This window comes from Nocardioides sp. J54 (assembly GCF_000519005.1).
Classification (GTDB): domain Bacteria; phylum Actinomycetota; class Actinomycetes; order Propionibacteriales; family Nocardioidaceae; genus Nocardioides.
Map to the genome: position 1 here is coordinate 1 of NZ_JAER01000013.1, position 57671 is coordinate 57671.

A 57671-nucleotide genomic window follows, 5' to 3' on the forward strand; every position below is an offset into this window, starting at 1 on the left:
AACGACGTACCTCCACGGCCACGGTCCCAAGAGCAGGCGAGCGATCTGACGACGGCTCCCACTCATGCGCTGAAACCGGACCCGACCTCGCTGGGCCGGTCCACTTCCCTCATCCGGGGCATCCGTGGCCAGACCAGCGATGGCAATCAGCCGAACGGGGCCACCGACCCGCAGGCCGACACCCCAGAGCCCGTCACGACGCCACTCACCGGACCAGCCGGGACACTCACCATCCCGGGACCCGCGACGGTGATCAACCGCCGGAGCTCCTTACATGAGCCGACCGGCAGGCCGGCCGTGCGGGTCAGGCGAGCTTGTCGGCCAGCACGACCCAGGTGAAGAAGCAGATCCCCAGCAGCATGCCGACGTGGGCGAGGATCGACAGCCCGGGGCCCTGGCCCCAGCTGTCACCCGTGGTCGCGGTGGCGTGCTTGCCGGAGCCCGACAACCAGCGGGCGAGGATGAGCAACCCGATCACCACCTCGATCCACCACACGACCAGCGACGCGGCGCCGAGCGCCCCGCCCGGTGAGGAGAGGTAGGCGATCCAGGCCGCCAGGGCGACCACGCCGATGACGGTGTGCGCGTTGACGACGGCGAGGGGGACGAGCGCGTGCCCCGCCTGCGACTGCTCGGTGGCGAGCCGCAGCCTCGTCAGCAGCACCACGACCGCGGCCAGACCGGTCAGCAGCCACACGGCGTTGTCCAGATTCACGGCAGGCATCGTCGCACACGATGTGAGGGCGGCCACAGGTCAGCGCCTGAGTAGGGTGCTGGGCATGACCAAGTGGGAGTACCAGGTGGCGCCCGTCCTCAACCACGTCGCGGCGCAGATCCTCAACAACTTCGGCCAGGACGGCTGGGAGCTCGTCACCCTCGTCCCGGGCCAGGGCGGCAACGACATCGCCTACTTCAAGCGTCCGGTCGAGGGCTGAGCCGTGGCCACGCCCGAGGAGCGTCTCGCCGAGCTCGGCCTCACGGTCCCGGACGTCGTACCGCCCGTCGCGGCGTACGTGCCCGCGGTCCGCAGCGGTGCGCACGTCTTCACCGCCGGCCAGATCCCGATGCGCGACGGCGAGCTCGTCGCCACCGGCAAGGTCGGTGACACCGCCACGCCCGAGCAGGCGACCGAGGCCGCGCGCCAGTGCGCCCTCAACGCGCTCGCGGCGATCCGGTCGCAGACCGGCACCCTCGAGGGCGTGCGGATCGTGAAGGTCGTCGTCTTCGTCGCCTCCACGCCCGACTTCACCGGACAGCCGGCCGTCGCCAACGGTGCGTCCGAGCTGTTCGCGCAGGTCTTCGGCGACGCCGGCGTGCACGCCCGGTCCGCCGTCGGCGTGGCCGCGCTGCCCCTCGACGCCACCGTGGAGGTCGAGGTCGTCGCCGAGGTCGCCGAGGTCTCCGCGTGAGGATCCCGCTGCCGCCGGTGGGGCTGCCCGAGCACCTCGTCGCGCTGGCGCGGGAGTTCACCGAGGGCGGCCGTGAGCCGGCCGAGCCGCGCGACGCGGCGACGGTGATCCTCCAGCGCCCGGGCGCGGGCGGGGAGCCGGAGGTCTACCTGCTGCGGCGCCACGTGACGATGGACTTCGCCGGCGGGATGGCCGTCTTCCCCGGCGGGGGCGTCGATCCCCGCGACTACGACCACGAGGTGGCCTGGGCCGGTCCCGCCCCCGAGGAGTGGGCGGCCCGCCTGGGCACGACCGAGGACGTCGCCCGGGCCCTGGTCTGCGCCGCGGTGCGGGAGACCTTCGAGGAGTCCGGCGTGCTGCTCGCCGGCCCGTCCGCCGACGAGGTCGTCGCCGACACCACCGGCGAGGACTGGGAGGCCGACCGGCACGCGCTGGAGTCGCGCGCGCTGTCGCTGACCGACTTCCTCGACCGCCGCGGCCTCGTGCTGCGCACCGACCTGCTCGGCATCTGGAGTGCCTGGCTGACCCCGGTGATGGAGCCGAAGCGCTACCGCACCTGGTTCTTCGTCGCGCAGCTGCCCGAGGGCCAGGTCACCCGCGACGTCTCGACCGAGTCCTCGGAGGTCGTCTGGCTCTCCGCCGACGAGGCCGTCGCCCAGGCCGACCGCGAGGAGCTCGCGATGCTGCCCCCGACGTACCTCACCTGCCTGGAGGTCGCCAGCCTCGGCACGGTCGACGCCGTGCTCGCCGCCAGCCGGGGGCGCCGCGCGGAGATGTTCATGCCCGAGGTCGAGGAGCACGAGGACGGCTGGACGCTGTCGATGCCCGAGCACCTGCGGCCGATGGTGCTGGCCCGACGGGAGAGCTGACCGTGGAGCCCTGGCACGGCGGCGAGCACGGCGACCGGGGGCGGTGCGTCCTCGCGCCGAACCCCGGCCTGATGACCCTCGACGGCACCAACACCTGGATCCTGCGCGAGCCGGGCGCGCGCCGCTCGATCGTGGTCGACCCCGGGCCGCTGCACGACGACCACCTCGACGCCGTCGCCGCCGTCGCGGGGGAGGTCGACGCGGTGGTGGTCACCCACCACCACATCGACCACACCGAGGCGGCGCGCTCCTTCGCCGAGCGGATGGGGTGCGGCGTCCGCGGCCTCGACGCGGACCAGTGCTGGCGCGCCGACCCCGTGGTCGACGGCGAGCAGATCGAGCTCGACGGCCTGCGGCTGGAGGTGCACCACACGCCGGGCCACACCCGTGACTCGATCTCGCTGCTGGTCGAGGAGGACCGGGCGCTGCTCACCGGCGACGCGGTCCTCGGCCGCGGCACCACGGTCATCGCGCACCCCGACGGCGACCTCGCCGGCTACCTGGACTCGCTCGAGCGGATGCGCGGCCTCGTGCAGGACGGCCGGGTCGCGACCCTGTGGCCGGCCCACGGGCCGGTGCTCGCCGACGCGGCCGGCGTCCTCGATCACTACCGGACGCACCGGCGCGAGCGCCTCGACCAGGTCGAGCAGGCCCTCGCGGTGCTGGGCAGGACCCCGCCGCTCGACCCCGACGCCGCCGACGACCCGATCCTCGCGCGCCGCGTCGTGGAGGTCGTCTACGCCGACGTCGACGAGTCCCTGTGGGGCGCCGCCGAGTGGTCGGTGCGCGCGCAGCTGGAGTACCTCGCCCGTCGTACCCGCTGATCCGAGGGTTGCGCGGCGAGGCCGGATCTGCTCGTTCCCCGGATTTCTGGTGAGGCCTCTGCTGGAGTGGTCCCATGCTCCCTCCACGCACGACCAGACCGCTGACCCTTGCCCTCGCGTCGTCGCTCGCCCTGGTGGGTGTGCTCGCGGCGGGCCCGGCGATGGCCGCCGACACCGTCCCGGGCACGCCCGCGGCCACGGCCTCGGCCGACCCGGCGCCTGCTCCCGAACCCGAGCCGGCCCCTGACCCGGCGCCTGACCCGGCGCCCGACCCGGCGCCCGACCCGGCGCCTGACCCGGCCCCCGAGCCGACCCCCGCAGGCCCCGAGCCGGCACCGGCACCAGCCCCCGAGCCGGACGCCTCGCCTGCGCCGTCCGGTCCCGCCGCCAGTGCGGACCCGGCGCCCGCCACGCCCGGGGCGACGGGTGGGCCTGCCGTCGGGCTGGCTGCCGAGCCGTCGCCAGACGTCTCCGCAGCCGCCGGCCCGGGCGCGGTCGTCGTGTCCGGCGGCACGTCGATCGTCGTCGAGGCCACCGGCCCCGAGGGCGCCGAGGTCCCGCTCGACTTCTCGATCAGCGGCGGGTGGTCCGAGCTGCCCATCGTCGTGGGGACCTGTGCGATCAGCGACGTCTACGTCAGCTCGGTCCTGCAGTTCCACCGCCTCGACTTCCTCGGGCTCGTGCTCGGCACCAGCTTCTCGACGACCCGCACCCTCGAGGTCGGCACCTACCACGGCGCCTGCCTCTGGGCGCCGGTCTCGATCCTCAACCTGCTGCAGTACAAGCTGCACCGCTTCACCATCGAGGTGACCGACCCGGTGCCGACCGTCACCGTGCCGGCCGACGGCACTGCCGAGGCCACCTCCGCGGACGGCGCCCCCGTGAGCTTCGCGGCCTCCGGCCACGACGCCATCGACGGCCCCCTGCCGGTGACCTGCCTGCGCCCCGGCGACGTACCGGCCGCGTCCGGCGACGTCTTCCCGATCGGCGCCACGACGGTGACCTGCTCCGCGACGAACTCGCGCTCCAGTACCACCAGCGAGTCCTTCGTCGTCACCGTCACCGCGCCGGAACCCACCGTCACCGTGCCGGCCGACCTCGTCGAGGAGGCCACCGGGCCCGACGGCGCAGCGGTCGACTTCGCGGCCGGCGGCGAGGACTTCACCGGCACCCCGCTGCCCGCCACCTGCCGGGTGTGGGACGGCAGCCCCGGCCCCGCCACCGGCCCGGAGGTCGCCGCGGGCGACACCTTCCCGCTCGGTGACACCTACGTGCGCTGCGACGTCGTCGACGCCTGGGGCGGGGAGGCGAGCGCGACCTTCCGGGTCGGCGTCGTCGACACCACCGGACCGGTCATCACCGTGCCGGCCGACATCACCGTCCGGTCGAACGCCGACGAGGGTGCCGTCGTGACCTTCACGGCCACCGCGCACGACGCCGTCGCGGGCGACGTCCCGGTGACCTGCGACCCCGCGTCGGGCTCGACCTTCCCCTACGGCACCACGGTGGTCACCTGCACCGCCAGCGACGCCGCGGCGCCGGTGCTGACCCGCGCGGCCCGGACCACGACCGGTGCGACGTTCACCGTCACCGTGCTCGAGGCGGAGCTCCCGGACGAGGACGGCCTCGGCGGCGACGACGTCCCGGTCACGGGCGACGTCGGTGGACAGGTCGACAGCCAGGGCGCGCCGGCTGACGCCGCAGGACTCCCGGCCACGGGCGCCCCGGCGCTCACCGCGCCGCTGCTCCTCGCGCTGCTGCTGCTCGGGGCCGGGGCGGGCCTCGTGCTGCGCCGCCGCGCCTGACCGACCCGCGCACCCGCGCCCCAGACGTCGGCGGGGACATGACCTCCGAGGTCATGTCCCCGCCGACGTGGCGTGGCTAGGTTGGCCGACGTGAACGCCAGTGCCGGAGTCCTGATCCGTGAGTGGCGCCAGCGCCGCCACCTCTCGCAGCTCGAGCTCGCCAGCCGGGCCGACGTCTCGACCCGCCACCTGAGCTACATCGAGACCGGCAAGGCGCGCCCCACCAGCGCGATGGTCATGCGCCTGTGCGACTTCCTGGAGGTCCCCTTGCGCGAGCAGAACCAGGTGCTGGTGGCAGCCGGCCACGCACCCGCCCACCCCGAGCTGAGGCTCACCGACCCGCCGATGGCCGAGGCGAACGCCGCGCTCGAGGCCATCCTGCGCGGTCACCTCCCGTTCCCCGCGCTGGTCGTCGACCGGCACTGGGACCTGGTCACCGCGAACGACGCGGCCTTCGCCCTCCTCGACGGCGTCCCGCCCGAGCTCCTCGAGCCGCCCGTCAACGTCATCCGCGTGTCCGTGCACCCCGACGGCCTCGCCCCGCGCATCGAGAACCTCGAGGAGTGGCGCGCCCACCTCGCCGTCCGCCTGCGCCGGGAGTACGACGCCAGCGGGGACGAGCTGCTCCGGGAGCTCCACGACGAGGTGGTCGGCGACGGCGTCCCCGACGTTGACTCATCCGCGCTCGTCGTACCCCTGCGGCTGCGGGTCTCCGACGACCTCGTGCTGTCCCTGATGTCGACGACCACCGTCTTCGGAACCCCCCGCGAGGTCACCCTCAGCGAGCTCGCCATCGAGGCCTTCTACCCCGCCGACGACCCCACCCGCGACTACCTCACCGCCCGCTCCTGACGCCGGAGGAGGGCCGCGGGGACTACCGCAGAGGCCTTGACACACGACACCACCCGTGCCAGGCCGCCCCGGAGGGCAGGCCGGCGGACGGGTGGTGTCGTGAAGAGGGGGCCGGCGGGGGAGGGGTCAGCGCGCGCGGCGCGACATCCGCTCCATGTCGAGGATGACCACCGAGCGGGGCTCGAGGCGCAGCCAGCCGCGCGAGGCGAAGTCGGCGAGCGCCTTGTTGACCGTCTCGCGGGAGGCGCCGACCAGCTGGGCGAGCTCCTCCTGGGTGAGGTCGTGGTGCACGTGGACGCCGTCGTCGGCGGTGCGGCCGAAGCGGTCGGCGAGGTCGAGCAGCGCCTTGGCGACCCGGCCGGGCACGTCGGAGAAGACGAGGTCCGCGACGACGTCGTTGGCCTTGCGCAGCCGGCCGGCGAGCTGGGCGAGCAGGCCGCGGGCGACGACCGGGCGGCCCTCGAGCCAGCGCAGGAGGTCCTCGTGCGACAGCGAGGCGAACTCGGCGTCGGTCACCGCGGTCACCGTCGCCGAGCGCGGGCCGGGGTCGAAGAGCGACAGCTCGCCGAACATCTGGCCGGGGCCCATGATCGCGAGCAGGTTCTCGCGCCCGTCCGAGGACGTGCGACCGAGCTTCACCTTGCCCTCGAGCACGACGTACAGCTTGTCGCCGCTGTCGCCCTCGTGGAACAGCACCTCGCCGCGGCGCAGCCGCGTGGTGGCCAGCGACGAGCGCAATGCCGCCATGGCCTCGTCGTCGAGGGCACTGAACAGTGGCGCCTGACGGAGTACGTCGTTGTCCACGCTTCCTCCAAAGTGTAGAACCCGGTCGGCGGCATCCTAGCCTGCAGCCCGTCGCACCCAGCGGACGCACGGCTCCTGTTGTCGGCGCGCCCCCGTAGGCTGGCTCCGTGCGGGAGATCAGGCGGGCCATCACGGTCGACGACGAGACCCCGACCCAGCGGGTCCGCCGCGCCCGCAAGATCAACCGCGTGCTGGCCGAGACCTACCCCGACGCGAAGGCCGAGCTCGACTTCGACGACGCCTTCCAGTGCCTGGTCGTCACCGTGCTCTCGGCCCAGACGACCGACAAGCGGGTCAACGCAGTGCGCCCGATCCTGTTCGCGGCCTACCCCGACCCGCCGGCGATGGCCGCCGCCGACCGCGCCCACCTCGAGCAGATCGTCGGACCGCTGGGCTTCTTCCGAGCCAAGACCGAGTCGCTGCTCAAGCTCAGCGCCGCCCTCGTCGAGAGGTACGACGGCCAGGTGCCCGGGCGCCTCGAGGACCTCGTGACGCTCCCCGGCGTCGGCCGCAAGACCGCCAACGTGGTGCTCGGCAACGCCTTCGACGTCCCCGGCATCACCGTCGACACGCACTTCGGCCGGCTCGCGCGGCGGCTGGGGTTCACCGAGGAGACCGACCCGGTGAAGGTCGAGCACGCCGTCGGTGCGCTCTTCCCCAAGCGGGACTGGACGATGCTCTCCCACCACCTCATCTGGCACGGCCGGCGACGCTGCCACGCCAAGAAGCCCGCGTGCGGCGCCTGCCCGGTCGCACGGTGGTGCCCGTCGTACGGCACCGGCCCGACGGACCCGGTGGAGGCGGAGAAGCTGGTCCGCACGGAGGGCCCGAACTGATGCGTGGGGTGCGCGCCGCCGGCCTGGCGGCGGTGGCGATGCTGCTGACGGCGTGCGACGGCGGCGGCCCGGCCGCGCTGGCGTGCAAGGTCGAGGTCGACACCCCCGAGCTCGTCGCCGACCGCGAGGCCGCCGGCATCGCCGACTGCACGGAGGTGCGCACCTCCGCCGGCGCGGCCGACCTGCCCGACGTCGCGCTGCACTGCCTGGGAGGCGAGGACTCGCTCTCGCTGGCCGACGTCGAGGGCCCGGCGGTCATCAACTTCTGGTCGACGACCTGCGGGCCGTGCCGCGAGGAGATGCCGGTCCTGCAGCAGTTCCACGAGCGGTACGGCGACCGGGTGACCATGCTGGGCGTCAACTTCCTCGACACCTACCCCGGCGCGGCGATCGACTTCGCCCGGCTCAAGTCCGTCACCTACCCCTCGGCGGCCGACGCGTGCGGCGACCTGCAGGAGAGCGACCTGGTGCTGCAGGTGCTGCCGCAGTTCCTCTTCGTCCGCGAGGACGGGTCGGTCGAGCAGAAGGCCGGCGGCATCGACTCGCTCGCGGAGATCGTGGCGATGAGCGAGGACGCGCTGGGTATCGACCTCTCCGACCCCGGTGCCGACCTCGACGACCGGCCGGAGAAGCCATGACCGACCAGCCCGCCGACCTGCCTGCCGACCTGCCTGCCGGCCTGCCTGCGGACCTGCCCGACTGGCTGCTGCCCGTCGCGGAGGGCGCCCGGGCGATCGAGGGCAGCGACCTGACGGCGTTCCTGCCCCCGCCGGGCCGCGAGGTCCGCCGCGGCGCGGTGCTGATGCTCCTCGGCGAGCGCGACGTGCTGCTCACCGAGCGCGCCCACGACATGCGCTCCCACCCCGGCCAGGTCTCCTTCCCCGGCGGCAGCATCGACCCCGGCGAGACGGCGGTGCAGGCTGCGCTGCGCGAGGCGGAGGAGGAGATCGGCGTCGACCCCGCCGGCGTCGAGGTGTTCGGCAAGCTCCCCGAGCTGTGGCTGCCGCCGTCGAACTTCGCGGTCACCCCGATCCTGGGCTGGTGGCGCGAGCCCGGCCCGGTCCGGGTCGCCTCGCCGGAGGAGGTGCACGCGATCCACCGGGTCACCCTCGAGGAGCTGTTCGCGCCCGAGCACCGCATCCAGGTCCGCCACCCCGGCGGGTGGACCGGTCCCGGCTTCCTGATCGGCCCCGACAAGGACGTCATCCTGTGGGGCTTCACCGGCGGCATCCTCACCCGGTTCTTCGACTTCCTCGGGTGGCTCCCGCCGGTGGCGGACCCGCCGGTGCATGATCTCCCCGACTACATGCTCGCCGAGTACGCCCGCCGGACCAGCCGGACGGCCGCCGCTCCGGGCGCCGAGGAACCGGGGGACGACGGCATGGACATCCTGGAGCCGAACGACGCCGACCAGCCGGGTGACGCGTGAACCTCCTCGACTGGCTGCTGCTCCTGCTCGTCCTCGCCTACGCCCTGTCCGGCTACTGGCAGGGCTTCGTCACCGGCGCCTTCGCCACGATCGGCCTGCTCGCCGGAGGCCTGCTCGGCATCCTCGGCGCGCCGCTCGTGCTGAGCCGCTTCGAGCCCTCGCTCGCCGTCTCGCTCGGTGCGCTGTTCATCGTCATCCTCTGCGCCTCGCTGGGCCAGGCCCTCCTGCAGTACGCCGGCGCGCGGGTCCGCGAGCGCATCACCTGGCAACCCGCGCGCGCCCTCGACGCCGTCGGGGGCGCGCTGCTGAGCGCCCTGGCCGTGCTGCTCGTCGCGTGGGCGCTGGGTGTCGCGATCACCGGCACCCGGATCGGCTCGGTCACCACCCTGGTCCGCAGCTCGACGGTGCTCGCGAAGGTCAACGACGCGCTGCCCGACGCCGCCCCCAACGCGCTCAAGGCGTTCAACAACGTCGTCGGCACCGGCTTCTTCCCGCGCTACCTCGAGCCGTTCGCGCCCGAGCAGATCGTCGAGGTCCAGCCCGGGCCGACCGACCTGCCCCGCTCGGCGGCCATCCGCGAGGTCCGCCCGAGCGTGGTGAAGATCCGCGGCGCCAACAAGTGCGGCCGCGGCGTGGAGGGCACCGGCTTCGTCTACGCCCCCGGCCGGGTGATGACCAACGCCCACGTCGTCGCCGGCGTCGAGGACCCCGAGGTCAGCATCGGCGGCGGCACCGAGCTGGCCCGCGTCGTGCACTACGACCGCGAGCTCGACGTCGCCGTCCTGGCCCTCGACACCGGCGACGTGCCGGTGCTCCGCTTCGACAAGGGCACCGAGGCCAAGGACCCGGTCGCGATCGTCGGCTACCCGCAGGACGGTCCCTTCGACGTGCAGACCGGGCGCGTGCGGGCGATGCAGAACCTCCGCTCGCCCGACATCTACGGCTCCGGCACCGTCATCCGCGAGGTGTTCTCGCTGCGCGGGCTGGTGCGTCCCGGCAACTCCGGCGGCCCGATCATCACCCCGCAGGGCCGCGTCGCCGGCGTCGTCTTCGCGGCATCGGTGACCGACCCCGAGACCGGCTACGCGCTCACCGCCAGCCAGGTCGAGGAGAGTGCGGCGAAGGGGCGCGCGCCGGAGACCGAGGGGCGTGAGGCGGACACCGGCGCCTGCGCTGCGTGACCCACGGCATCATTGCCCGCATGACCGGCTCCGCGATGTACCCCGCCTACCCTGCGCCGAGCGAGCAGGCGGTCCGGCTCTTCGACGAGATGAAGGCGTTCCTCGCCGAGGACGTCTTCCCCGCCGAGGAGGCCTATGCGCGCTACCGCGAGGAGCGGGGCCCGGACGACCACACCGTCCCACCCGTCGTCGAGGACCTGAAGGTGCGCGCCCGCGAGCGCGGGCTGTGGAACCTCTTCCTGCCCAGCGAGTCCGGGCTGACCCAGCTCGAGTACGCCACCATCGCCGAGCTGTCCGGCTGGAGCCTGGAGATCGCCCCGGAGGCGATCAACTGCCAGGCGCCCGACACCGGCAACATGGAGCTGCTGCACCTCGTGGGCACGCCCGAGCAGCAGGAGACGTGGCTGAAGCCCCTGCTGGACGGTGAGATCCGCTCCGCGTTCGCGATGACCGAGCCGGCGGTGGCGTCCTCGGACGCCACCAACATCGAGACCCGGATCGAGCGCGACGGCGACGAGTACGTCATCAACGGCCGCAAGTGGTGGATCACCGGCGCCGCCGACCCGCGCTGCAAGGTGCTCATCGTGATGGGCAAGACCGACCCGACCGCCGCGACCCACCGCCAGCAGTCGATGGTGATCGTCCCCGTCGACACCCCCGGCGTGGAGGTCAGACGGTCCTACCCGGTCTTCGGCCACCAGGACCAGCACGGCCACTGCGTCATCGAGTTCACCGACGCCCGCGTCCCCCTGTCGAACCTGCTCGGCGAGGAGGGCGGCGGCTTCGCGGCCGCGCAGATGCGCCTGGGCCCCGGCCGCATCCACCACGTGATGCGGGCCCTCGGCGCGGGTGAGCGGGCGCTGGCGATGATGGTGCAGCGCGCGAAGACCCGCACGGCGTTCGGCGGCCTGCTCGCCGAGCAGTCCGCGGTGCGGGAGAAGATCGCCGAGTCCCGCATCGAGCTCGACCAGGCTCGCGCGCTGTGCCACCTGGCGGCGTACACGGTCGACGGGGAGGGCAACAAGGCCGCGCGCCACCTCATCGCCGCCGCCAAGGTCGCCGTCCCGCGCGCCGTGCTGTCCGTCATCGACCGGGCCATCCAGCTGCACGGGGCCGCCGGCATCAGCGACGCCACGCCGCTGGCCGCGCTCTGGGGCTGGCACCGCGCGATGCGGATCTTCGACGGTCCCGACGAGGCCCACCTGACCACCCTCGGCCGGGCCGAGATCACGCGCGACCCGCTCTTCGACCTCCCGGCCTCGCTCCACGACCAGTTCCGCTGAACCGAAGGAAGAACCACTCCCCATGAGCCTCGTCCGCTACGCGTACGCCGACGGCATCGCCCGCATCACCCTCGCCAACCCCGACGGTGGCAACGTGATCAACCCCGGGTCCGTCGAGCAGCTGCTCGACGCCGTCCGCAGCGCCCACCGCGACGCCGCCCGCGTGATCGTCATCGACGCGGAGGGACGCTTCTTCTCCGTCGGCGGTGACCTCGCCGGCATGGCCGGCGCGGACGACGCGGGCCTGTTCATCGACGACCTCGCCGACGCCCTGCACCGCATCGTCAGCGAGCTGGTCCGCTCCGACGCGATCGTCGTGACCGTGGTCCAGGGCGCGGCCGCCGGCGCCGGCTTCCCGCTGGCCGCGGTCGGCGACGTCGTCATCGCGGCCGACACGGCGAAGTTCAGCCTCGCCTACGGCAAGGTCGGGCTCTCGCCCGACGGCGGGAGCTCGCTGCTGGTCAACACCCTGGGCCTGCACCGCACGCTGCGCCTGGCGATCCTCGGCGACATGCTCACCGCGCAGGAGGCGTACGACGCCGGCCTGGTCGCGCGCGTCGTCCCGGCCGACGAGCTCGCCGCCACCGCCGAGAAGGTCGTCGCACAGCTCGCTGCCGCCTCCGGCACCGCGAGCGCGGCCGCGAAGCGCCTGCTCCGCACCGCCGCTGCCCCGACGCCGGAGACCGCGCTGCGCGAGGAGACGCTGTCGATCCGTGAGCTCGTGGTCTCGCCGGACGGCAGGGAGGGCGTGTCCGCGTTCCTGGAGAAGCGGGCGCCGAAGTTCAACTGAGCCCGACCGGCCGGTCGCCGTACCCGGCGGGTGCTCAGGCGGGCGCGGACTCGTGCCGCACCGGGCACCCGCCGAGGCCGGGCACCGGCTGGGTGCCGAGCTCGGCGAGGCGGAACCCGTCGGGGTAGCTCTTGATCCGCGGCAGGTCGGCGGTGAACGTCGGCTTCCGCTTCGACGGCGTCCAGCGCAGCAGTCGCGCGCGGGCGCGCATCGCGGCGCGGCTCACCTTCCGGGCGACCGGTCCGGGGTCGGTGTAGGCGAACGCCTCCAGCAGCGGCTCGTCCATCAGCGCCCGGCTGAACACCTCGACCGGCTTGCGCAGCGGGCGCGGGTAGAACGTCGTCAGCAGCGCCAGCGTCGAGTCCGCGACCCGGCGACCGCCGGCGTCGAAGTCGAAGTGCTCGCGCTCGTAGTCGTCCATGAGGTGCATGAACCCGTCGTAGGTCTCCGGGATGTCCTTGATGCCCATGTGCCGGCCCAGCGCGCGGTAGTAGTTGACGCTGGCGCGCAGCTCGGTGTCGGTGAACGAGCGCCAGCCGTAGTCGTCGAGCCACCGCTTCGGCACCACCACGAACGTCGACAGCACGTAGAGGAAGTCGTCGTTGCTGATGTCGTAGGAGCGGTGCATCTGGTTGATGCGCCGGATGGCCGTCTTGCCCTCGGGGCTGTCGAAGCCGTGCACGAAGGGCGCCTCGAGCAGGAGCGCGGTGTCGTCGTACCGCTTCTGCACCTGGGTGGTGAACGCGCCGGTCTCGTGGAGCAGCCGACCGACGCTCGGCACCGCGTAGGTGCGGAAGAGCGCGAAGCTGAGCGCCTGGGTGATGTCCCAGGTGAACTCGTAGAGCGCGAGGTTCTGGTAGATCTCGACGTAGTCGGTCTCGGGGTCCAGCTGCTCGTTCCGGTCGCGCCACAACGTCTTCGCCATGCGCCGACGATAGGGGACGTAAGTCGAGTTATGCTAGTGGAACACGTTACAGTTTTCTCGTGACCGACATCCCCGACGTCTTCAGCCCCGCCGACCTCGGCCCGGTGCGCCTGCGCAACCGCACCGTCAAGGCGGCCACCTTCGAGGGCCGGACCCCGCACGGCGAGGTGACCGACGAGCTCATCGCCTACCACCGCGCCCCCGCGGCGGGCGGCGTCGGCCTGACCACGGTCGCCTACCTCGCCGTCGCGCCCGAGGGCCGCACGCACGCCGAGCAGATCGTCGTCTCCGAGCGCACGCTGCCCGGCCTGGCGCGCCTCGCCGACGAGGTGCACGCCACTGGTGCCGCGATCGCTGCGCAGGTCGGCCACGCCGGTCCGGTCGCCAACGGCCGCTCGAACGGAGCCCAGGCCATCGCGGCCAGCGCGATGCCGAGCCCGCTGTCGATGCAGATGATCCGCTCGGCGACGGAGAAGGACCTGGCCCGGGTGACGCAGGCGTACGTCGACGCGGCCCGCCTGCTGGTGCGCGCGGGCTTCGACGTCCTCGAGCTGCACATGGCGCACTCGTACTTCATCTCCTCCTTCCTCGCGCCCGCCCTCAACCGCCGCCGCGACCGCTGGGGCGGCGACCTCGAGCGCCGCGCCCGCCTCGCCCGGCAGGTCGCGCGCGTCGTGCGCGAGGAGGTCGGCGACGCCGTCGCCGTCACCGCCAAGGTCTCCGTCTCCGACGGCTACCCCGGCGGCGTCACCACCGAGACCGGCCTCGAGGTCGCCCGCCTGCTCGAGGCCGACGGCCACCTCGACGCCCTGCAGCTCTCCGGCGGCTCGTCGCTGATGAACCCGATGTACCTCTTCCGCGGCGGCGCCCCCGTCGACGAGTTCGCGGCGTCGATGCCGACGGTCGTGAAGTGGGGCATGAAGACCCCCGTCGGGCGGCGGTTCATGAAGGAGTACCCCTTCGAGGAGGGCTACTTCCGCGAGAAGGCGCAGGTCTTCCGCCGCGAGCTGGCGATGCCGCTCATGCTGCTCGGCGGCATCAACCGGCTCGACACCATGCAGCAGGCGATGGCCGACGGCTTCGACTTCGTCGCCATGGGCCGCGCCCTGCTCCGCGAGCCCGACCTGGTCAACCGCCTGCAGGCCGGCGAGGCGCAGCGGGGCATCTGCATCCACTGCAACCGCTGCATGCCGACGATCTACTCCGGCACGCGGTGCCCCGAGTGGGGGCCGGGGGAGGTCATCCCGGTGCCGTCGGTGGGCGAGCGCTGAGGGGTTTCACCACCTAGGTGGTGAAACTGCGCCACTGGGCACACGAAACTTGCAGATTCGGGCCTGATTTCCTGCGCCAGGCCGGGGTTTCACCACCTAGGTGGTGAAACTGCGCCGAAGAACCCTTCCCGAAAACTAGAACTCGTTCTACTGTGACCACCATGTCACAGGTCATCCCCGACAAGCCGCTGCGCGTGGTCGTCTGGTCCACCGGCACCATCGGACGGCACGCGATCGCGGGCGTCGACGCCCACCCGGACCTCGAGCTGGTCGGGGTGTGGACCTCCACGCCCGACAAGCACGGCAAGGACGCCGGGGAGCTGGCCGGGCTCGGCCGCGAGCTCGGCATCGCCGCCACGACCGACCGCGACGAGCTCGTCGCGCTGCGGCCGGACTGCGTCGTGCACGGTGCGATGACCGACGACCGGGTGTTCGAGTCGATCGAGGACCTGACCGGCCTCCTGCGCGACGGCGTCAACGTGGTGTCGTCGGGGCCGGTGATCCTGCTGCACCGCGACGGCACGCTGCCGGCCGAGATGATCGAGGCGATCGACGAGGCCGGGCGCCAGGGCGGCGCCAGCCTGCACGTCAACGGCATCGACCCCGGCTTCGCCAACGACGTGCTGCCGCTGGTGATGAGCAGCCTCAGCCAGCGCATCGACCACGTGAAGGTCAGCGAGATCGCGGACTACTCCACCTACTACCAGCCCGTCGTCATGCGCGACCTGTTCGGCTTCGGGCAGCCGCTCGACGCCACGCCGCTGCTGTGGGAGCCGGGCATCCTCACCACCGCCTGGGGGCCCGTCGTGCGCGTGATCGCCGCCGGCCTCGGCGTGACCCTTGACGAGCCGCTCGTCGAGGAGGTCGAGCGCCGCCCCGCCCCGCGCACCGTCAGCACCGTCTCCCTCGACGTCGAGGAGGGGACGATGGGCTCGGTGCGCTTCCGTGTCATCGGCACCGTCGACGGCGTCCCGCGGATCACCCTCGAGCACGTCACCCGCACCGACGCCGACGCCGAGCCGGACTGGCCCCGGCCCCACGAGGGCGACGGCTGCTACCGCATCGAGATCACGGGGGAGCCCTGCATGAAGGTCGAGTTCACCCACCACGGCGAGGACGGCGACCACAACGTCTCCGGGATGATCGTCACCGCGCAGCGACTGATCAACGCGATCCCCGCCGTCGTCGCAGCCGAGCCCGGCCTGCGCACCGCCCTGGACCTGCCGCTGGTCACCGGCCGCGGCCTGGTCGCCGGTACGACGGGAGGCCGGCGCTGATGGGCATCCTCGATCGCTTCACCCTCACCGACCACGTCGCCGTCGTCACCGGCGCCGGCCGCGGCATCGGCGCCGCCACCGCCGTCGCGCTCGCCGAGGCCGGCGCGGACGTGCTGATCTCCGCACGCACCGAGTCGCAGCTGGCCGAGGTCGCGCAACGGATCGAGGCCACCGGGCGACGCGCGGTCGTCGTACCGGCCAACCTCGCGCGCACCGACGAGGTCGCCGGGCTGGCGCAGGCGGCGTACGACGCCTTCGGGCGCCTCGACGTCGTCGTCAACAACGTCGGCGGCACCATCCCCAACGCCTTCCTCGACACCGAGGTCGACTACCTCGAGGAGTCCTTCCACTTCAACGTCTCCACCGCCCACGCGCTCAGCCGTGCAGCGGTGCCGCTGATGCTGGAGTCGGCCGGTGAGGGGCGGCAGAAGTCGATCACCTCGATCAGCTCGATGATGGGCCGCTCGGCGGCGCGGGGCTACCTGGCCTACGGCGTCGCCAAGGCCGCGCTCGCGCACTGGACCCGGCTCGCCGCCACCGACCTCGCGCCCAGCATCCGCGTCAACGGCGTGTACGTCGGCTCGGTGATGACCAGCTCGCTGGAGTTCGTCGCGGGGGTGCCCGAGATGAAGCAGCAGATGGAGGACGCGACCCCGCTCGGCAGGATCGGCGAGGCCGAGGACGTCGCCGCCGCGGTGGTCTACCTGTCCTCGCGGGCGGGGCAGTACCTCACCGGCAAGCTGATCGAGGTCGACGGCGGGCTGCAGCAGCCGAACCTCGACCTGAACCTCCCCGACCTCCAGCCGGGAGCGAGGGCTCACTAAGGTCGCCGCATGAGCACAGGGGGCGTCTCCACCGGTCATGCGGTCTCACCGGACTCCGGCGAGCACTGGGCGAAGGAGGGCGCCTGGCAGGTCGCCGAGGGCATCCACCGCATCCCGCTGCCGCTGCCGATGGACGCGCTCAAGGCGGTCAACGTCTACGCGGTGGAGGGCGACGACGGGCTCACCCTGATCGACGGTGGCTGGTCGATCCCGGTCGCGCGTGAGCTGCTGGACCGGAGCCTGCGCTCGATCGGCTCCGGCTTCGGCGACATCAAGCGGTTCCTGGTGACCCACGTGCACCGCGACCACTACACGCTCGCCACCGTGCTCGGCCACGAGTACGGCGCCGACGTGGCCCTCGGCATCGAGGAGAAGCCTGCGCTCGAGCTGCTCCACCGTGCCTCCCAGGCCGAGATCGGCGAGAGCCCGTTCCTCGACGTGCTGCGCACCGCGGGCGCCGCGGAGATCGCCGACCTGTGGGCCGCGGGGCACGACGGCGAGCTGCCCGACGCCCGGGACTGGGCCTTCCCCGACACCTGGCTGGAGGGCGACCGCACCTTCGACGTGGGCCACCGGCTCCTCGACGCCGTGCACACGCCGGGGCACACGCCGGGGCACTACGTCTACGCCGACCGCGCCGAGGGCGTGCTGTTCTCCGGCGACCACGTGCTGCCGACCATCACCCCGTCCATCGGGTTCACCGTGCCCGCCAGCGACCAGCCGCTGGGGCACTTCATGGCCTCGCTCGCCCGCGTGCGCCAGCTGCCCGACCTGCGGATCCTGCCGGCGCACGGGCCGGTCGCCCCGTCGTCGTACCAGCGCGTCGACGAGCTGCTCGCCCACCACGAGGAGCGGCTCGCGCTGTGCCTGCGGTCCTTGCGCGAGCGCGGCACCACCACGGCGCTCGTGGTGGCGCGCGACCTCGGCTGGACCCGCCACGAGCGCGCGTTCGGCGAGCTCGACGTGTTCAGCCAGGGCATGGCCGCGATGGAGACCAAGGCGCACCTCGACCTGCTCGTCGCCCGCGGCGACGCGACCGCGCAGGACCACCCGGAGGGTGTGGCCTACACCGCCGTGGCCGCGTCCTAGACTGGAGCGGTCAGACAGGGGAGCCCCGAGCGGGGCTGAGAGTGCGGGACCGCCCGCAGACCCTCCGAACCTGATCCGGTTAGCACCGGCGAAGGGAGTCACACGTGCGCGTACGCATGCTCACCACGATCACCGGCCTCACCGCCGCCACCCTCCTCGCGGGCGGCTGCTCGCTGCTCGGCCAGGAGGGCGACGGCGGCAGCGGGGTCGAGGACGACAAGGTCACCCTCGTCACCCACGAGTCCTTCGCGCTGCCCGAGGAGCTGGTGGAGCAGTTCGAGGACGAGACCGGCTACCAGCTCACCATCAGCAAGCTCACCGACGCCGGCGCGCTGACCAACCAGCTGGTGCTGACCAAGGACAACCCGGTCGGGGACGTGGTCTTCGGCATCGACAACACCTTCGCGACCCGTGCGGTCGAGGAGGGCGTCTTCGACGCCTACGCCCCCGAGCTGCCGGCCGGTGCCGAGCAGCACGAGCTGCCCGGCGACGACGGCGACGCGCTCACCCCGGTCGACACCGGCGCGGTGTGCGTCAACGTCGACCGTGCGTGGTTCCGCAAGAACGGAGTCGCCGAGCCGCGCACCCTCGACGACCTGGCGAAGCCGGCGTACGAGGACCTGTTCGTCGTGCCCGCCGCGAGCACCAGCTCGCCCGGCCTGGCCTTCCTGCTGGCCACCATCGCGCGGTACGGCGACGACTGGACCGGCTACTGGCAGGACCTCGTCGCCAACGGGGCCAAGGTCGTCAAGGGCTGGACCGAGGCCTACTACGAGGACTTCACCTTCTCCGGCGGCGACCGGCCGATCGTCGTCTCCTACGACTCCTCCCCGGCCTTCACCGTCGACGAGGCCGGCCAGCGCACCTCCACCCGCGCGCTCCTCGACGGCTGCTTCCGCCAGGTCGAGTACGCCGGCGTGCTGAAGGGCGAGGACACCAACACCGAGGCCGCGCGCGCCGTCGTCGACTGGCTGCTCTCGCCCGAGGTGCAGGCCGCGCTGCCGACCTCGATGTACGTCTTCCCGGTCGCCGAGGACGTGGACCTCCCGGCCGACTGGGCCCGCTTCACCCGGCAGCCGGAGTCGGCCGAGCAGGTCGACCCGGCGGAGGTCGCCGCGCAGCGGCAGGCGTGGCTGGAGGCCTGGACGGAGATCGTCTCGAGGTGAGCGCCGCCCGCTCCCGGGGCCGGGTGCGAGGGCACGTCGGGTACGCCGTCCTCGCACTGGTCCCGGTCGCGGTCGTCAGCGTCTTCTTCGTGCTGCCGGTCGGCGCGATGCTGCACCGCGGGCTGTGGCCCGAGGGCTCCTTCGACCCCGGCGCCGTGCTCGACGTGCTGCGCCGCCCCCGCACCGGTCGCGTCGTCTGGTTCACGCTGTGGACCAGCACCGTCGCGACGACCGTCGCCGTGCTGCTCGGCCTGCCGGCGGCGTACGTGCTGCACCGGCTGAGGTTCCCCGGGCGGTCCGTCGTGCGCGCCGCCCTGCTCGTTCCGTTCGTGCTGCCCACCGTCGTGGTCGGCCTCGCGGTGCGCGAGCTCATCGCACCCTCCGGCGTGCTCGGCTTCCTCGACCTCGACGGCACCGCGGTCGCGATCATCATCGGGCTCGTCTTCTTCAACGTCTCCGTGGTGATCCGCACCGTCGGGGTCGCGTGGGAGTCGCTGGACCGGCGCCCCGCGGAGGCGGCTGCCGCGCTCGGCGCGACCCCGTGGCAGGTGTTCCGCACCGTCACCCTCCCGGCGCTGCGGCCCGCGGTCGTGTCGGCCGCCAGCGTCGTCTTCCTCTTCTGCGCGACCGCCTTCGGCGTGGTGCTCGTGCTCGGCGGCGTGCGCTACGCGTCGGTCGAGACCGAGATCTACCTGCTCACCGCCGACCTGCTCGACCTGCCCGCCGCCGCGGCGCTGTCGCTCGTCCAGATGCTCGCGGTCGTGTGCCTGCTGGTGGTGGTCGGCCGGCTCCGCGCCGTCCCCGACCCGACCGTACGGCGCGTGGTCGCCCCCGCCGCCCGCCCCCGGTGGCGCGACACCCCGGCCGTGGTCGTGACCCTGATGACCCTGGCGGCCGTCGCGCTGCCGATCCTCGCCCTGGTGGTGGGTTCCCTGCGCCGCGACGGCGGCTGGTCGCTCGACCACTACCGTGCGCTCGGCGGCTCCGCGGACGGCCTCTTCGAGGTGCCGGTCTCCGACGCGCTGGCCGCGTCCCTGCGGATCGCCGTCGACGCGACCTGGCTGTCGCTGTCGCTCGGGCTCGTCGTCGCGTTCGTGGTGACCCGGCGGGTGCGCTCGCTGGTCGGGCGCCGGGTGCGGGCCGTGCTCGACGGCTTCTTCATGCTGCCACTCGGTGTCTCCGCGGTGACCCTCGGCTTCGGCTTCCTCATCGCGCTGGACCAGCCGCCGCTCGACCTGCGCGCCAGCCCGATGCTCGTGCCGATCGCGCAGGCCCTGGTGGCGTTGCCGATCGTGGTGCGCCTGCTGGTCCCGGTGCTCGCCGGCATCGACGACCGGCAGCGCCAGGCCGCCGCCTCGCTCGGCGCTGGGCCGGTGCGCACCCTGCTGACCGTCGACCTCGCCGTCGTGTGGCGACCGCTGCTGGCCGCCGCGGGCTTCGCGTTCGCCGTGTCGCTGGGCGAGTTCGGCGCGACCTCCTTCATCGTCCGGCCGTCGGAGCCCACCCTCCCGGTCGTCATCTACCGGCTGCTCGGCCACCCCGGCGCGCTCAACCACGGCACGGCCCTGGCCGCGTCCGTCGTGCTCGCGTCGGTGACCGCGGCCGTCATCCTCGTCGTGGAGCGCCTGCGGGTGCCCGGAACAGGAGCGTGGTGATGCTCGAGCTCACCGACGTCACGGTCGCCTTCGACGGAGCCGTCGCGGTCGACGGCGTCGACCTCGCCGTCGCCGACGGTGACGTCCTCGCCGTCCTTGGCCCGTCCGGCTGCGGGAAGTCCACGCTGCTGCGGGCGGTCGCCGGCCTCGAGCCCGCCGTCGGCACGATCGCGTGGGACGGCGTCGACCTCGCCGGGACGCCGACCCACCGCCGCGGGTTCGCGCTGATGTTCCAGGACGGGCAGCTCTTCGACCACCTCACGGTCGCCCGCAACGTCGGCTACGCGCTGCGGCTGCGGGGCGCCGACCGTCGTACCGTCCGGCGCGAGGTGGACGACCTGCTCGAGCTGGTCGGCCTCGGCGGGTACGCCGAGCGCCTGCCGCGCACCCTGTCCGGAGGCGAGCGGCAGCGCGTCGCACTCGCCCGCTCCCTGGCCGCGCGGCCGCGGCTGCTGCTGCTCGACGAGCCGCTCAGCGCGCTCGACGCGAGCCTGCGGGTCCGCCTCGCCGCCGACCTGCGCCGCATCCTCACCGAGGCCGGCACCACCGCGCTCTTCGTCACCCACGACCAGTCCGAGGCGTTCGCGGTCGCCGACCGGATCGCCGTCATGCGCGGCGGACGGGTCGTCCAGGAGGGCCCCGCCGCCGAGCTGTGGCGGGCTCCCGTCGACGCTCCCGCCGCCCGCTCGCTCGGCTACTCCGTGGTCCTCGACGGCGACGCCGCCACGCTGGTCGCCCGCGCCGCATCAGTGCCGCTCGAGCCGGGTGGACAGCTGGCGGTGCGCTCCTCGGGCATCCGGGCCCTGCCGGCCGACGGTGCCGACGGGGGCGGCGCGGCCAACGGTGCCGGCGGTGTCGTCGGTGTCGGCGGGGGCAGCCTGCCCGGCACGGTGCGCTCGGTGCGGCTCGGTCCCGACGGACTGCGGCTCGACGTCGACGTCGACGGGGCAGGTCGCCTCGCGGCCCTCGCCGACGCCGCGACGGAGCCCGCGCCGGGGGACCGGGTGCGTCTCCACGTCGACGCCGGAGCCTGCGCGGCGCTGCCCCCGCGGGGCGCCGGGAGGTGGACGTGACGCGGGTCACGCGCGCGCGTCGTACGGCGCCGGACGCGCGGCCCGCGCGCAGCCGGTCGGCCCGACGACCTACACTCCCTGAGGTGTATCGGCGTGCGACAGCGCTGCTCGTCTCGACGGCAGTCTTGATGTGGGTCACGACGTACGTCGTCGGCCTGAGGTACGACCAGGCGCCCGTCGAGCCCGAGGGCAAGATGCTCGGGCCGTCCCTGACGATGGCCCTCGACCTGCTCGACGTGGATGTCTCGAGCATCACCCTGCTCAGCCTGATCCTCGTCGTCGACGTCGTGATCCGCTCGTTCACGATCCTGCTCGCCGGCCTCGCCATCGACCTCGGCGTGCGCGGGCTCTGGCAGTCCTGGCGTCGTCGCCGACGGTTCAAGGAGGTCGTCGCAGAGCGCTTCCGCGACCACTGGACGCGCGGGCGCATGCGCCTGGTCGTCGTCGGCACGCTCTGCTTCTACGTCACCTACGTCTGCTACCGGAACCTCAAGTCGTTCCTGCCGTTCGTGCGCTCCGACCCGGACGCGCCGCCGGGCGAGGTGCGGGCGCTGTCGTACGACCGCGAGCTGCACCTGGTCGACCGCGTGCTCTTCTTCGGCCACGACCCCAGCGACGTCCTGCACGGCCTGCTCGGCACCAACGTCGCGGCCCACTTCCTCTCGCAGGTCTACCTGGCGTACCTGCCGATGGTCGTCACCCTCGTCCTCGTCTGGCTGGTCTGGTCGCGCACGCTGTCGTTCGGCTACTGGTTCGTGTGCGCGCAGGTGCTCGGCTGGTCGCTGGGCACGCTGTCCTACTACCTGCTGCCCACGCTCGGCCCCGGCATCGCCTACTGGCCGCGCTACACCAAGCTCGCGCACACGCCGACGACCGACCTGATGGACGGCATCACCAACGCGCGCGGTCGCTACCTCTACGACGACTCCGTCGAGGGGATCCTCAACTCCGTGGCCGGGTTCGCCAGCCTGCACGTCGCCATCTCGCTGCTGTGGGTGCTCGCGATCCAGTACACGCTGCGCTCGCGCAAGCTCACGATCTTCGGCTGGATCTTCTTCGCCTGCACCGTCGTCGCGACCCTCTACTTCGGCTGGCACTACGTCGCCGACGACGTCGCCGGCGTCTCCATCGCGGTGGTCTCCTTCTACGTCGGCGGCCTGGCCGCCGGACAACGCTTCACCCGCCGCCCTCGTGGGGGAGCAACGGCGTCCGAGGACGGCGCCGACGGCGGGAACGGCGGGGACGGCGACGCGGAGGCGGAGCCGGCCGCGACCGCCCCGGCGAGCTGACTGGCCTGTCGCCGGGCGGGCGAGGAGGGGTTTCACCACCCAGGTGGTGAAACCACGGCGACACGCCGCCAGATTCGTGTGCCCAGCCGGGGTTTCGTGTGCCCAGTCGCGGAGTTTCACCACCTAGGCGGTGAAACCCCGAGCTCGCTCCGACCGAATTACAACGATGTAGTTAGTCAAGCCGACACGCCGTGACTCCTGAGAAAATCCGAGATTTCTGTTCCCAATGTGACGAATGGGAACTACGGTGCTGCGGGTGCGCCAACCAGCTCTCGGGACCGGACTGCTCGCGCTCGTCCTCGCGGCGGGAGTGATCGCCCCCGCGGTCGCCGACCCCGACGGGCCCGGGACGCCGAGCGCCTCCGACGTCCGCGAGGCGCAGGACCGGGCCGACGCGGCCCGCACCGACGTCGATCGGGTGCGCGAGCTGCTCGCCGAGGCCGACGCAACGCTCGACGCCGCCACGATCCGGGCCGCCAGGGCGGCCGAGGCGTGGAATGGTGCCCGCCTGGCCGCGCGGCAGGCGCGGGCGGAGGAGAAGCGCGCGGTCGCTGCGTCCGTACGGGCCGACCGGGCGCTGCGCGTCCAGGCCGCCGCCTTCCGCGACGTGCTGATCACCACCGACGGCAGCGGCGACGCCGAGGCTGCGAACGCGATCCTCGCCGCCGAGGACATGCGTTCCCTGCTCGAGGACAGCGCCGCCACCGAGCGCGTCAACGAGCTGCTCGACCAGCAGCGCGCCGAGTACGACGCCGCGGCCGGTGCCGCCGAGGAGGCGGAGGCCGACGCGACGGCCGCAGCGAAGGAGGCCGTCCGCGCGCTCGGAGCCGCCCGCGCCGCCCGTGACACCGCTCGTGCCGAGGCGGACGCCGCCGCGGCGACCGCCACCCGGATCGCCCGGCACAAGACCCGCCTCGTCGCCCGGCTCGCCCGGCTGCAGGGCGTCAGCATCGCCGTCGCCCAGCGTCGCCAGGACGCCCTGGAGGACGGGCGCCGCGCCGCCCGGGCCGCCACCCCCGTCCGCGACGACCGCTCCTCCGACGGCAACGGCGGCAACGGCGGCAGCGGCGGCAGCGGTGGCAGCGGCGACGGCTCCGGGGAGGGCGCGGACCCGCAGCCCGACCCGACGACCGACCCGGCGCCCGCCGACCCCGCCCCTGAGGACCCGCCCGCCCCGGCCGGTGGCGCGCAGGCGGCCATCGCCTTCGCCCGCGCGCAGCTCGGCGAGCCCTACCGCTGGGGCGCCGCGGGGCCCGACGCCTGGGACTGCTCCGGGCTGACCTCGCGGGCCTGGGCGGCCGGCGGCAAGAGCCTGCCGCACTACTCCGTCGCGCAGTACGACGCCGCGACCCCGATCTCGGCCGGGCAGCTGCGCCCCGGCGACCTGGTCTTCTGGAGCGACGGCGGCAGCCCGTCGTCGATCTTCCACGTCGCGCTCTACAGCGGCAACGGCCAGATCATCCACGCCCCGCGCACCGGCCGGCCGGTGACCGAGGAGTCCATGTACTACTGGCGCACCCCGGACTTCTTCGCCCGCCCCTGAGCGTCCCCCGGCCTGCCCGCAGGTCGCGCCCGGCGCGACCGTCGTTCGGCTAGGTTCGGCGCATGGCCGACGAGTCCACGACCGCCCTCCCGCCCGCCCTGGAGGTCGACGTCCCCGCCCTGACCGAGCTGCTCGACGGCCGCTACGCCGACATCCGGCGCACGGTGCGCGAGCTCCTGCCGAGGTACGCCCCGGTCCTCGAGGACGCCGAAACCATGCCGCGCGACGAGTTCCGCGAGCGGGTGCGCGACGTCGTCCTGGAGATCGCCGCGGCCGGGGCAGCCGGGATGGGCTTCCCCAAGGAGTACGGCGGCGGGGGAGACATCGGCGCCTCCATCGCCGCGTTCGAGACCCTGGCGTACGGCGACCTGTCGGTGCTGGTGAAGGTCGGCGTCCAGTTCGGCCTGTTCGGCGGCGCGATCCTGCAGCTCGGCACGCAGCGCCACCACGACGCCTACCTCGCCGACATGCTCGCCGGGCGGCTGCTCGGCTGCTTCGCGATGACCGAGACCGGGCACGGCAGCAACGTGCAGGCCCTCGGCACCGTCGCGACCTACGACCCGGACACCTCCGGGTTCGTCGTCACCACCCCCACGCCGGAGGCCGGCAAGGACTACATCGGCAACGCCGCGAGGCACGCCCGGCTGGCCGTGGTCTTCGCCCAGCTCGAGGTCGCAGGCGAGCGGCACGGGGTGCACGCGCTCGTCGTACCGCTGCGCGACGAGGACGGCGCCACGCTGCCCGGGGTGCGGATCGAGGACGACGGCCACAAGATGGGCCTCAGCGGCGTCGACAACGGCCGGATCTGGTTCGACGGCGTGCGGGTGCCGCGCGAGGCGCTGCTCAACCGGTTCGCCGACGTCACCGAGGACGGCACCTACATCAGCGAGATCGAGAGCGCCGGGCGCCGCTTCTTCACCATGCTCGGCACCCTCGTCCAGGGCCGGGTCTCGGTCGGCGCCGCCGGGCTGAGCGCCGCGAAGGTCGCGCTGACCATCGCCGTGCGCTACGCGCTGCGTCGCCGGCAGTTCGAGGCGACGAGCGAGGACAGCGAGGACCTGCTCCTCGACTACGGCCTGCACCAGCGCCGCCTGCTGCCGCTGCTCGCGCGCTCCTACGCGCTGCACTTCGCCCAGGAGGTGCTGACCGGCGAGCTGCACGACGTCTTCTCCGGCATCGTCACCGACGACGAGTCACGGCAGCGGCTGGAGTCGCGGGCGGCCGGCACCAAGGCGATCGCGACCTGGCACGCCACCCGCACCATCCAGGAGTGCCGCGAGGCCTGTGGTGGCGCGGGCTACCTGTCCGTCAACCGGTTCGCGGCACTCAAGGCGGACACCGACGTGTTCACGACCTTCGAGGGCGACAACCACGTCCTGCTCCAGCTCGTCGCCAAGGGCCTGCTGACCGACTACGCCAGCGAGTTCGAGGACCTCGACCAGCTCGGCATGGTCCGCTTCGTCGCCGGCCTCGCCGTCGAGACCGTCCTGGAGCGGACCCGCGCCTTCCAGCTGCTCGAGCAGATCCGCGACCTGCTGCCCGGCGGCAAGGAGGACAGCTGGGACACCGACGCCGGGCTGCTCGACCCGGCGTACCACCTCGCCATGTTCCGCTTCCGCGAGGAGCACCTCATCGGCGGCGTGGCCCGCCGGCTCAAGAGCGGCGTCGACGGTGGCGCCAACCCGGGCGAGGTGTTCTCGCAGGTGCAGGACCACGTCATCGCGGCCGCCCGCGCCCATGTCGACCGGATCGTGCTGGAGGCGTTCGTCGACAAGGTCGCGGCCACCGAGGGGCCGCTGCACGGCGTCCTCAACGCACTGTGCGACCTCTACGCGCTCACCACCATCGAGGCCGACCGCGGCTGGTTCATGGAGCACGGCCGCCTGACCAGCCAGCGGTCGAAGGCGATCACCAGCGAGATCGGTGAGCTGTGCCGCCGCATCCGCCCGGTCGCCGGCGACCTCGTCGACGCCTTCGCGGTCCCCGAGGAGCTGCTGCGCGCCCCCGACCTGATCGGGAAGGACGCCTGACGTGCCCCACCGGTTGCTGCGAGCCGCCGTCGCCAGGGTCCCCGGCCTCGGCGGCTGGTCCGACGACCCGCTGTGGGCGTCGTTCTACGACTGGACGGTGGAGCACCCCCGCGCCGGCGGCGCGATCTGGCGGGCCGGCATCCAGAGCGACCTGGGCCTGCTCTACCGCGCGGCCGCCGAGATCGGCCGCCAGCCACCCGGCGCGAAGGTCCTCGACATCCCCTGCGGCGGCGGTGTCGCGCTGCGCGGCCTGCGGCCCGGACAGGGTGTCGAGTACGTCGCCGCCGACATCTCGCAGGCGATGCTCGACCGCACCATGGACGCCGCCCGCCAGCGCGGTGTCGACGACCAGGTCCACCCGCAGCTCGCCGACGTCGGTGACCTGCCGTTCGCGGACGGCTCGTTCGACCTCGTCGTGACCTTCACCGGGCTGCACTGCTTCCCCGACCCGGCCCGTGCGGTCATCGAGCTCGCGCGGGTGCTGCGACCCGGCGGCGTGCTCACCGGCAGCGCGCTGCTCAACGACCGCCGCCGCTACGCCCCGCTGCGCATCGGCGGCCGGGCCGCGGGCCTGCTCGGCCCCGGCTGCACCAGCGCGGACCTCGAGGGCTGGCTCGCCGGCCAGGGCGTCGCCGACGTCGTGCTCGAGGTGAGCGGCGCGATCGGCTACTTCCGCGGGGTCAAGCGCTGATGCGTGTCCCCCTGCCACCGCGCCCCTCCCGGCCCCAGCGGGCCCGCCGCCGCTCGGCGCAGGAGCGCAGCGCCGCCGTCTTCGCGGCCCTGCGCAACCTGCTGATCGAGCAGCCGTGGGGCGACGTCACCCTCGAGGCCGTCGCGCGTGACGCCGGGGTCAGCCGCCAGACCCTCTACAACACCTTCGGCTCCCGCTACGGCCTCGCCCGGGCCTACACCCTCGCGCTCGCCGACGCGCTGTGCGACGTGATCGCCGAGGCCGTCGCCGAGCACCCCGGCGACCCGCGCGCCGGGCTGGAGCACGGGCTGCTCGTCTACCTCCAGTCCGCCGCCGACGACCCCCTCATCGGCCGGGTCCGCGAGGGTGACGCCCACCCCGACCTGGTCCGCATCGTCACCGCCGACGCTGCGCCCCTGCTCGTCCTGGTCACCGGCCGGCTCGAGGAGATGGCCCGCGCGGCCTGGCCGGACGTCGACGACGCCCGCGCCTTCGCCCGCACCACCGCCCGGCTCGCCGCCAGCTACGTCACCATGCCGCCCGAGGACGACGCCGACCCGGCCGACCTCGCGGCCGAGCTCGCCGACGTCCTGGCGCCGCGCTGAGCGTCGTACCGACCACGGCGGAGCCGTCCTCGTCGCGGACGTGACGTCCGCACTTCCTGACCGTTCCTCGCACTTCCTGACCGTTGCAACGGTCAGGAAGCGACGGAATCGCCGCTGAAGAGGTGATTCCCACCCCCGGGTACGACGAGAGCCCGGCCGCGTGCGCAGCCGGGCTCCCAGAGCTCGTGGTCCGGGCAGGGCCCGGGGAGGATCAGTGGCCCTCGGCCTTGAACCGCTCGAAGGAGGCGACGATCTCGGCCTCGGCGTCGGCGCGGCCGACCCAGTCGGCGCCCTCGACGGACTTGCCGGGCTCGAGGTCCTTGTAGACCTCGAAGAAGTGCTGGATCTCGAGCCGGTCGAAGTTCGGCACGTGGTTGATGTCGCGCAGGTGCTCCATGCGCGGGTCGCCGGCCGGGACGCACAGGACCTTGTCGTCGCCGCCGGCCTCGTCGGTCATCCGGAACATGCCGATGGCGCGGCACTTGATGAGGCAGCCGGGGAAGGTCGGCTCCTGCAGCAGGACGAGGGCGTCCAGCGGGTCGCCGTCCTGGCCGAGCGTGTCCTCGATGTAGCCGTAGTCGGCGGGGTACATGGTCGAGGTGAACAGGAAGCGGTCGAGCCGCATCCGGCCGGTCTCGTGGTCGACCTCGTACTTGTTGCGGCTCCCCTTGGGGATCTCCACGAGGACGTCGAACTCCAGCACAGGCTTCCTCCACACACTCATTCGTCGCCCGCGGCGCGGGCCGGCCGGGGCGCCGGTGAACCGTTCCCGGACCTGCCCCGCGCCGCTGTCCGCAGCATTGTCCCGCACAATGTCCCGGAACGCGCAGTCGGGAGCCGATCGTGGGACGGCCCGGGCGCGCACGCAGGAGGAGACACGTGGGCAGGCGCAGGTCCGGGAACGACGGCGAGGCGCGTCCCGGGCGCGCCCGGAAGGCCGTCGCAGGGGTCCTCGGCGTGGCGCTGCTCGCCGGTGGCGGGGTCGCCTGGCAGACCGGTGCCGCCGAGGACTGGTGGGACGAGCTGCGCGGCGCGCCGGAGCAGCCCGCCGACCCGGCCGCGGTCGCGCCGCCTCCCGGGGTCGACGTGCCGGCCGTCGTACGGCCGAAGGTGCTGGCCCAGCCCGCCCGCGCTGCCGGTGCCCTCGACGAGGCGGCCCTGCGCCGCGCGCTGCGCCGGCTGAACGCCCGGGACCTCGGCAAGCACGTGATCGCCGCCGTCGGCCCCGTGGACGGCACCGGGCTCGCCTACCGCGCCCGCGAGGGCAGCCCGGTGGCGATCCCCGCCTCCACGACCAAGGTCGTCACCTCGGCGGCCGCGCTGTTCGTGCTCGGCCCGGACCGCACCTTCGAGACCACCACCGTCCTCGACTCCTCGGGCCGCACGCCGCGGCTGGTGCTCGTCGGCGGCGGCGACCCCTACCTCACCCGCACCCCGTCCCGCGCTGGCGACGCGGCGAGCCCCACCTTCGACCCCGAGCGCGCCGACATCCGCACCCTGGCCCGCAGCACCGCCGCCGCCCTGCGCGCCGACGGCGTGCGCACCGTGCGGCTCGGGTACGACGACTCCCTGTTCACCGGTCCCGCCCTGCACCCACGCTGGCGGCCCGACTACTTCCCCTCCGAGGTCGCGCCGATCAGTGCCCTGTGGGTCGACCAGGCCCGCACGCCCGACCTGACCACCAAGGTCCCCGACCCGGCGCCGAGCGCCGCCGCGGAGTTCCGCCGCGAGCTGGTCCGCGCCGGGATCAAGGTGGCCGGCCGCACGACCCGCACCGTCGCGGGCCCGACGACGACCCCGGTCGCGTCGGTCAGCAGCCCCACCGTCGCGCAGGTCGTTCAGCGGGTCCTCGAGGTCAGCGACAACAACGCCGCCGAGGTCCTGCTGCGCCACATCGGCATCGCCGACCAGGGCGAGGGCTCTTTCGCCGCGGGCCAGCGCGGGGTCGAGCGGGTGCTGGGCGCCAACGGCATCGACCTCGGCGACTCCGTCCTGTACGACGGCAGCGGGCTCTCCCGCGACAACCGGCTCGCACCCGAGGTGCTCGTCGAGGTGCTGCGCTGGGCCGCCTCGCCCGACCACCCGCAGCTGCGCCCGGTGCTGTCCGGCCTGCCGGTCGCGGGCTACACCGGCTCGCTCACCGACCGGATGGACCACGGACCGGCCGAGGGTCGCGGCCGGGTGCGCGCCAAGACCGGCACGCTGACCGGGGTCAGCTCGCTGGCCGGCATCGCCGTCGACCGCGACGGCAACCTGATGGCGTTCGCGTTGATGGCCGACAAGGTGCGCCCCGACCGCAGCGGCCTGGCCCGGGTGGCGATGGACGATGCCGCGGCCGGCCTCGGCGCCTGCTCCTGCGGCGGCTGACGCCCGGGACGCCGCCCGGACGCCGCCTGGGGCCCCCTGGGCCTGCCGCGCCCACCCTCCGGACCGGTCCGATCGCGGGGGGCCGCGCCCGGCCCCCGTCTACGCTCTCCCCATGCCCGACCACACGCCCGACCCGAGCGCGGACCTGCCGCCGATGATCGACTGGGGCCTGGCGGTGGCGCTGGGCAGCCGCATCGCGGGGGAGGGCCCCGTGGTCACCCGCGCCGAGGCCGACGACGCGGTCGCCGAGCTGCGCGCCGGGGCCAACCGCTCCACCGGCCTGGTCCGCGACTTCACCGGCCTCGACGCCCCCGACGGCACCGCGCCGATCCTCGTGGTCGACCGCCCGGGCTGGGTGCAGGCCAACGCCGAGGGCTTCCAGGTCGCCACGCAGCCGATGGTCGCCAAGCTGGCCGCCAGCAAGCGCGCCTCCGGGCTCGGGGTGAAGATCGGCTCAAAGGTCACCGGCGCCGAGGTCGGCGGCCTGCTCGGCTTCCTCGCCGGCAAGGTGCTCGGCCAGTTCGACCCGTTCCACGCCCCGCACGGGCGGCTGCTGCTCGTCGCGCCGAACATCGTCCACGTCGAGCGCGAGCTCGACGTCGACCCGCACGACTTCCGGCTCTGGGTCTGCCTGCACGAGGAGACCCACCGTGTGCAGTTCACGGCCGTGCCGTGGATGCGCGAGCACCTCTTCTCCGAGATCGAGGCGATCAGCGAGACCGTCGACCCCGCCGGCCTGCTCGACGGCGGCGGCGAGCGGCTGCTGGAGGCGGTCAGGTCGGCCCGCTCCGGCGGCAGCATCGTCGACATGTTCAGCACCCCCGAGCAGCGCGAGGTGCTCGACCGGGTCACCGGGATGATGTCGCTGCTCGAGGGCCACGCGGACGTGGTCATGGACGACGTCGGCCCCACGGTCATCCCCAGCGTCGCCGACATCCGCCGCAAGTTCACCAAGCGCCGCCAGGGCGTCGGCACCCTCGACCGGCTGCTGCGCCGCCTGCTCGGCCTCGAGGCCAAGATGGCCCAGTACCGCGACGGCGCCCGCTTCGTGCGCGCCGTCGTCGACAAGGTCGGCATGGAGGAGTTCAACGCCGTCTGGGCCGGTCCGGAGAACCTTCCCGGCAAGTCCGAGCTCGCGGACCCGGAGGGCTGGATCCGCCGCGTCCTCGGCTGAGGAGGCGCCGATGGGCCTGCACCCCGCCGTCGCCGCCGTGCGCCGGGGCGTACGACGCGTCCTCGGTCCGCTCGAGCAGGGCAGCACCGTGCTCGTCGCCTGCTCCGGTGGTGCGGACTCCCTCGCGCTGCTGAGCGCGACCGTCTTCGAGGCCCGCCGTCCCGGCCACCGGGTGGTCGGGGTGACCGTCGACCACGGCCTGCAGGACGGGTCGGCGGAGCACGCCGCCCGCGTCGTCGCCCAGATGGCCGGGCTCGGCGCCGACGAGACCGCCACCGCGCGGGTGCAGGTCGACCCCGGCGGGCTCGGGGTCGAGGCCGCGGCCCGCCGCGCCCGCTACGAGGTGCTGGAGCAGGTCCGTGAGCACTTCGGCGCCGCCGTCGTCCTGCTCGGCCACACCCGCGACGACCAGGCCGAGACCGTGCTGCTCGGGCTGGCCCGCGGCTCCGGCGGCCGCAGCATCGCCGGGATGCGCCGCCGGTTCGACCACTACGCCCGCCCGCTGCTCGACGTGGCCCGCGACGACACCGTCGCCGCCTGCCTCGCCGAGGGCATCGAGGCGTGGGACGACCCGCACAACCACGACCCCGGGTTCGCCCGGGTCCGGGTGCGCCACCGGGTCCTGCCGGTGCTGGAGGCCGAGCTCGGGCCCGGTGTCGCGGCGACGCTGGCCCGCACGGCTGACCAGGTCCGCGCCGACGTCGAGGCGCTGGACGCGATCGCGCAGGCGTCGTACGACGCGCTGGCGGGTGCCGACGGGCTGCCGGTCGCCGGCCTCCGCGAGCTGCTTCCGGCGGTCGCGACCCGGGTGCTGCGCCTGGCCGCGCTGGCTGCCGGCGCCCGTGACAGCGAGCTGTTCCACGTCCACGTCACCGCCCTGCACCAGCTCGCGCTGGGCGGGATCAACGGCGAGGTGCAGCTGCCAGGTCACACCACGGCCTACCGCGAGGACGCCCACCTCCGGTTCCGCGCGACACCTGTGGCAGGCTGACGTCCATGCACGCCAGCGACGTCGCGGACGACCTTGTCGAGGTGCTCTTCACCGAGGAGCAGATCCAGGCCCGGGTGGCCGAGCTGGCCGCCGAGATCGACCGGGACTACGAGGGCAAGGACCTCGTCATCGTCGGCGTCCTGCGCGGCGCGGTGATGATCATGGCCGACCTCGCCCGGTCGCTGAAGTCGCACGTCGAGATGGACTGGATGGCCGTGTCGTCGTACGGCTCCGGCACGAAGTCCTCCGGCGTGGTCCGCATCCTCAAGGACCTCGACGCCGACATCACCAACCGGCACGTGCTGATCGTCGACGAGATCATCGACACCGGCCTCACCCTGTCGTGGCTGACCTCCAGCCTGCGCTCGCGCGGCCCGGCCAGCGTCGAGATCGCCACCCTGCTGCGCAAGCCCGAGGCGCTGCAGATGCCGGTCACGGCCCGGTACGTCGGCTGGGACATCCCCAACGAGTTCGTCGTCGGCTACGGCCTCGACTACCGCGAGCGCTACCGCAACCTGCGCGACATCGGCACCCTCTCGCCGGCCGTCTACTCCTGACGCCTGCTCCTGACCCGGCGGGGCCAGCCACGGCCCCGGAACCCCGACCCGACCCCCGCGCACACCTGCTGCGACCCCGCGGAACTCCACGCCGGCGCCACCCGTTGTCGTCCGCGGGAGCCCCCGAACGGGGGCTCCGCTGGCTCCGGTCACCATGGACCGGACAGAATGGGTGCGTGGGCGGCGTGTACCGTCGACTGATCCTGTCGTGGAGTGTGGGGAGCGGGTAAGTACGTGAAGCGCGTGTTCAGGGGCCCTTGGCTCTGGATCGTGGTGGCGGTCGTGACCGTCGTCCTCGCCCTCGAGTTCCTCGCGCCCGGAGGCGGGTTCGACGAGATCCCGACGTCCCGCATGGAGAAGTACATCGCCCAGGGCGACGTCAAGGAGATCACCTTCATCGACGGTGACCAGGCGATCGAGGCGACCCTCGACGACGGCACCCGCGACGGCGGCGACAAGGTCCTCTCGCACTACGTCCAGGGCGAGCAGGAGGCGATCCTGGCCGCGGTCAAGGAGCAGGTCGACAAGGGCACGATCGAGGAGTCGAACTCCAAGAACCCGCAGCCCAGCCTGCTCGGGTCGCTGCTGGCCACCCTGCTGCCGTTCGCGCTGATCATCTTGCTGTTCATCTTCTTGATGAACAACGTCCAGGGCGGCGGCCGGGGCGTCATGCAGTTCGGCAAGTCCAAGGCCAAGATGATCAGCAAGGACATGCCCAAGACCACGTTCGCCGACGTCGCCGGTTGCGACGAGGCGATCGAGGAGCTCGGCGAGATCAAGGAGTTCCTCTCCGAGCCCGGAAAGTTCCAGGCCGTCGGCGCCAAGATCCCGAAGGGCGTGCTGCTCTACGGCCCGCCGGGCACCGGCAAGACCCTGCTCGCGCGCGCCGTCGCCGGCGAGGCGGGCGTCCCGTTCTACTCCATCTCCGGCTCCGACTTCGTCGAGATGTTCGTGGGCGTCGGCGCCTCCCGCGTCCGCGACCTGTTCGAGCAGGCCAAGGAGAACGCCCCCGCGATCGTCTTCATCGACGAGATCGACGCCGTCGGCCGCCACCGGGGCGCCGGCATGGGCGGCGGCCACGACGAGCGCGAGCAGACCCTCAACCAGCTCCTCGTCGAGATGGACGGCTTCGACGTGCGCGGCGGCGTCATCCTGATCGCGGCCACGAACCGTCCCGACGTGCTCGACCCCGCGCTGCTGCGCCCGGGCCGGTTCGACCGCCAGATCCAGGTCGACGCCCCCGACCTCGCCGGCCGCAAGCGGATCCTCGACGTCCACTCCCGCGGCAAGCCGCTCTACGAGGACGTCGACCTGATGGCCGTCGCGCGGCGCACCCCCGGGTTCTCCGGTGCCGACCTCGCCAACGTGCTCAACGAGGCCGCCCTGCTGACCGCCCGCAACGGCAAGAAGGTCATCACCGCCGAGACCCTCGACGAGGCGATCGACCGCGTGATCGCGGGTCCGCAGCGTCGTACCCGCCTGATGACGGAGAAGGAAAAGCTGATCACCGCCTACCACGAGGGCGGTCACGCCCTCGTCGCGGCGGCGCTGCCGGGCACCGACCCGGTCCACAAGATCACGATCCTCCCGCGCGGCCGTGCGCTCGGCTACACGATGGTGCTGCCCGACGAGGACAAGTACTCCCAGACCCGCTCGGAGATGCTCGACAAGCTCGCCTACATGCTGGGCGGCCGGGCGGCGGAGGAGCTGATCTTCCACGACCCGACCACGGGCGCGGGCAACGACATCGAGAAGGCCACGGCGCTGGCCCGCGCGATGGTCACGCAGTACGGCATGACCGAGCGCCTCGGTGCGATCAAGCTGGGCGAGTCCAACTCCGAGCCCTTCCTGGGCCGCGACCTGGGCCACTCGCGCAACTACTCCGAGGACGTCGCCGCGATCGTCGACGAGGAGACGAAGAACTTCCTCGCCGCCGCGCACCAGGAGGCCTTCGACATCCTGGTCGAGAACCGCGACGTGCTCGACGCGCTCGTGCTCGCGCTGCTCGACAAGGAGACGCTCGACAAGGAGGAGGTCGCCGAGATCTTCACCGCGCTGCGCCTCCGCCCCGAGCGGCCCGCCTGGACCGGCTCGCCGACGCGCATCCCCTCGGACATCCCGCCCGTGGAGATCCCCGAGGAGATCCGCCGCCGCGCCGAGCAGAACGGCCAGCCGCAGGAGGTCGGCCCGGAGGGCGGCGCCATCCTGACCCCGCCGGGCCCCGGCGGCGACGTGTACGGCGGCCCGCCGTCCCCGTCGAGCGACCCGACGCCCCCGTCGCCCAACCCCGGCACCTGAGGAACGCGTGACCGACCCGATCGCCGCCCCCGACCGCGGCCCCGCCGACGTGCCCGCCTTCGACCAGGCCCGCGCCGAGGCCGCGGTGCGCGAGCTCCTCCACGCGATGGGGGAGGACCCCGACCGCGAGGGCCTGCACGACACCCCCGCCCGGGTGGCCCGCGCGTACGCCGAGCTCACCGCCGGCCTGCGGATGACGCCCGAGGACGTGCTCACCACGACCTTCGACCTCGGCCACGACGAGATGGTCCTGGTCCGCGACATCGAGCTGTGGTCGATGTGCGAGCACCACCTGGTGCCGTTCACCGGCGTCGCGCACGTCGGCTACATCCCGGCGGAGTCCGGCAAGATCACCGGGCTGTCCAAGCTGGCCCGGCTCGTCGACGTCTATGCCAAGCGGCCCCAGGTCCAGGAGCGGCTGACCACGCAGGTCGCCGACTCCCTCATGGACATCCTCGAGGCCCGCGGCGTCATCGTCGTCATCGAGGCCGAGCACCTCTGCATGACCATGCGCGGCGTCCGCAAGGCCGGTGCGCGCACCATCACCTCCGCGGTCCGGGGCATTATGCACAACCCCGCCACCCGCGCCGAGGCGATGTCGCTGATCCACAGCCCGCGCGGCTGACCTCCGGCCCCGGCCCACCCGCCGGTCGGGGGGTCCGCCGCTCCTCAGGTCAGGTCGAGGACCCGGTTGTAGGGGAACGCGCGGATCAGCGCGTCCTGCCGCTTCGCCAGGTCCGGCACCGGCACGTGGTCGCGGATCGCCGCCGCCTCCGCACCGGGGTCGGCGAGGAACTCCGCCAGGTCCAGCTGCGCGACGTCATTGCGCCCGGTCCCGCGGAAGTAGTCGCGGAACTTGTAGCGGCCGCCCGCGAGCCGACCCGACAGCTTCACCCAGTACGCCGGCACCCCGAAGCTCTCCGCGACGATGATCCCGTGCAGGCTGGACGACAGCACCAGCTCGCACGACGTGATGTCGTGGACGACCTTGCGCGGCGACTGCCGCGCGTCGATCAGCAGGAACCGCGGGTCCTCCCGCGCGGTGTCCAGCGCGGCGACCTTCTCGTCGGCGTAGTGGTAGACGAGGCCGATGCGGTGGCTCCTGGCCCGCGCCGGGCGGTAGGCCCGGCTCGCCAGCAGCCCGGGGTCGCCCATCGGCACCTCCGCGGGCTTCAGGCCGGCCCGGCGCGCGGTCGCCGGCCCCCGGAGCGCGAAGATGCGCAGGCCCTCGAGGTCGTGCTCGACGTCCTCGCTGGCGGGCTTGATGAATCCGGAGCCCCAGACGTCGATCTCCTGCCCGGGCCGGCGGGTCTCGGCAGTCAGCTCCATCAGCGACCCGACGCTCACCATCTCGCAGCTGGCGAGGGGGGTGTGCTCGCAGCGCAGCCCCCACAGCCGCTCGATGACGTCGACGGCGAGCTCGTCGCCGAAGTTGCGGAACCGCGGCGGGCGCCACCAGTACATCCGGATCGGCAGCTCGCGCCGGTTCAGGCGGCGCTGCAGGGGCAGCGGCAGGCTCACCACCCGCCGGCGCAGGTGACCCGGCGCGTCGAGGTCCCGGCGGAGCCCAATGCGCATCGCGTGCCACCCAGGGGGAGAGGAGGAGTGCTGTCCGGTCGACGACCGCCGGGGAGTCTAGCCCGTGCGGGTCGCCCCCGACCGCCCGGCGCAGGGCGCGCGGCGGGCCGTGCGGTGGATAGGGTCGCGGTGTGACCGCGCCGCTGCTGATGGGGATCGTCAACGTCACCCCGGACTCGTTCTCCGACGGTGGGCGGTACGACGACCCCGAGCGCGCGATCGCCCACGGCCGGCGCCTGCTGGCCGAGGGGGCGGACATCCTCGACGTGGGCGGGGAGTCCACCCGGCCCGGCGCCACGAGGCCGCTGCTCGAGGAGGAGCTCGACCGCGTCGTACCCGTCATCGAGGCGCTGGCCGCCGAGGGCGCCACCGTCTCGGTCGACACCATGCGGGCCGAGGTCGCCGCCCGCGCGCTCGACGCCGGCGCGAGCATCGTCAACGACGTCTCCGGCGGTCTCGCCGACCCCGGGATCCTCGACGTCGTCGCCCGCAGCGGCGCCCGCTACGTCGCGATGCACTGGCGCGCGCACAGTGCGACCATGCAGCAGTTCACCGAGTACGACGGCGGCGTGGTCCCCGTCGTCGCCGCCGAGCTCGCGCAGCGGGTCGAGGCGATCCGCGCCGCCGGCGTCGCCGACGAGCAGGTGGTCCTCGACCCCGGCCTGGGCTTCGCCAAGCTCGCCCACCACAACTGGGAGCTGCTGCGGCACCTCGACGAGCTGTCCCTCGGCTTCCCGCTGCTGGTCGGCGCGAGCCGCAAGACCTTCCTCGGCCGGCTGCTGGAGGACGAGCACGGCGAGCCCCGCCCGATCCCCGAGCGGGAGGCCGCGGGCGTCGCGCTGTCGGCCCTGCTCGCCGCCGGCCTGGGGGGCGCGCCGGTGTGGTGCCTGCGGGTCCACGATGTGCGCGCGCACCGTGACGCCTTGGCGGTTGCGGCACAGTGGGGCGGACAACCGCTGATCGGGCAGCGGGCGGAAGGAGCACCAGCGTGACCGACGAGCTCAGCATCCTGGGCATCGAGTGCTTCGCCCACCACGGCGTCTTCGACCACGAGCGTCGCGACGGGCAGGTCTTCGTCATCGACCTCGTGCTCGGGGTCGACACCAGGCCGGCCGCTGCCTCCGACGACCTGGGCGAGACCGTCGACTACGGCGTCCTCGTGGATCGCGTCGTCGCTGCCGTCCAGGGCGACCCCGTGGACCTCATCGAGACCCTCGCCCAGAGGGTGGCCGATGTCGCTCTCATGGACAGTCGTGTTGAATGGGCGCGGGTGACGGTGCACAAGCCGGACGCGCCCATCCAGGCGACGTTCCAGGACGTCCGCCTCACCATCACCCGCCACCGCGAGGTGGCAGGCGAAGCGGGAAACCGAACCGGAAAGGCAGAGGCCCGAGCATGACCGAGACCCCCAACCCGAACATCATCGACGCGGACACCCTCACCGGGGAGATGCGTCCGATCCGGCGAGTGGTGATCGCGCTGGGCTCCAACCTCGGCGACCGCTTCGGCAACCTCCAGGGCGGCGTCGCGGCCCTCGCCGACACCCCGAACGTGTGGGTCACCGGCGTCTCCCCAGTCTACGAGAGCGAGCCGGTGGGCTGCCCGCCGGACTCCAAGCCGTTCCTCAACGCCGTCGTGCTCGCCGACACCACGCTGTCGGCGCACCGCCTCCTCGACCGTGCCCTCGCCGTCGAGGACGCCTTCGACCGCCTGCGCAGCGAGGTGAAGAACGCGCCGCGCACCCTCGACGTGGACCTGATCGTCGTCGGCGACCGCCGCAGCGACAAGGACGAGCTGCGCCTGCCCCACCCGCGGGCCCACGAGCGCGCGTTCGTGCTCAAGCCGTGGCTCGACCTCGAGCCCGACGCCGAGTTCCTCGGCCACGGCCCCGTCGCCGAGCTGCTGGCGAAGGTCGGCACGGAGGGGCTCACCCCGCGCCCCGACCTGGTCCTCGAGTACGAGTGACCGCCGCACGGTGAGCCGGGACCCCGCCCACCGGGACCCCGACCCCGACCCTGACGAGCGCCGGGAGCCGGCCGGCTCGCTGCGCCCCACCCCGCCGCTGACCCTCGTCGGCTGGGCGGCCGTGGGCCTCGTCTGCGGGTGGGCCCTGCACCCGGTCTCGGACCGGCTGGGCGTCGTACCCCCGCTGGTGACGCTCGCCCAGCCCCTCGCGCTGCTGCTGCTCGCCGGGATCCTCGGCTACGTCGCCTGGGTGACCCACCGCGCCGTCCACGTGCGCCGCGAGCGGCTCGAGGCCCACCAGGCCGTCAACCGGCTGGTCCTCGCCCGTGCCAGCGCCCTCGTCGCCGCCCTCGTCGCCGGTGGGTACGCCGGCTACGCCCTCTCGTGGGTCGGCGACGCCGCCGACCAGGCCGACGACCGGATCATCGGCGCCTCCGCCGCCTGCGTGTGCGCCCTGCTCGCCGTCCTCGCCGCCGTCCTCCTCGAGCGCGCCTGCCGCGTCCACGACGACCCCGACACCTGAGCCCCGCCTGCCGGCGGCCCACCCACCCGAGACGCGTGGTGTCAAGCCCTTCGCGGTAGTCCCGGGCCAAAAGCACCCTGCACCGGCGTGTCCCGGTGCTTTTGACCCGGGACTACCGCCGTTGTCCGACAATCTCCGGCGCCTTCTGGAGGGCCCCGGCGGGATAGTCCCTGACGAAAAGCACCGTCGTACGGCGTGTCACGGTGCTTTTCGTCAGGGACTATCCCCGCCGGACGTCCGGGGCCCCGACCACGGGTGTGACGGCTGGGACGGGTGTGACAAGCGTGTCTACGAGATGAGGGGGCCGCGGCGGCATACCGTGCTGGCATGACTTCCCCCGTCGGCAACCGTCGTCGTCAGCGGTCGACCCGCCTCGTGGTCGCCGCCCTCCTGACCGTGGTTTCGGCGGCCGCGGTCCTGGGCACCGCCCTCACCGGGTCCTGGCTGCTCGTCACCGTCGCCGGCGCGGCCGCCGTCCTGCTGGGCGCGGCCGCCACGAAGATCACCCACACCGAGCTGATGGACTCCCGCGAGGAGGCCGCGCGCGACCGGGCGCAGCAGGCCCGCGCGTACGCCGAGCTGACGGAGGCCCGCACGGCCGAGAACGTCGAGTTCGCCGCCGACATGACCGGGCAGGTCGCCCGCCGTGACGCCACCATCTCCCGCCTCGAGAAGCGGCTGGACGACGCCGCGGCCGAGCTCGCCGAGGCGCGCCGCGACCTCGACGAGGCCCGTGAGCAGGCCACGTCGGCGCAGGAGGCCGCCGAGCGGCTCACCGCCCGCCTCGCCGACGCCGAGGAGCGGGCCAGCCAGGCCGTCATCCGCGTCGCCGAGCTCGAGGCCGAGCTCGACGTCGTCACCAGCGAGCTCCACGCCGAGCGGTCCGCCAGCCAGGCCTGGCAGAAGGGCCGCACCGCCTGACCCGGGTGTGACCTAGCCCACCGGACGGACCCGTTCCGCCCGGGCGTCGTGCGGGCGTACCGTGGAATCGTCCCCGGGACCCCGGGTACTCCTCTTGAGCACAACGTCCGGTACCCACACCGGCTGCCGCGCCGCGGCAGTGGTCGGTGGGACGGGAACGAAAGGTTCACGATGACCCACACTCTCCGGGTGGGCGTGATCGGCGCTGGCCGCGTCGGCGCCGTCCTTGCTGCTGGCCTGCTCGCCGCGGGCCACCCCGTCGCTGCCGCCGCCGGCGAGTCCGACGCCTCGCGCCGCCGTGCCGCCGAGCTCCTGCCGGGCGTGCCCCTGCGCAAGCCCAGCGACGTCGCGCGCGCTGCCGAGCTGATGCTGCTCACGGTGCCGGACGACATGCTCCCCAACGTGGTCCGCGTGCTGGCCGACAGCGGCGCGATCCGCGAGGGCCAGGTCGTCGCGCACACCTCCGGCCGGCACGGCCTCGCCGTCCTCGAGCCGGCCGCCGCCGTCGGTGCCCGCGTGATCGCGCTGCACCCGGCGATGACCTTCACCGGTACGGCGGTCGACCTCGAGCGCCTGCACGGCTGTGTCTTCGGCCTGACCGCCGGCCCCGGGGAGCGTGAGCTCGCCGCGTCCCTCGTCGCCGACCTCGGCGGCCGCCCCACGTGGGTGCCCGAGGAGATGCGCACGCTCTACCACGCCGGCCTCGCGCACGGCGCCAATCACCTCGTCACCCTGGTCAGCGAGGCGATGGGCCTGCTCGCCGCGGCCGGTGTCGACGACCCGTCCGGCACGCTGCGCCCGCTGCTCGAGGCGGCGCTCGACAACGCGCTGGACCACGGCGACGCCGCCCTCACCGGGCCGATCGTGCGCGGCGACGTGCAGACCGTGGCCTCGCACCTCAAGGACATCTCCGCCAACGCGCCCGACACCGTGCCGTCGTACGTCGCGATGGCGTGGGCGACCCTGGACCGCGCCGTCGTCGACGGCCGGCTCCTGCCGATCCGCGCCCAGCAGATCGCCAACGTGCTCAACGCGTACGGCGAGCACCGGATCCTGCCGGCGCGGGTCGAGAAGTCGGTCGAGAAGTCGTGAGCACCATCACCCGGCCGGCTGTCGCGCGCAGCCGGGCCGACCTCCGCGCCCTGCTCCGCGCCCAGGGCGGCGGCCCGGTGGTGTTCGTGCCGACCATGGGTGCGCTGCACGAGGGCCACGCCAGCCTGATGCGCGTCGCCCGCGAGCGCGCGGGCGACACGGGCACCGTGGTGCTGTCGATCTTCGTCAACCCGCTCCAGTTCGGCGCCGGCGAGGACCTCGACCGCTACCCGCGCACCTTCGACGCCGACCTCGAGGTCGCCGCGCAGGAGGGCGTCGACGTGGTCTTCGCGCCGGTCGTCGCCGAGATGTACCCCGACGGGGTCCCGCACGAGGGCGTCGCCTCCGAGGCGGTGACCGTCCAGCCCGGCCCGCTGGCCGACGTCCTCGAGGGCGCCAGCCGCCCGGGCCACTTCCGCGGCGTGCTGACCGTCGTCGCCAAGCTCTTCGGCCTGGTCCGCCCGGACGTCGCCGTCTTCGGCGAGAAGGACTACCAGCAGCTCACCCTGATCCGCCGCATGGTCTCCGATCTGTGCCTGGGCATCGAGGTCGTCGGTGCCGAGACCGACCGCGAGCCCGACGGCCTCGCGCGCTCCAGCCGCAACCGCTACCTGGACCCCGAGCAGCGCCGCCAGGCGGTCGTGCTCAGCCGCGCGTTGCGCGCGGCCCAGGAGCGCGCGGCGTACGGCGTCCCGGCGGCCCGCTGGGCGGCGATGGGCGTGCTGAAGTCCGAGCCCGGCGTCGAGCTCGACTACCTCGCGATCACCTCGACCGGGCTCGGTGAGCTCCCGGACCACCCGGAGCCCGGCACCGATGGACGGATCCTCGTCGCCGCGAAGGTCGGCACGACCCGGCTGATCGACAACCTGCCCCTGCACTTCACCGGCACCACCGAGGACCTGACCGCACCTGCGGCGGGCACCACCACCGAGGGAGACAGCTGATGCTCCGCACCATGATGAAGAGCAAGATCCACCGCGCCACCGTGACGCAGGCCGACCTGCACTACGTCGGCTCGGTCACCGTGGACGAGGACCTGCTCGACGCGGCCGACCTGCTCCCCGGCGAGCTGGTGCACATCGTCGACATCACCAACGGCGCCCGGCTCGAGACCTACACGATCGCCGGCGAGCGCGGCAGCGGCGTCATCGGCATCAACGGCGCAGCCGCCCGGCTCGTCCACCCCGGCGACCTGGTGATCCTCATCGGCTACGGCCAGATGAGCACCGAGGAGGCCAGGGAGTACCAGCCGCACGTGGTCTTCGTCGACGCCGACAACAAGGTCCTGGCGACCGGCTTCGACCCGGCCGAGACCTTCGGCGACCCGACCCTGTCCCGCGGGGACGTCACCGCGACGCGCTGACCCCGCCGTTCAGTAGCCTGCTGGGATGCCCGACTACCTGCGCCTCCCCGGCCGCCTCACCGCACCGGAACCGGGGTGGACGACCCGCGCCGACGTCGTCATCGTCGGCTCCGGCATCGCCGGACTGACCGCTGCGCTGCGCCTGCGCGAGCACGTCGACAAGGTCCTCGTGGTGACCAAGGACGTGCTGTCGGCCGGCTCCACGCAGTGGGCGCAGGGCGGCATCGCCGCGGCCCTCGGCCCCGAGGACACCCCCGGCCAGCACGAGGTCGACACCCTCGTCGCCGGTGCCGGCGCCTGTGATGCCGACGCCGTGCGGGTCCTCGTCGACGAGGGCCCGGAGGCCGTGCACGAGCTGATCGCGCTCGGCACCAACTTCGACCACACCGCCGACGGCGAGCTGTCGCTGACCCGCGAGGGCGGGCACCACCGCGACCGGATCGCCCACGCCGGCGGCGACGCCACCGGCGCGGAGATCCAGCGCGCCCTCGTCGCGGCGATCGATGCCGCCCCCGACATCGAGGTCATCCAGCACGCGCTCGCCGTCGACCTGCTGCTCGCCGCCGACGGCGGCGTCGCCGGGGTGACCCTGCACGTGATGGGGGAGGGCCAGCGCGAGGGCGTCGGCGCGGTCCACTGTCGTGCCGTCGTCCTGGCCAGCGGCGGCTTCGGCCAGGTCTTCTCCCAGACCACCAACCCGCCGGTCTCGACCGGCGACGGCATGGCGCTCGCGCTGCGCGCCGGCGCCACCCTGCGCGACCTCGAGTTCGTGCAGTTCCACCCGACGGTGATGTACCTCGGACCCGACTCACGCGGCCAGCAGCCGCTGATCTCCGAGGCGGTCCGCGGCGAGGGCGCCTTCCTCGTCGACGACGAGGGCGACCGGTTCATGCAGGGCGTCCACGAGCTCGCCGACCTCGCGCCGCGCGACGTCGTCGCCAAGGCGATCATGAAGCGGATGCTCGAGACCGGACGGCCGCACATGTGGCTCGACGCCCGTCACCTCGGCGCGGACTTCTGGGAGCGCCGCTTCCCGACCATCCTCGCCACGGCCCGCTCGCACGGGGTCGACCCGGTCACCGAGCTGATCCCCGTCTCCCCGGCGTGCCACTACGTCTCCGGCGGCGTGCGCACCGACCTCGACGGCCGCAGCGACGTCCCCGGCCTCTACGCCAGCGGCGAGGTCGCCTGCTCGGGCGTGCACGGCGCCAACCGGCTCGCGTCGAACTCCCTGCTCGACGGCCTCGTCTTCTCCCGCCGGATCGCGAAGGTGCTGCCGGGCGAGCTGCGCGACTGGGCCGAGCCCGCGACCGACCACCGTGCCCAGGGCCTCGTCCCCGGCAGCGCGCGCCGCGAGCTGCAGGAGACGATGACCTCCCGCGTCGGCGTGCTGCGCCACGCCGACGGCCTCGCCGAGGCGGTGCAGCTGCTCGACAAGGTGGCCGCCGTGGAGTCCGCGGTCATCGACCAGGAGGCGTGGGAGACCACCAACCTGCTGACCATCGCCACCGCCCTCGCCGAGGCTGCCGCGCTGCGCGAGGAGACCCGCGGGTCGCACTGGCGCGAGGACCACCCCGAGCGCGACGACTCCGTCTTCGCCGGCCACTACGACGTGCGGATGGTCGACGGCGCGACCGTCGTGGCGTTCACCCCGGCGGTCCAGACCGACCCGAGTGTCGGACCCGTGGCGGGGGTGCCCCGATGATCGCCCGCACGCCGTACGACGACCTGCCGGTCGCCCTCGTCGAGGAGATCGCCGCTGCCGGCCTGGACCCGCGAGCGGTCCACGACCACGTCGCCCTCGCCTTCGAGGAGGACCTCCCCGGTGGCGTCGACGACGTCACCAGCGCCGCGATGCCCGACATGGGCGCCGCCGTCGCCGACTTCGCAGCCCGCGAGCCCGGCGTGGTCGCCGGCCTCGCGATCGCCGAGCTCGCCTTCGCCTACGCCCTCGGCGACACCGTCGAGGTCACCGGGCGCGTGCCCGACGGCACCCGGGTCCAGCCCGGCGACGTGGTGCTCACCGTGACCGGTCCGGTCAAGGGCGTGCTCACCGCGGAGCGGACCGCGCTCAACTTCGCCTCGCACCTCTCCGGCGTCGCGACCGCGACCTCGCGGTGGGTCGACGCCCTCGCCGGCACCCGGGCGCGCGTGCTCGACACCCGCAAGACCCTGCCGGGCTGGCGGGCGCTGCAGAAGTACGCCGTGCGCTGCGGTGGCGGGGTCAACCACCGGATGAGCCTCGTCGACCGGGCGATGGTCAAGGACAACCACGCGGTCGCGGCGGGCGGCGTCGTGGCGGCGTACCAGGCCGTCGTCGCCGCCAACCCCGGCCTGCGGGTCGAGGTCGAGGTGATGGACCTCGACGAGCTGCGCGCCGTGCTCGCCGCCGGGTGCACCGAGGTGCTGCTCGACAACATGTCGACCGCCGACATGGCCGAGGCCGTGCGGATCAACGCCGAGGCGGGCGGCCACGCCACCCTCGAGGCGTCCGGCGGGCTCACCCTGGAGCGGGCGCGCGAGGTGGCCGAGACCGGCGTCGACTTCATCTCGGTGGGCGCGCTCACCCACTCCGTCATCGTGTTCGACCTCGGGCTGGACTTCCGGACGCCACAGCCATGAGCCTGCTCGCCGCCGACATCGGCAACGCCCACACCGTCCTCGGCCTGCTCGAGGACGGCGAGGTCGTCGCGGACTGGCGCGTGGGCACCAACGAGCACCGCACCGCCGACGAGTGGGCGGTGCTGCTGCGCGGCCTCCTCGGCCACGACGAGGACGCCGTCACGGGCGTCGCGGTGTGCTCCACCGTCCCCTCGGTCCTCAACGCGTGGCGGGAGATGCTCGCCGACCACTTCCCCGAGGTGCCGCGGGTCATCGTCGAGCCCGGCATCCGCACCGGCGTCCCGATCGTCGTCGACAACCCGCGCGAGGTCGGCACCGACCGGATCATCAACGCCCTCGCCGCGGCCTCCGACTACTCCGGGCCCGCGATCGTCGTCGACTTCGGCGGCACCGCCACCACCTTCGACGTCGTCGACGCCGCGGGCCGGTACGTCGGCGGCGCGATCACGCCCGGCATCGAGATCTCCCTCGAGGCGCTCAGCCGCGGGGGCGCGCAGCTGCGGATGGTCGAGCTGGTCCGCCCCCGCAGCGTGATCGGCAAGAACACCGTCGAGGCCCTGCAGTCCGGCATGGTCTTCGGCGTCGCCAGCCAGGTCGAGGGCATGGTCGAGCGCCTCGTCGCCGCCCTCGGCGCCCCCGTCGAGGGCGTCGCGGTCATCGCCACCGGCTACCTCGCCCCGCTCGTGCTCGACGAGTGCCGCTGCTTCACCGACCACGCCCCCTGGCTGACCCTGCGCGGCCTCGGGCTGGTCTACGCCCGGAACACCTGAGATATCGGCGGGGCGTCATTTCCGATATCCCGGAGCGACGTTTTCCATTCCTCCCCGGCCGGTCGCTTTCTCCGGAATGCGCATTTCGCTAATATCCGGATTCCCGGGATCCGGGAAATCGTCGTGATATTCGAGGAGAATGCAATGGCCCAGCGCGTCAACATCGTCCTGGTGGACGACATCGACGGCAGCGATGCGACGCAGACCGTGACCTTCGGCCTCGACGGCGCCAGCTACGAGATCGACCTCAACGACGAGAACGCCGCCGCGCTGCGCGAGGCGCTCGCGCCGTACCTCGGCCACGCCCGCAAGGTCGGCCGCGGCGGCGGCGGTGGCCGACGGGCCTCGAAGTCCACCGCATCCGCCTCGTCGTCCGGCGCGTCCGCCGCCGAGATCCGCGAGTGGGCGCGCGAGAACGGCTACGACGTCCCCGCCCGCGGCCGCATCCCCGCCGAGGTCCGGCAGGCGTACGAGGCCTCGAACTGACCTGAGTGGCGCGAGCGCGTCGCCTGTCGAGGACTGCGCGCAGGCCTCGCAAGCTCGGCCCGCACTTGCCCTCGACGCGCCTTCGGCGCGGTGGCCGCGCTGCCGCGGGCGCGGTTGACTTCCGTACGTCCTGCCTCCGCCTGGCGGCAAGACGGGCGTAGGTGGTCCGAGCGTTGCTCCCGGTGGTTGAGGTGCGACGAGCGCCAGCGAGGAGCCTCGAAACCTCCGGGCGTTGATGGCGGATTGTGGCGGGCACAGCCGGGTGGACCGTGGCCGGTGGTTTCGAGGCTCGGCGCCGGGGCGCCTCGCACCTCAACCACCGGCAGCTGGTGCGGGCGAGCCTCAGGCGGTCGAGCGTTGCTCCCGGTGGTTGAGGTGCGACGAGCGTCAGCGAGGAGCCTCGAAACCGCCGGGCCTCGACGGCGGGCTGTGGAGGCACAGCCGGGTGGACCGGGGGCGGTGGCGCGTCCGGGCGGGCGTGCCGGATCTCCTATGCTGTCCGGGTGATCGACGGCCAGCCTGCGACCGATGCCATGCTCACCCGGCTGCGGGAGATCCCCGGCGGGGTCTGGCGCACCTACATCGCCCCTGAGTCGAAGGTCGTCTTCGAGGCGCTCAACAAGAACGCCTGCACCAGCCTCAAGTGGATGATGGCCGACCTGGCCGGCGAGGACCCGGAGAGCTTCCGGGCGCGCGACATGCCCTACCTCGACGACTCCGAGCCGATCCACAACCGCGACCTGTGGAAGATCTCGCCACGGCTGGACTCGCTCACCCCCGCGCAGCGCGCGGAGATCCACCCCGACAACGGGTGGTTCGTGTTCGCCGTCGTGCGCGACCCGCGGGTGCGCCTGTTCTCGGCGTGGCAGAACAAGCTGCTGATCGAGACGCCGTTCAGCGTGCGCTGGGCCAAGGAGTGGTGGTACCCCCGCCACCCGCTCACCGCGGAGACGGTCATCGAGGACTTCGCCAAGTTCGTCGACCTCATGGGCCAGGAGGAGCCGCACTGGCTGCGGGCCAAGGACGCGCACTTCCGCGACCAGGTCGAGATGCTGGGCGAGGACGCCGTCCCGTACACGAAGATCTACGACATCAGCGAGATCAAGCAGCTCCAGGCCGACCTCAACGAGCACCTCGCCGCCCAGGGCCGGCCGCCGGTGAAGCTGCCGCGCGCCAACCCCACGCCCCTCAAGGCGATCGGCGCGCTGTACGAGAACGGCGTCCGCGAGAAGATCGAGAGCATCTACGCCGCCGACTTCGAGCGCTTCGGCCACCTGTGGGACTTCTCCCGCACCGAGGCCGCCGAGCCGTGGACCCAGGCCGCCCTCAACGCCTGCGAGCAGGAGGCGTCGCTCGGCAAGCGGATCGGCGAGCTCTACCGGATCGCCCGCGACCGCAAGAAGGAGCTCGCCGACACCCGCGCCGAGCTCGACGCCGCGAAGCGCCGCATCGCCGAGCTCGAGGCGCGCACCAGCCTGCGTGGCCAGGCCCGCGCCGCCGCCTCGCGCCTCCGCCGCCGCTGAGTCTTCTGCGCGAGCGCGTCGCCTGTCGAGGGCTGCGCGCAGGCCTCGCAAGCTCGGCCCGCACTTGCCCTCGACGCGCCTTCGGCGCGGGCGCCGCGCTGCCGCGCGCGCGGTTGCCTCCGGTGGATGGCACAGTCCGCCTGGCGGCAAGACCGGGCTAGGTGGTCCGAGCGTTGCTCCCGGTGGCCGCGTTGGTCTAGCGGCAAGCCTGGGGTGCGCTTCGCCGTACTCCCAGGGACTCTTACTACTCCCGGTGGTTGAGGTGCGAGGCCGCCCGCGGCCGAGCCTCGAAACCTCCGGGGCCTGCGGGGCGGGCTGTGGTGGGCACACTCCGGCGCACCGGGGGCGGTGGTTTCGAGGCTCGGCGCTGGGGCGCCTCGCACCTCAACCACCGGCAGGTTGCCGGGCGGCTCGCACCTCGACCACCGGCAGGTCGGCGGCGCCTCGCACCTCAATCACCGGCAGGTTGCCGGCGATCCCGCGCCTCAACCCGGCAGGTTGCCGGGCGCCTCGCACTCGACCGCCGGCAGGGGGGTCAGGCCTGGGGGGTCGGCACCGGGGGCAGGTCGCTGCGGTCGCGCTCGGTGAGGCGCACCCGCTCCACGACGCGCTCGCAGCAGCGGCCGTCGCGCAGCGGGAAGGTGACGTCGATCCGCTCCTGGTAGACCCCGGTCGGGTGCGGTCCGGCCCCGAGCACGTCGAGGGTGGCCTGCACGGCGTCCTCCGCGCTCGCGGTGACCGGGCCGAAGCCGTCGCGCTCGTAGTCGTAGTAGCCGGCGCGGCCGACGTGGCCGCCGCCGAGGACCAGGTCGGCGTCGAACTGGTAGTAGACGACCGGGCGCTGCAGGTAGGCCGCGTTGAAGGCCACCGACGAGAAGTCGGTGACGAACGCCCGCGCCCGCGCGAAGAGCTCCTGTGGGTCCTGGCCCTCGTAGCTCAGCGGCGTCACGTGGGCCGGCAGGTCCAGGTGGGGGAGCAGCGGCTGCAGGTTCGGGTGCGGCAGGAAGCCGAGGGTCACCCCGTGCTCGCGGCAGGCCTTCGCGAGGCGGTCGTCGCGGAGGTACTCCATCCACGCCTTCACGAAGTAGCTGTCGAGCAGGGACAGGTCGAGGTCACGGCGCTGGCTGCCCTCGATGATCGGCGGCATCAGGTTGTTGCGCCAGGTGGGTGCGACCAGCAGCAGGTCCCGCTTGTCGACGGGGAAGCGGTCGCCGACGGCCTGCAGGCGGTCGAAGCGGGGCAGGCCGGTGAGCGCGACCTCCTTCGTCGTGAAGACGTATGACGTGTCGTCGCCCGCGATCGACGCGAGCTCCTGCGGCGTGCTCACCACGAAGGTCTCGATGCGCTTCGGGTCCAGCCACGAGGACAGGTCGTCCTTGATCACGCCGTGCTGCAGGAAGTGGAAGCGCCACTTCGCGTGGGTGAACTCGAGCACCGGCCACGGCCGGACGATCGCGGCGTCGGCGTGGGAGGACAGCAGGTGGGTGGCGTGCGACATCAGCACCCGCCACTGCAGGGACTTGTAGGCGACCAGCCGGTCGCCGTGCCCCTCGGCGCGGAACCGGTCCCACTCCTTGCCGCCCTTCTCGAGGACGAACCAGGCGTTGATCTCCGGGTGGTTCTCGCGCACGTAGCGGAACAGGATCTCGGCGCTGTCGGCGGCGTCGTGGACGCGGTCCATGAAGACCCACGCGTCGGCGTACCGGCGCGCCACGGCCGGCCGGTCCTTGATGCGTGCGGCGACCTTGCTCAGCCGCGAGGTGGGGCGGCGCTGGCGCAGCATGTCGGGGATCTCGCTGCGGGCGAAGCCGGACTCGGGGTTGAGCCACCAGCGCAGCTGCCCCGGCGGGGCCACCTGGACCCGGCGCGGGTCGCGGCGGTAGATGAAGTCGGCGGGCTCACCGTTGCGGAGCAGGCGCAGGCTGACGTCGGCCGGGAGCCACACCACGCGCTGGCGCAACAGCGTGCGGCCGTAGTACGCCCACGCCCGCACCTTGCCGTGGCTGGGCTCGATCGGGCGGCCGTTCGCGAGCCACTGCTCCTCGGGCAGGTCGCCGGTGAAGAAGTAGGTCGCCCGCACCAGCTCCTGCGTGGTGTCGAGGTCGTGGAGCAGCACCTCCTGCTCGACCCACGGCTCCGGGTCGTAGCCGTGCTCGAGCACCAGCCGGGCCTGGGGCGGCACCGACGGCGGGAGGTACGGCGAGGTGGCGTGCACGTCGACCTCGTCGAGGATCTGCCGCGCCAGCTCGTGGAAGCGCTCGGGGACCTCGCCGGAGACCGGCCGCTCGCCGGCCTTGGGGTCGGGACGCGAGAAGTACCACTGCAGCTCGTAGAGCAGGAAGGTCGCGGCCCAGCCCGGGAGCTCGCCGAAGGCCTCCTTGCCGCGACGGATCACGTCGAGGTAGCCGTGCTCCGGTACCGCGGTGTAGCGGCCCGGGTGCATCCCCGCCGTCTGCAGCGTGGAGCTGGCGTCCTCGCGCTTGCGGTAGTGGTACTTCGCGCGCTGCAGGAAGCCGACCTGCGGCCGGTCGAACAAGAAGAGGTAGCGGCAGTTGAAGTGGCCGTCCTCGAAGTTAGGGCGCACGCGGCTGTCGAAGCGCAGGTCCGCATCACGGATCGCGTCGAGCAGGAAGAAGGTGGCCGGCGAGCTGCCGTGGAAGCGGTCCGGGCTGGCGCTCAGGTCGACGTACGGGCTGCCGGCGAACATCGCGCGGAGCGGGTGGCTGTCGCTCACCTTGCCGCTGCGCTCGTTCCAGATCAGGCGGTTGGTGGCGGCCATGTGCGCCTCGGGGTGCGCGCGGACGAAGTCGCGGACCACCTCGAGGTAGTCGGGCTCGAGGACGTCGTCCGGGTCCGGGAAGGTGATCCACGTGCCGGTGGACTCCTGGATCCCGCGGTTGCGGGCCGCGCCCTGGCCGCCGTTCTCCTGGGTGACCACGCGCACGGTGCCGGGCCGGCGGGCCGCCCACTCCGCGAGCAGGCGCGACGAGTCGTCCGTCGACCCGTCGTCGACCATCACGACCTCGACGTCGTCGAGGCCGGTGGTCTGCGCCTCGATCGAGTCGATGAAGTCGGGGAGGTACGGCGCGACGTTGTAGACGGCGCTCACGATGCTGAACAGCGGCCGGCTGTCGGTGGCCATGTCATCCTTCCTGCGAGGGTCGGTCGGGCGTCATGGCCTCCACCGCGGGAGCGAGGTAGGGGCCGAGCGTGTAGGCGTAGGTCGCCGTCAGGTGCGAGGCGTCGAAGTAGGTGATCACTCCGCCGTTGACGACGGAGCACGTCCCACCGTCGCAGATCCGGTCCGTCAGGTCGACGATGCGCAACCGGGTGTCGTCCATCTCGGCCACGACGTCGACCGCCGGGTCGGCGGGCAGCCAGTCGTCGACGGTGCCGTCGCACGAGGCGTAGTCGTCCTCGGCGTCGGCGATGCAGGTGGGCGTCTGCTTCCCCGTGGCGGGGGTGTCGCGGATGACGAGCACCGGCAGGTCCGCCTCGACCAGGGTCGAGAAGACGGAGCGGAAGCCCTCGGCGTACAGCGGCAGCGAGGACGCCAGGTCGGGCTGGCCGACGGCGCGCACCGAGACCCGGTTGGACGTCACGACCAGGTCGGGCTGGTCGGCGACCAGCGCGTCGGTGGTGCGCTCCACCCAGTCCAGGCAGGCCTGGCTGAAGGCCTCGGTCCGGAACAGCTGCGGCGTCGTGGAGAACGCGCACTGCGACGCGAGGTAGGTCTCGATCCGCCAGCCGCGCTGCTCGGCGATCCGCTGCAGTGCGGGCAGCCAGTGCCCGGCGTGCGAGTTGCCGACCAGGGCGATGGTGACGTCGCCGTCCTCGTCGCCGAAGGTGCAGTGCCGGTCCTCGAAGGTCGGGGTGAACGACCAGCACTGGCGTCCGCCGACGTCCTTGTAGGCCTCCGACTTGTCCTTCGCGGCCAGCGCGGGGGCCGGCACGAGGTCGTCGTACGCCACGGGCGCGCAGTCCTGGCCCGGGTCCAGCGCCGCGGCGCCGAAGCACGGCCCGCCGGTGCGCAGCGCGGCAGCGAGCCGGTCGCGGTCCTCGTCCTCGGCGCCGCTGACCAGCCCCACCACGGTCGAGCCCATCAGGACCACGACGCTCATCCCGGCGACCGCGCTGGCGTAGGTGGTGCGGCGGAAGCGCACGAGGTCCGGCTTGCGGAACGGGCGCTCGACGAAGCGCTCGGTGAGGCCGGCGAGCACGAAGGTCGCCGCGGCGATGGCCAGCAGGGACCGCCAGCCCGGCTCGTGGCCCAGCACGCTGGGTGCGAGCACGATCAGCGGCCAGTGCCACAGGTAGACCGAGTACGACACGTCGCCGACCCAGCGCACCGGTGGGAGCGCCAGCAGGCGGCCGGCGCCCAGCGGGACGTCGACGTCCGGGCGGCACAGGATGACCAGCGCGGTGCCCAGCACCGGCAGCGCCGCCTGGTAGCCGGGGAAGGGCGTGCTCTCGGAGTAGAGGAAGCCGGTCGCGACCATCATCGCCAGGCCGGCCCAGGCGCCGACGGCCCGCACCCGCAGGTCGGCGACCGGCAGCTCGCGCCGGCTGACCAGGAGCGCCACCAGGCCGCCGATGCCCAGCTCCCACATCCGCGTCGGGGTGATGAAGTACGCCGCCGCCGGGTTGCTCGCCGTGCGCTCGACCGAGAACGCGAAGGACGCCAGCACCACGGCGCCGAGCGTGGTGGCCAGGGCGATCGTCGTGGCGCGTGCGCTGCGCCGGCCCGCGAGCACGGCGAGCGCCACGAGGATCGGCCACACGAAGTAGAACTGCTCCTCGACCGACAGCGACCAGAAGTGCTGGACGGCCGTCGGCAGGTTGTCGGCCGCGAGGTAGTCGACCGCGCTCCCGGCCAGCCCCCAGTTCAGGACGTAGAGGGCAGCCAGCTGCGCGTCCCGCGCGTTCGCCTGCCACTCGGTCTCGGGGGCGACCAGCCAGACCGCGGCGATCGTGCAGGCCAGCACCAGCAGCGACGCGGGCAGCAGGCGCCGGATGCGGCGGCCCCAGAAGTCGGCGAGGTCGCGCGGGCGCCGTGGCGGGCGGGAGACGAGGTGGGCGGTGATGAGGAAGCCCGAGATGACGAAGAAGACGTCGACGCCGACGAACCCGCCCGGCAGCAGGGGACTGTGGAGGTGGTAGACCACGACCATCCCGACGGCGATCGCCCGGAGTCCCTGGATGTCGGTGCGGGGCGCTCGCCCCTCGCCGTTAGCCAATACTCTCCCCCAACCGATGGTGCCGTCCGAGACTAGACCAGCCCCGCGCCCCGCTCCCAAACCGACTTCACCGGCTCGCCGACGGCTCGCCCTATGCTTCTTGCCCGTGGACGCCGCTCACCCGCACCCCCTCCCCGGCCGACGGGACGTCGTCGGGTGAGTCCCCTCCGCCTCCCGTGGCGCCGGGCCGCGCGCCCGCGGCTGAGCGTCGTGGTGCCGGTGTTCAACCAGGCGCCCTACCTGGTGCGCAGCCTCGACAGCGTGCTGGCCCAGCCGGGGGTGGACCTCGAGGTCGTCGTGGTGGACGACGGCTCGACCGACGGCTCGGGCGAGCTGGCCGAGGAGTACGCCGCCACGCACCGCGAGGTGGTCGTGCTCCGCCAGGCCAACGCCGGGGTGTCGGCGGCACGCAACGTCGCGCTGGAGCACTGCACCGGCGACCTGGTCACCTTCGTCGACCCCGACGACTTCCTGCCGGCACGCGCCTGGCAACCCCTGCTGCGCAGCCTCGACCGGTCGGGCTCCGACTTCGCCGTCGGGATGATGGAGAAGGTGACGGAGGACGGCCGGCGCTCGCGCCCGCCGCTGCTGGCGCGCAACCACGCCGAGCGGCGCACGGCGGTGGGCATCGACGACGCCCCGCTGATGCTGGCTGACGTCTTCCCCTGCAACAAGGTGTTCCGGATGGACTTCTGGCGCTCGGCCGGCCTCACCTTCCCCCTGGGCGTCCGCTACGAGGACCAGGTCTGGGCCACCGACGCCTTCCTCGCCGCCCGGCGCTTCGACGTGCTCCCCGAGGTCGTCTACGACTGGTACGTGCGCGAGGGCGAGTCCTCGGCGACCAACCGCCGCGGCCGGCTCGACAACCTCGACGACCGGATCCGCACCAAGCACATGACCCTCGACCGGGTCCGCGCCCACCGCAACCCGGTGCTGCTGGACACGCTCTACCACCAGGTGCTGCCGATCGACATGTGGGAGCACTTCCGCGCCGCCGTCGCCCCGTCCACCGAGGACCCCGACCGGTACTGGGTGATGCTGCGCGAGGGCCTGCTCGGCATCTGGAACGAGGAGACCGTGCCCTTCGAGCAGGTCGACCTGCCGGCGGGGCAGCGGGTGATGGGCTGGCTGGTCGCGCAGGACCGGCGCGACGACCTGGCCCGGCTGGTCGCGCAGATCGACGGTCCCGGCGTGCCGGTCGAGGACGGGCGCTACCTGCACCCGTGGCACGACGAGCCCGGGGTGCCCGAGGAGCTCGGGCGGGTCAGTCGGCGCTGAGCGTCGGCGGGGTCTCCCGCAGCCAGCGGACGTGCTCCTCGGCCGTGGTCGCCAGGCGCGACAGCCGCGCGAACGCGTCGTCGTCGACGGCACCGCGCAGGGCCTCGAGCAGCGTCGCCGTGGCGGCGGGCGGGGCCGGGGGCACCGGCGCAGCGCCGGGGCCGCGCGGGCGCAGCACCCGCTTCCAGGTGGGCCGTTCGCGCTCGACGGCCAGGGCCCGCTGGTGCTCGTGCGCCGCGATCCTCCACCGGGCGGTGTCGCGGGTGTACTCGGCGGCCGCCTCGTGGAGCTCCCGGGCGAGGACCCGGACCTCCTCCGGAGCCGAGCGGGTGAGGACCACCCGGTCGAGCTCGGCGAGGAACCGGGGGTAGTAGTCCAGCGTGTAGTGGACCTCCATCGGTCCCCACGGGTGGTCGTCGAGCGTGACGTAGTACTCCCGGGACAGGTCGATGCTCTCCCAGCCGTACGCCGAGGAGGCGTGCTCGTTGAGGCGGCGCCAGAACGCGTTGCGCTTGCGCGCCGCACGGCGGCGCTTGGACGGCATCCGCCGCGGGGTCGACTCACCGCTTGGGACGACCTCGTCGGCGTTGAACCCCCAGTGCACGACGACCTGGGTGTCGGGGAGCTGGTCGGCGACGTACGCCGCGAACCGGTCCATCGCCTCGACCCACAGACCGAAGTAGCCGTCCGCGTCCTGCTCCCACGACAACCGCTCGGTGCCGGGCATGGCGAGGATCCGCTCGTACAGGTCGGTCTTGTGGATCCGCCAGCGGTTGTCGGTGACGAACCGGCCGTCCGGCAGCCGCACGACGCCGAAGTGGGCGTCGCCGAAGAAGTCGAGCACCACCACGTCCGGCTGCTCCTCCGGCAGCAGGGTGAGGATCTCGCGGGACAGGTCGGACCGGACGTTCCAGAGGCCGTACGGCTTCATCTCCTGCACCGGCTCCCACGGCTCGTCGACCGGCGGGGACATCAGCGCGATCATCGAGCTCTGGTTGGTCGTCGGGCCGACGCGGTACCAGCGCTTGTAGTCGGGGTTGAACCGCGAGTTGAAGTTGTCGCGGGTGATGCAGCTCCCGAGCACGGACACCGTGACCGGGCGGCCCGACACCTCCGGGCCGCCCGGGCCGTCCGGGACGTCCTGGGTGACCGGGGTGACCGGGTCGGGCTGGCTCACGGCCGACGTCCGTCCGTCCGGCCCCCGCGGCGGGCCCGGCGCAGGGCGCGCCGGCGCAGGTGGGCGGCGAGGTCGCGGGTGGGGATGTCGTCGATGGCGGGACGCGAGGCGCGCAGCTGCTCCAGCTGCTGCTCGAGGGCCTCGATCCGGCGGGCCGCGGCCACCGCGACGCCGGTGACGCCCTCGGCGGCGAGCTCGACGGGCACCGCGTCCACCGTGACGGGCTCGGTGGCCGTGCGGCCCTGGCGGAGGTGGGCGAGGTCGCCGATGAGGTGGACGCCGCTCGCGCCGAGCTGCTCGACCATCGCCTCGGCCTCGCGGTCGGCCTGCTCGACCGCCCACGCGGGCAGCGTCATCCGCGGCTCGTCGGCGGCCGGGGTGCGGGAGGAGACCAGGCGTCGGCTGTAGCCGAAGCGCAGGAGCAGGGAGAACTGCTTCCAGGTCAGCTCCGGGCGGGCGATGGCGACCACCGCGCGGAGCAGCTCGGCCTCCGGTGCGGTGAGGCTCCGGTTGCTGTGGCTGCGCGAGGTGGCCCCCGCGATCACGCCGGCCGGGACGCCCAGCAGCTGCTCGAAGGTCGTCGGCAGCAGGGTCCGGTCGGCCTCGTCGATCACCACGACGTGGATGTGGTCCGCCGGGAGCACCCGGGCCCAGCGCTCGACCTGCTTGGCTGCGTCGGCCCACCACCAGAAGCCGGCCGTCGCGGGGCCGGGCGCCTCCCGCTTGAAGGAGCGCTGCAGCCAGTCGTCGAGGCCGGCGCCCTTGCCGTCGCGCAGCACCTGCTGCCAGGTGGAGAGGGCGATGGCGCCGGGGTTGCGGGCCGCGACCAGCACGTGCAGCCGGTCCGCGCCGAGCTGCTCGACCATGGTCGCCCGGTGCTCGTCGTGGGCCAGGCCGAAGAACTCGCTGCTGATCACCACCCGCCCCGGGGCGCGCTGTGCCGCCCGGGCCAGCTTGTTCCAGCGGTGCACCGGCGGGAGCTCGTCCTGGTCGGCCGCCCACCCGGACGCCCGGCCCAGCAGGGCACGGGCCTCGTCGTGGTGGTTCGACCTCTTGCCGGGGTAGAGGACGCCGTGCTCAGCGAGCGCGGGACGGGCCTCGCCGAGCATCCCCTGGATCGCCGTCGTACCCGTCTTGTGCGGGCCCACGTGGAGCAGGATCGCGTTCGGGTCCAGCGCGGGGAACTGCTCGGGCACGCACCGGACCCTACCCGCTGGGTCCCCTCCGACCACCCTCCGGCCGCGCCCCGTGTTCGCTCACAGCGCACAGCCGCGGAGGTCCTCGGGGGAACGCGTAGGCTGGCCGCGGGGTTGTATCCGATGAACACCCCAGGACGTGTGAGGAGCGTGCAGATGTTCGAGCGGTTCACAGACCGAGCCCGCCGGGTGGTCGTGCTGGCCCAGGAAGAGGCCCGCATGCTCTCCCACAACTACATCGGGACCGAGCACATCCTGCTCGGCCTCATCCACGAGGGCGAGGGTGTCGCCGCGAAGGCGCTCGAGTCGCTCGACATCTCCCTCGAGGCGGTGCGCGCCCAGGTCGAGGAGATCATCGGCCAGGGCCAGCAGGCGCCGTCGGGCCACATCCCCTTCACCCCCCGCGCCAAGAAGGTGCTCGAGCTGTCCCTGCGCGAGGCGCTGCAGCTCGGCCACTCCTACATCGGCACCGAGCACATCCTGCTCGGCCTGATCCGCGAGGGCGAGGGCGTCGCCGCCCAGGTGCTGCAGAAGCTCGGCGCCGACCTCAACCGGGTCCGCCAGCAGGTCATCCAGCTGCTCTCGGGCTTCCAGGGCAAGGAGACCGGCGCGGCCGCGGCCACCTCCGGCAGCACGAGCGGGAGCGACGCCCCGTCGTCCTCGCTGGTGCTCGACCAGTTCGGCCGCAACCTGACCCAGGACGCGCGTGAGGGCAAGCTCGACCCGATCATCGGTCGCGCCGCCCAGATCGAGCGTGTCATGCAGGTGCTCTCGCGGCGCACCAAGAACAACCCGGTGCTCATCGGTGAGCCCGGCGTCGGCAAGACCTCGATCGTCGAGGGCCTCGCCCAGGACATCGTCAAGGGCAACGTCCCCGAGACGCTCAAGGACAAGCAGATCTACACCCTCGACCTGGGTGCGCTCGTCGCCGGTTCCCGCTACCGCGGTGACTTCGAGGAGCGCCTCAAGAAGGTGCTCAAGGAGATCCGCACCCGCGGCGACATCGTGCTGTTCATCGACGAGATCCACACCC

General features: G+C 73.3%; 54 protein-coding genes and 1 riboswitch (1 of these 55 running past the window's edge). Of the genes, 45 read left to right on the forward strand and 9 right to left on the reverse strand.

Going from position 1 to position 57671, the window contains the following annotated elements:
* Positions 1-304: 304 nt before the first annotated feature.
* Positions 305-715 (reverse strand): hypothetical protein, encoded by a 411-nt coding sequence (locus tag NOCJ54_RS0110885; RefSeq protein WP_028655532.1) that lies wholly within the window; start codon positions 713-715, stop codon positions 305-307.
* 64 nt (positions 716-779) lie between these two features.
* On the opposite strand from NOCJ54_RS0110885, the gene NOCJ54_RS29875 reads away from it, so the two are divergent.
* The 6 genes from NOCJ54_RS29875 (at position 780) to NOCJ54_RS0110915 (ending at position 5759) form a co-directional block, all read left to right on the forward strand.
* Entirely contained in the window at positions 780-935 is a 156-nt protein-coding gene (locus NOCJ54_RS29875; RefSeq protein WP_174245243.1) for a hypothetical protein, read from the forward strand.
* A gap of 3 nt (positions 936-938) precedes the next feature.
* The gene (locus NOCJ54_RS0110895; RefSeq protein WP_028655533.1) at positions 939-1409 is read left to right on the forward strand and encodes a RidA family protein; all 471 of its coding nucleotides are present in this window, start codon (positions 939-941) and stop codon (positions 1407-1409) included.
* Positions 1406-2278 (forward strand): NUDIX hydrolase, encoded by an 873-nt coding sequence (locus NOCJ54_RS25155; protein WP_084255063.1) that lies wholly within the window; start codon positions 1406-1408, stop codon positions 2276-2278. Before NOCJ54_RS0110895 ends, NOCJ54_RS25155 begins: the two co-directional genes overlap by 4 nt.
* Before the next feature lie 2 nt (positions 2279-2280).
* Entirely contained in the window at positions 2281-3102 is an 822-nt protein-coding gene (locus NOCJ54_RS0110905; RefSeq protein ID WP_028655534.1) for an MBL fold metallo-hydrolase, read from the forward strand.
* Positions 3103-3176: 74 nt separating this feature from the next.
* A complete protein-coding gene (locus tag NOCJ54_RS25160) occupies positions 3177-4907 on the forward strand; it encodes an HYR domain-containing protein (protein WP_036517579.1) in 1731 nt (576 codons plus the stop codon).
* A 90-nt stretch (positions 4908-4997) separates the two neighbouring features.
* Positions 4998-5759, forward strand: coding sequence for a helix-turn-helix transcriptional regulator (locus NOCJ54_RS0110915; RefSeq protein WP_232221749.1), 762 nt, complete (start codon positions 4998-5000; stop codon positions 5757-5759).
* A gap of 126 nt (positions 5760-5885) precedes the next feature.
* On the opposite strand, the gene NOCJ54_RS0110920 is transcribed toward NOCJ54_RS0110915, so the two are convergent.
* Positions 5886-6563, reverse strand: a complete 678-nt coding sequence (locus tag NOCJ54_RS0110920; RefSeq protein WP_028655537.1) for a Crp/Fnr family transcriptional regulator — start codon at positions 6561-6563, stop codon at positions 5886-5888.
* 107 nt (positions 6564-6670) lie between these two features.
* Here NOCJ54_RS0110920 and nth point away from each other — a divergent pair, with 107 nt between their 5' ends.
* From nth to NOCJ54_RS0110950, 6 genes are read left to right on the forward strand one after another with little or no spacing between them, the layout of a single operon-like run.
* On the forward strand, positions 6671-7399 hold the full coding sequence (gene nth / locus NOCJ54_RS0110925; RefSeq protein WP_051485730.1) for an endonuclease III: 729 nt from the start codon (positions 6671-6673) through the stop codon (positions 7397-7399).
* On the forward strand, positions 7399-8037 hold the full coding sequence (locus NOCJ54_RS28220) for a TlpA family protein disulfide reductase (protein WP_051485731.1): 639 nt from the start codon (positions 7399-7401) through the stop codon (positions 8035-8037). The genes nth and NOCJ54_RS28220 overlap by 1 nt, the downstream gene beginning before the upstream one ends.
* A complete protein-coding gene (locus NOCJ54_RS25170) occupies positions 8034-8828 on the forward strand; it encodes an NUDIX hydrolase (protein ID WP_084255064.1) in 795 nt (264 codons plus the stop codon). The genes NOCJ54_RS28220 and NOCJ54_RS25170 overlap by 4 nt, the downstream gene beginning before the upstream one ends.
* Entirely contained in the window at positions 8825-10009 is a 1185-nt protein-coding gene (locus NOCJ54_RS0110940) for a MarP family serine protease (RefSeq protein WP_028655539.1), read from the forward strand. The genes NOCJ54_RS25170 and NOCJ54_RS0110940 overlap by 4 nt, the downstream gene beginning before the upstream one ends.
* A gap of 20 nt (positions 10010-10029) precedes the next feature.
* On the forward strand, positions 10030-11292 hold the full coding sequence (locus NOCJ54_RS25175) for an acyl-CoA dehydrogenase family protein (RefSeq protein ID WP_084255074.1): 1263 nt from the start codon (positions 10030-10032) through the stop codon (positions 11290-11292).
* A gap of 22 nt (positions 11293-11314) precedes the next feature.
* Positions 11315-12082, forward strand: a complete 768-nt coding sequence (locus NOCJ54_RS0110950; protein ID WP_028655540.1) for an enoyl-CoA hydratase/isomerase family protein — start codon at positions 11315-11317, stop codon at positions 12080-12082.
* A 34-nt stretch (positions 12083-12116) separates the two neighbouring features.
* Here the strand turns inward: NOCJ54_RS0110950 and NOCJ54_RS0110955 are convergent, their stop codons facing one another.
* Positions 12117-13007, reverse strand: coding sequence for an oxygenase MpaB family protein (locus NOCJ54_RS0110955; protein ID WP_028655541.1), 891 nt, complete (start codon positions 13005-13007; stop codon positions 12117-12119).
* A gap of 59 nt (positions 13008-13066) precedes the next feature.
* On the opposite strand from NOCJ54_RS0110955, the gene NOCJ54_RS25180 reads away from it, so the two are divergent.
* The 12 genes from NOCJ54_RS25180 (at position 13067) to NOCJ54_RS0111015 (ending at position 27520) form a co-directional block, all read left to right on the forward strand.
* On the forward strand, positions 13067-14278 hold the full coding sequence (locus NOCJ54_RS25180) for an oxidoreductase (protein ID WP_222430561.1): 1212 nt from the start codon (positions 13067-13069) through the stop codon (positions 14276-14278).
* Positions 14279-14439: 161 nt separating this feature from the next.
* Positions 14440-15555 (forward strand): NAD(P)H-dependent amine dehydrogenase family protein, encoded by a 1116-nt coding sequence (locus NOCJ54_RS0110965; RefSeq protein ID WP_028655542.1) that lies wholly within the window; start codon positions 14440-14442, stop codon positions 15553-15555.
* Positions 15555-16379 (forward strand): SDR family oxidoreductase, encoded by an 825-nt coding sequence (locus NOCJ54_RS0110970; RefSeq protein ID WP_028655543.1) that lies wholly within the window; start codon positions 15555-15557, stop codon positions 16377-16379. Before NOCJ54_RS0110965 ends, NOCJ54_RS0110970 begins: the two co-directional genes overlap by 1 nt.
* A gap of 9 nt (positions 16380-16388) precedes the next feature.
* Positions 16389-17468, forward strand: coding sequence for an MBL fold metallo-hydrolase (locus NOCJ54_RS0110975; protein WP_028655544.1), 1080 nt, complete (start codon positions 16389-16391; stop codon positions 17466-17468).
* Between the two features lie 6 nt (positions 17469-17474).
* Positions 17475-17582: riboswitch (TPP riboswitch) on the forward strand.
* Positions 17573-18634, forward strand: coding sequence for a thiamine ABC transporter substrate-binding protein (locus NOCJ54_RS0110980; RefSeq protein ID WP_028655545.1), 1062 nt, complete (start codon positions 17573-17575; stop codon positions 18632-18634). (Overlaps the previous riboswitch by 10 nt.)
* The gene (locus tag NOCJ54_RS0110985; protein ID WP_028655546.1) at positions 18631-20289 is read left to right on the forward strand and encodes an ABC transporter permease; all 1659 of its coding nucleotides are present in this window, start codon (positions 18631-18633) and stop codon (positions 20287-20289) included. The genes NOCJ54_RS0110980 and NOCJ54_RS0110985 overlap by 4 nt, the downstream gene beginning before the upstream one ends.
* The gene (locus NOCJ54_RS25185) at positions 20289-21362 is read left to right on the forward strand and encodes an ABC transporter ATP-binding protein (protein ID WP_051485733.1); all 1074 of its coding nucleotides are present in this window, start codon (positions 20289-20291) and stop codon (positions 21360-21362) included. The genes NOCJ54_RS0110985 and NOCJ54_RS25185 overlap by 1 nt, the downstream gene beginning before the upstream one ends.
* Before the next feature lie 83 nt (positions 21363-21445).
* On the forward strand, positions 21446-22651 hold the full coding sequence (locus tag NOCJ54_RS25190; protein WP_232221750.1) for a phosphatase PAP2 family protein: 1206 nt from the start codon (positions 21446-21448) through the stop codon (positions 22649-22651).
* Positions 22652-22907: 256 nt separating this feature from the next.
* The gene (locus NOCJ54_RS0111000; protein ID WP_157514871.1) at positions 22908-24194 is read left to right on the forward strand and encodes a C40 family peptidase; all 1287 of its coding nucleotides are present in this window, start codon (positions 22908-22910) and stop codon (positions 24192-24194) included.
* A gap of 62 nt (positions 24195-24256) precedes the next feature.
* The gene (locus NOCJ54_RS0111005) at positions 24257-26224 is read left to right on the forward strand and encodes an acyl-CoA dehydrogenase family protein (protein WP_028655548.1); all 1968 of its coding nucleotides are present in this window, start codon (positions 24257-24259) and stop codon (positions 26222-26224) included.
* Between the two features lies 1 nt (position 26225).
* On the forward strand, positions 26226-26915 hold the full coding sequence (locus tag NOCJ54_RS0111010; protein WP_051485734.1) for a class I SAM-dependent methyltransferase: 690 nt from the start codon (positions 26226-26228) through the stop codon (positions 26913-26915).
* Positions 26915-27520, forward strand: coding sequence for a TetR/AcrR family transcriptional regulator (locus tag NOCJ54_RS0111015; protein WP_036517582.1), 606 nt, complete (start codon positions 26915-26917; stop codon positions 27518-27520). Before NOCJ54_RS0111010 ends, NOCJ54_RS0111015 begins: the two co-directional genes overlap by 1 nt.
* Before the next feature lie 211 nt (positions 27521-27731).
* On the opposite strand, the gene NOCJ54_RS0111020 is transcribed toward NOCJ54_RS0111015, so the two are convergent.
* A complete protein-coding gene (locus tag NOCJ54_RS0111020; RefSeq protein ID WP_028655551.1) occupies positions 27732-28220 on the reverse strand; it encodes an inorganic diphosphatase in 489 nt (162 codons plus the stop codon).
* Between the two features lie 179 nt (positions 28221-28399).
* Here NOCJ54_RS0111020 and dacB point away from each other — a divergent pair, with 179 nt between their 5' ends.
* The 6 genes from dacB to folE all read left to right on the forward strand — a co-directional run bounded on the left by dacB (position 28400) and on the right by folE (position 35532).
* On the forward strand, positions 28400-29887 hold the full coding sequence (dacB, locus tag NOCJ54_RS25195) for a D-alanyl-D-alanine carboxypeptidase/D-alanyl-D-alanine endopeptidase (RefSeq protein ID WP_051485735.1): 1488 nt from the start codon (positions 28400-28402) through the stop codon (positions 29885-29887).
* 112 nt (positions 29888-29999) lie between these two features.
* Positions 30000-31061, forward strand: a complete 1062-nt coding sequence (locus NOCJ54_RS0111030; protein ID WP_232221751.1) for a zinc-dependent metalloprotease — start codon at positions 30000-30002, stop codon at positions 31059-31061.
* Positions 31062-31071: 10 nt separating this feature from the next.
* Positions 31072-32052 carry a tRNA lysidine(34) synthetase TilS gene (gene tilS, locus NOCJ54_RS0111035; RefSeq protein WP_028655553.1) on the forward strand — a complete coding sequence of 327 codons (981 nt, stop codon included), beginning with the start codon at positions 31072-31074 and terminating at the stop codon, positions 32050-32052.
* A 5-nt stretch (positions 32053-32057) separates the two neighbouring features.
* Positions 32058-32609 carry a hypoxanthine phosphoribosyltransferase gene (gene hpt, locus NOCJ54_RS0111040; RefSeq protein WP_028655554.1) on the forward strand — a complete coding sequence of 184 codons (552 nt, stop codon included), beginning with the start codon at positions 32058-32060 and terminating at the stop codon, positions 32607-32609.
* 234 nt (positions 32610-32843) lie between these two features.
* Positions 32844-34907, forward strand: coding sequence for an ATP-dependent zinc metalloprotease FtsH (gene ftsH / locus NOCJ54_RS0111045; RefSeq protein ID WP_028655555.1), 2064 nt, complete (start codon positions 32844-32846; stop codon positions 34905-34907).
* A 49-nt stretch (positions 34908-34956) separates the two neighbouring features.
* The gene (folE, locus tag NOCJ54_RS0111050; protein WP_261376821.1) at positions 34957-35532 is read left to right on the forward strand and encodes a GTP cyclohydrolase I FolE; all 576 of its coding nucleotides are present in this window, start codon (positions 34957-34959) and stop codon (positions 35530-35532) included.
* A 44-nt stretch (positions 35533-35576) separates the two neighbouring features.
* Here folE and NOCJ54_RS0111055 read toward each other — a convergent pair whose 3' ends face one another.
* Positions 35577-36485, reverse strand: a complete 909-nt coding sequence (locus tag NOCJ54_RS0111055; protein WP_028655557.1) for a polysaccharide pyruvyl transferase family protein — start codon at positions 36483-36485, stop codon at positions 35577-35579.
* Positions 36486-36634: 149 nt separating this feature from the next.
* Here NOCJ54_RS0111055 and folP point away from each other — a divergent pair, with 149 nt between their 5' ends.
* The 13 genes from folP (at position 36635) to NOCJ54_RS0111120 (ending at position 47750) form a co-directional block, all read left to right on the forward strand.
* The gene (gene folP / locus NOCJ54_RS25200; RefSeq protein ID WP_051485750.1) at positions 36635-37477 is read left to right on the forward strand and encodes a dihydropteroate synthase; all 843 of its coding nucleotides are present in this window, start codon (positions 36635-36637) and stop codon (positions 37475-37477) included.
* Entirely contained in the window at positions 37474-37884 is a 411-nt protein-coding gene (gene folB / locus NOCJ54_RS25205; RefSeq protein WP_051485736.1) for a dihydroneopterin aldolase, read from the forward strand. Before folP ends, folB begins: the two co-directional genes overlap by 4 nt.
* Entirely contained in the window at positions 37881-38450 is a 570-nt protein-coding gene (gene folK / locus NOCJ54_RS0111070) for a 2-amino-4-hydroxy-6-hydroxymethyldihydropteridine diphosphokinase (RefSeq protein WP_028655558.1), read from the forward strand. The genes folB and folK overlap by 4 nt, the downstream gene beginning before the upstream one ends.
* 10 nt (positions 38451-38460) lie before the next feature.
* Complete coding sequence (locus tag NOCJ54_RS0111075; RefSeq protein WP_232221752.1) at positions 38461-38973, forward strand: DUF3180 family protein; 513 nt, start codon at positions 38461-38463, stop codon at positions 38971-38973.
* 327 nt (positions 38974-39300) lie between these two features.
* Positions 39301-39894: a hypothetical protein gene (locus tag NOCJ54_RS0111080; protein ID WP_028655560.1), complete on the forward strand. Its 594-nt coding sequence runs from the start codon at positions 39301-39303 to the stop codon at positions 39892-39894.
* Positions 39895-40065: 171 nt separating this feature from the next.
* Positions 40066-40986: a Rossmann-like and DUF2520 domain-containing protein gene (locus tag NOCJ54_RS25210; protein ID WP_051485737.1), complete on the forward strand. Its 921-nt coding sequence runs from the start codon at positions 40066-40068 to the stop codon at positions 40984-40986.
* Entirely contained in the window at positions 40983-41930 is a 948-nt protein-coding gene (gene panC / locus NOCJ54_RS25215) for a pantoate--beta-alanine ligase (RefSeq protein ID WP_332248991.1), read from the forward strand. Before NOCJ54_RS25210 ends, panC begins: the two co-directional genes overlap by 4 nt.
* Positions 41930-42349 (forward strand): aspartate 1-decarboxylase, encoded by a 420-nt coding sequence (gene panD, locus NOCJ54_RS0111095; protein WP_028655561.1) that lies wholly within the window; start codon positions 41930-41932, stop codon positions 42347-42349. Before panC ends, panD begins: the two co-directional genes overlap by 1 nt.
* A gap of 25 nt (positions 42350-42374) precedes the next feature.
* On the forward strand, positions 42375-44054 hold the full coding sequence (locus NOCJ54_RS25220) for an L-aspartate oxidase (protein WP_036517584.1): 1680 nt from the start codon (positions 42375-42377) through the stop codon (positions 44052-44054).
* The gene (gene nadC, locus NOCJ54_RS0111105; protein WP_028655562.1) at positions 44051-44971 is read left to right on the forward strand and encodes a carboxylating nicotinate-nucleotide diphosphorylase; all 921 of its coding nucleotides are present in this window, start codon (positions 44051-44053) and stop codon (positions 44969-44971) included. The genes NOCJ54_RS25220 and nadC overlap by 4 nt, the downstream gene beginning before the upstream one ends.
* On the forward strand, positions 44968-45741 hold the full coding sequence (locus NOCJ54_RS0111110; protein ID WP_028655563.1) for a type III pantothenate kinase: 774 nt from the start codon (positions 44968-44970) through the stop codon (positions 45739-45741). Before nadC ends, NOCJ54_RS0111110 begins: the two co-directional genes overlap by 4 nt.
* A gap of 144 nt (positions 45742-45885) precedes the next feature.
* Positions 45886-46227 carry a histone-like nucleoid-structuring protein Lsr2 gene (locus tag NOCJ54_RS0111115; protein ID WP_028655564.1) on the forward strand — a complete coding sequence of 114 codons (342 nt, stop codon included), beginning with the start codon at positions 45886-45888 and terminating at the stop codon, positions 46225-46227.
* Positions 46228-46730: 503 nt separating this feature from the next.
* The gene (locus tag NOCJ54_RS0111120) at positions 46731-47750 is read left to right on the forward strand and encodes a sulfotransferase family 2 domain-containing protein (RefSeq protein WP_028655565.1); all 1020 of its coding nucleotides are present in this window, start codon (positions 46731-46733) and stop codon (positions 47748-47750) included.
* 535 nt (positions 47751-48285) lie between these two features.
* On the opposite strand, the gene NOCJ54_RS0111125 is transcribed toward NOCJ54_RS0111120, so the two are convergent.
* Both NOCJ54_RS0111125 and NOCJ54_RS25225 read right to left on the reverse strand, forming a co-directional pair.
* Complete coding sequence (locus NOCJ54_RS0111125; protein WP_028655566.1) at positions 48286-50892, reverse strand: bifunctional glycosyltransferase/CDP-glycerol:glycerophosphate glycerophosphotransferase; 2607 nt, start codon at positions 50890-50892, stop codon at positions 48286-48288.
* A gap of 1 nt (position 50893) precedes the next feature.
* Positions 50894-52987, reverse strand: coding sequence for an acyltransferase family protein (locus NOCJ54_RS25225; protein WP_145726471.1), 2094 nt, complete (start codon positions 52985-52987; stop codon positions 50894-50896).
* 156 nt (positions 52988-53143) lie between these two features.
* On the opposite strand from NOCJ54_RS25225, the gene NOCJ54_RS25230 reads away from it, so the two are divergent.
* Entirely contained in the window at positions 53144-54265 is a 1122-nt protein-coding gene (locus tag NOCJ54_RS25230; RefSeq protein WP_036517585.1) for a glycosyltransferase, read from the forward strand.
* Here the strand turns inward: NOCJ54_RS25230 and NOCJ54_RS0111140 are convergent.
* Both NOCJ54_RS0111140 and NOCJ54_RS28225 read right to left on the reverse strand, forming a co-directional pair.
* A complete protein-coding gene (locus NOCJ54_RS0111140; protein ID WP_028655567.1) occupies positions 54252-55442 on the reverse strand; it encodes a DUF6270 domain-containing protein in 1191 nt (396 codons plus the stop codon). The two genes, NOCJ54_RS25230 and NOCJ54_RS0111140, sit on opposite strands and share 14 nt — an antisense overlap.
* Positions 55439-56638 (reverse strand): hypothetical protein, encoded by a 1200-nt coding sequence (locus NOCJ54_RS28225; RefSeq protein ID WP_051485739.1) that lies wholly within the window; start codon positions 56636-56638, stop codon positions 55439-55441. Before NOCJ54_RS28225 ends, NOCJ54_RS0111140 begins: the two co-directional genes overlap by 4 nt.
* A 156-nt stretch (positions 56639-56794) precedes the next feature.
* Here NOCJ54_RS28225 and NOCJ54_RS0111150 point away from each other — a divergent pair, with 156 nt between their 5' ends.
* On the forward strand, positions 56795-57671 hold the 5' portion of the coding sequence (locus NOCJ54_RS0111150) for an ATP-dependent Clp protease ATP-binding subunit (RefSeq protein ID WP_028655568.1). Its footprint extends 1688 nt past the window's final position; 877 of the gene's 2565 nt are visible here — the first part of the coding sequence; its start codon is at positions 56795-56797; its stop codon lies off the right edge, out of view.

Coding starts and splice junctions, on each gene's coding strand:
- NOCJ54_RS29875 (WP_174245243.1), top strand. CDS start 780: ATGACCAAGTGGGAGTACCAGGTGGCGCCCGTCCTCAACCACGTCGCG.
- NOCJ54_RS25160 (WP_036517579.1), top strand. CDS start 3,177: ATGCTCCCTCCACGCACGACCAGACCGCTGACCCTTGCCCTCGCGTCG.
- NOCJ54_RS28220 (WP_051485731.1), top strand. CDS start 7,399: ATGCGTGGGGTGCGCGCCGCCGGCCTGGCGGCGGTGGCGATGCTGCTG.
- NOCJ54_RS25170 (WP_084255064.1), top strand. CDS start 8,034: ATGACCGACCAGCCCGCCGACCTGCCTGCCGACCTGCCTGCCGGCCTG.
- NOCJ54_RS25175 (WP_084255074.1), top strand. CDS start 10,030: ATGACCGGCTCCGCGATGTACCCCGCCTACCCTGCGCCGAGCGAGCAG.
- NOCJ54_RS0110950 (WP_028655540.1), top strand. CDS start 11,315: ATGAGCCTCGTCCGCTACGCGTACGCCGACGGCATCGCCCGCATCACC.
- NOCJ54_RS0110955 (WP_028655541.1), bottom strand. CDS start 13,007: ATGGCGAAGACGTTGTGGCGCGACCGGAACGAGCAGCTGGACCCCGAG.
- NOCJ54_RS0110965 (WP_028655542.1), top strand. CDS start 14,440: ATGTCACAGGTCATCCCCGACAAGCCGCTGCGCGTGGTCGTCTGGTCC.
- NOCJ54_RS0110970 (WP_028655543.1), top strand. CDS start 15,555: ATGGGCATCCTCGATCGCTTCACCCTCACCGACCACGTCGCCGTCGTC.
- NOCJ54_RS0110975 (WP_028655544.1), top strand. CDS start 16,389: ATGAGCACAGGGGGCGTCTCCACCGGTCATGCGGTCTCACCGGACTCC.
- NOCJ54_RS25185 (WP_051485733.1), top strand. CDS start 20,289: ATGCTCGAGCTCACCGACGTCACGGTCGCCTTCGACGGAGCCGTCGCG.
- NOCJ54_RS0111005 (WP_028655548.1), top strand. CDS start 24,257: ATGGCCGACGAGTCCACGACCGCCCTCCCGCCCGCCCTGGAGGTCGAC.
- NOCJ54_RS0111015 (WP_036517582.1), top strand. CDS start 26,915: ATGCGTGTCCCCCTGCCACCGCGCCCCTCCCGGCCCCAGCGGGCCCGC.
- NOCJ54_RS0111030 (WP_232221751.1), top strand. CDS start 30,000: ATGCCCGACCACACGCCCGACCCGAGCGCGGACCTGCCGCCGATGATC.
- tilS (WP_028655553.1), top strand. CDS start 31,072: ATGGGCCTGCACCCCGCCGTCGCCGCCGTGCGCCGGGGCGTACGACGC.
- hpt (WP_028655554.1), top strand. CDS start 32,058: ATGCACGCCAGCGACGTCGCGGACGACCTTGTCGAGGTGCTCTTCACC.
- NOCJ54_RS0111055 (WP_028655557.1), bottom strand. CDS start 36,485: ATGCGCATTGGGCTCCGCCGGGACCTCGACGCGCCGGGTCACCTGCGC.
- folP (WP_051485750.1), top strand. CDS start 36,635: ATGGGGATCGTCAACGTCACCCCGGACTCGTTCTCCGACGGTGGGCGG.
- folK (WP_028655558.1), top strand. CDS start 37,881: ATGACCGAGACCCCCAACCCGAACATCATCGACGCGGACACCCTCACC.
- NOCJ54_RS0111080 (WP_028655560.1), top strand. CDS start 39,301: ATGACTTCCCCCGTCGGCAACCGTCGTCGTCAGCGGTCGACCCGCCTC.
- NOCJ54_RS25210 (WP_051485737.1), top strand. CDS start 40,066: ATGACCCACACTCTCCGGGTGGGCGTGATCGGCGCTGGCCGCGTCGGC.
- panD (WP_028655561.1), top strand. CDS start 41,930: ATGCTCCGCACCATGATGAAGAGCAAGATCCACCGCGCCACCGTGACG.
- NOCJ54_RS25220 (WP_036517584.1), top strand. CDS start 42,375: ATGCCCGACTACCTGCGCCTCCCCGGCCGCCTCACCGCACCGGAACCG.
- nadC (WP_028655562.1), top strand. CDS start 44,051: ATGATCGCCCGCACGCCGTACGACGACCTGCCGGTCGCCCTCGTCGAG.
- NOCJ54_RS0111110 (WP_028655563.1), top strand. CDS start 44,968: ATGAGCCTGCTCGCCGCCGACATCGGCAACGCCCACACCGTCCTCGGC.
- NOCJ54_RS0111115 (WP_028655564.1), top strand. CDS start 45,886: ATGGCCCAGCGCGTCAACATCGTCCTGGTGGACGACATCGACGGCAGC.
- NOCJ54_RS0111125 (WP_028655566.1), bottom strand. CDS start 50,892: ATGGCCACCGACAGCCGGCCGCTGTTCAGCATCGTGAGCGCCGTCTAC.